57 protein-coding genes, 8 pseudogenes and 2 riboswitches (2 of these 67 running past the window's edge) are annotated in these 54,887 nt (G+C 59.0%); of the genes and pseudogenes, 28 read left to right on the top strand and 37 right to left on the bottom strand.

Translation table 11 applies throughout. The features are described 5' to 3' along the window. Positions 1-431 carry the start of an ABC transporter permease gene (locus AB4136_RS17050; protein ID WP_441931499.1) on the bottom strand. Its footprint begins 556 nt before the window's first position, so the window shows 431 of its 987 coding nt (coding positions 1-431); the start codon lies at positions 429-431; its stop codon lies off the left edge, out of view. Positions 432-991: 560 nt separating this feature from the next. Between AB4136_RS17050 and AB4136_RS17045 the strand changes: the two are divergent. The 3 genes and pseudogenes from AB4136_RS17045 to AB4136_RS17035 form a co-directional block, all read left to right on the top strand. Further along, positions 992-1,912 (top strand): annotated as a pseudogene (locus tag AB4136_RS17045) (FAD-dependent monooxygenase); the annotation flags it as partial. Between the two features lie 217 nt (positions 1,913-2,129). Next, entirely contained in the window at positions 2,130-2,480 is a 351-nt protein-coding gene (locus tag AB4136_RS17040) for a DUF3088 domain-containing protein (RefSeq protein WP_441931498.1), read from the top strand. Positions 2,481-2,511: 31 nt separating this feature from the next. Continuing rightward, the gene (locus AB4136_RS17035; RefSeq protein ID WP_441931535.1) at positions 2,512-4,101 is read left to right on the top strand and encodes an ABC transporter substrate-binding protein; all 1,590 of its coding nucleotides are present in this window, start codon (positions 2,512-2,514) and stop codon (positions 4,099-4,101) included. A 95-nt stretch (positions 4,102-4,196) separates the two neighbouring features. Here AB4136_RS17035 and AB4136_RS17030 read toward each other — a convergent pair whose 3' ends face one another. From AB4136_RS17030 to AB4136_RS16970, 13 genes are all read right to left on the bottom strand, one after another. Continuing rightward, on the bottom strand, positions 4,197-5,162 hold the full coding sequence (locus AB4136_RS17030) for a LysR substrate-binding domain-containing protein (protein ID WP_441931534.1): 966 nt from the start codon (positions 5,160-5,162) through the stop codon (positions 4,197-4,199). Beyond that, complete coding sequence (locus tag AB4136_RS17025) at positions 5,146-6,513, bottom strand: LLM class flavin-dependent oxidoreductase (RefSeq protein ID WP_441931497.1); 1,368 nt, start codon at positions 6,511-6,513, stop codon at positions 5,146-5,148. Before AB4136_RS17025 ends, AB4136_RS17030 begins: the two co-directional genes overlap by 17 nt. 47 nt (positions 6,514-6,560) lie before the next feature. Next, on the bottom strand, positions 6,561-6,695 hold the full coding sequence (locus AB4136_RS17020; RefSeq protein WP_441931496.1) for a hypothetical protein: 135 nt from the start codon (positions 6,693-6,695) through the stop codon (positions 6,561-6,563). 167 nt (positions 6,696-6,862) lie between these two features. Then, entirely contained in the window at positions 6,863-7,255 is a 393-nt protein-coding gene (locus tag AB4136_RS17015; RefSeq protein WP_441931495.1) for a carboxymuconolactone decarboxylase family protein, read from the bottom strand. Positions 7,256-7,323: 68 nt separating this feature from the next. Further along, positions 7,324-7,584 carry an acyl-CoA dehydrogenase family protein gene (locus AB4136_RS17010; protein WP_441931533.1) on the bottom strand — a complete coding sequence of 87 codons (261 nt, stop codon included), beginning with the start codon at positions 7,582-7,584 and terminating at the stop codon, positions 7,324-7,326. A gap of 77 nt (positions 7,585-7,661) precedes the next feature. Next, positions 7,662-8,729 carry a branched-chain amino acid ABC transporter permease gene (locus AB4136_RS17005; protein WP_441931494.1) on the bottom strand — a complete coding sequence of 356 codons (1,068 nt, stop codon included), beginning with the start codon at positions 8,727-8,729 and terminating at the stop codon, positions 7,662-7,664. A gap of 1 nt (position 8,730) precedes the next feature. After that, positions 8,731-9,630 (bottom strand): branched-chain amino acid ABC transporter permease, encoded by a 900-nt coding sequence (locus AB4136_RS17000; protein ID WP_441931493.1) that lies wholly within the window; start codon positions 9,628-9,630, stop codon positions 8,731-8,733. 9 nt (positions 9,631-9,639) lie between these two features. Beyond that, positions 9,640-10,344, bottom strand: a complete 705-nt coding sequence (locus AB4136_RS16995) for an ABC transporter ATP-binding protein (RefSeq protein ID WP_441931492.1) — start codon at positions 10,342-10,344, stop codon at positions 9,640-9,642. Positions 10,345-10,387: 43 nt separating this feature from the next. Next, the gene (locus tag AB4136_RS16990; RefSeq protein WP_441931491.1) at positions 10,388-11,548 is read right to left on the bottom strand and encodes an ABC transporter substrate-binding protein; all 1,161 of its coding nucleotides are present in this window, start codon (positions 11,546-11,548) and stop codon (positions 10,388-10,390) included. A gap of 40 nt (positions 11,549-11,588) precedes the next feature. Next, the gene (locus AB4136_RS16985) at positions 11,589-12,314 is read right to left on the bottom strand and encodes an ABC transporter ATP-binding protein (protein WP_441931490.1); all 726 of its coding nucleotides are present in this window, start codon (positions 12,312-12,314) and stop codon (positions 11,589-11,591) included. Between the two features lie 118 nt (positions 12,315-12,432). Then, the gene (locus AB4136_RS16980; protein WP_441931489.1) at positions 12,433-13,656 is read right to left on the bottom strand and encodes a D-amino acid dehydrogenase; all 1,224 of its coding nucleotides are present in this window, start codon (positions 13,654-13,656) and stop codon (positions 12,433-12,435) included. Beyond that, a complete protein-coding gene (locus AB4136_RS16975) occupies positions 13,647-14,393 on the bottom strand; it encodes a glutamine amidotransferase (protein ID WP_441931488.1) in 747 nt (248 codons plus the stop codon). Before AB4136_RS16975 ends, AB4136_RS16980 begins: the two co-directional genes overlap by 10 nt. A gap of 20 nt (positions 14,394-14,413) precedes the next feature. Then, complete coding sequence (locus AB4136_RS16970) at positions 14,414-15,973, bottom strand: GMC family oxidoreductase (RefSeq protein WP_441931487.1); 1,560 nt, start codon at positions 15,971-15,973, stop codon at positions 14,414-14,416. A gap of 169 nt (positions 15,974-16,142) precedes the next feature. On the opposite strand from AB4136_RS16970, the gene AB4136_RS16965 reads away from it, so the two are divergent. The 3 genes from AB4136_RS16965 to AB4136_RS16955 are packed head-to-tail and all read left to right on the top strand — an operon-like array spanning position 16,143 to position 19,572. After that, positions 16,143-17,516: a glutamine synthetase family protein gene (locus tag AB4136_RS16965; RefSeq protein ID WP_441931486.1), complete on the top strand. Its 1,374-nt coding sequence runs from the start codon at positions 16,143-16,145 to the stop codon at positions 17,514-17,516. Between the two features lie 3 nt (positions 17,517-17,519). Continuing rightward, complete coding sequence (locus tag AB4136_RS16960; RefSeq protein ID WP_441931485.1) at positions 17,520-18,911, top strand: aldehyde dehydrogenase family protein; 1,392 nt, start codon at positions 17,520-17,522, stop codon at positions 18,909-18,911. Between the two features lie 37 nt (positions 18,912-18,948). Further along, positions 18,949-19,572 carry a helix-turn-helix domain-containing protein gene (locus AB4136_RS16955; protein ID WP_441931484.1) on the top strand — a complete coding sequence of 208 codons (624 nt, stop codon included), beginning with the start codon at positions 18,949-18,951 and terminating at the stop codon, positions 19,570-19,572. Positions 19,573-19,592: 20 nt separating this feature from the next. Here the strand turns inward: AB4136_RS16955 and AB4136_RS16950 are convergent, their stop codons facing one another. Next, positions 19,593-20,159 (bottom strand): helix-turn-helix domain-containing protein, encoded by a 567-nt coding sequence (locus AB4136_RS16950; RefSeq protein WP_441931483.1) that lies wholly within the window; start codon positions 20,157-20,159, stop codon positions 19,593-19,595. A gap of 92 nt (positions 20,160-20,251) precedes the next feature. Between AB4136_RS16950 and AB4136_RS16945 the strand changes: the two genes are divergently transcribed. The 3 genes and pseudogenes from AB4136_RS16945 (at position 20,252) to AB4136_RS16935 (ending at position 22,490) form a co-directional block, all read left to right on the top strand. After that, a protein-coding gene (locus AB4136_RS16945; protein ID WP_441931482.1) for an IS630 family transposase occupies positions 20,252-21,206 on the top strand; the annotation gives its coding sequence in 2 pieces (ribosomal slippage) (positions 20,252-20,599 and positions 20,601-21,206; 954 coding nt in all). Between the two features lie 369 nt (positions 21,207-21,575). After that, positions 21,576-21,752, top strand: a pseudogene (locus AB4136_RS16940) (Rrf2 family transcriptional regulator); the annotation flags it as partial. Positions 21,753-22,304: 552 nt separating this feature from the next. After that, the gene (locus AB4136_RS16935; RefSeq protein WP_441931481.1) at positions 22,305-22,490 is read left to right on the top strand and encodes a hypothetical protein; all 186 of its coding nucleotides are present in this window, start codon (positions 22,305-22,307) and stop codon (positions 22,488-22,490) included. Between the two features lie 53 nt (positions 22,491-22,543). Here AB4136_RS16935 and AB4136_RS16930 read toward each other — a convergent pair. The 6 genes and pseudogenes from AB4136_RS16930 to AB4136_RS16905 form a co-directional block, all read right to left on the bottom strand. Beyond that, a pseudogene (locus AB4136_RS16930) lies at positions 22,544-22,744 on the bottom strand (IS6 family transposase); the annotation flags it as partial. 175 nt (positions 22,745-22,919) lie between these two features. Continuing rightward, complete coding sequence (cobF, locus tag AB4136_RS16925; RefSeq protein WP_441931480.1) at positions 22,920-23,672, bottom strand: precorrin-6A synthase (deacetylating); 753 nt, start codon at positions 23,670-23,672, stop codon at positions 22,920-22,922. Then, the gene (cobT, locus tag AB4136_RS16920) at positions 23,672-24,685 is read right to left on the bottom strand and encodes a nicotinate-nucleotide--dimethylbenzimidazole phosphoribosyltransferase (protein WP_441931479.1); all 1,014 of its coding nucleotides are present in this window, start codon (positions 24,683-24,685) and stop codon (positions 23,672-23,674) included. Before cobT ends, cobF begins: the two co-directional genes overlap by 1 nt. A 345-nt stretch (positions 24,686-25,030) precedes the next feature. Beyond that, positions 25,031-25,825 (bottom strand): uroporphyrinogen-III C-methyltransferase, encoded by a 795-nt coding sequence (gene cobA, locus AB4136_RS16915; protein ID WP_441931478.1) that lies wholly within the window; start codon positions 25,823-25,825, stop codon positions 25,031-25,033. Further along, entirely contained in the window at positions 25,822-26,586 is a 765-nt protein-coding gene (gene cobM / locus AB4136_RS16910) for a precorrin-4 C(11)-methyltransferase (protein WP_441931477.1), read from the bottom strand. The genes cobA and cobM overlap by 4 nt, the downstream gene beginning before the upstream one ends. Then, positions 26,583-27,491: a hypothetical protein gene (locus tag AB4136_RS16905; RefSeq protein ID WP_441931532.1), complete on the bottom strand. Its 909-nt coding sequence runs from the start codon at positions 27,489-27,491 to the stop codon at positions 26,583-26,585. Before AB4136_RS16905 ends, cobM begins: the two co-directional genes overlap by 4 nt. Between AB4136_RS16905 and AB4136_RS16900 the strand changes: the two are divergent. Together AB4136_RS16900 and AB4136_RS16895 are read left to right on the top strand one after the other, a co-directional pair. Further along, positions 27,384-27,605: pseudogene (locus AB4136_RS16900) on the top strand (precorrin-6A/cobalt-precorrin-6A reductase); the annotation flags it as partial. The gene AB4136_RS16905 and the pseudogene AB4136_RS16900 sit on opposite strands and share 108 nt — an antisense overlap. A gap of 46 nt (positions 27,606-27,651) precedes the next feature. After that, positions 27,652-27,993: a hypothetical protein gene (locus AB4136_RS16895; RefSeq protein ID WP_441931476.1), complete on the top strand. Its 342-nt coding sequence runs from the start codon at positions 27,652-27,654 to the stop codon at positions 27,991-27,993. Here AB4136_RS16895 and AB4136_RS16890 read toward each other — a convergent pair. From AB4136_RS16890 to AB4136_RS16880, 3 genes are read right to left on the bottom strand one after another with little or no spacing between them, the layout of a single operon-like run. Continuing rightward, positions 27,957-28,721 carry a precorrin-3B C(17)-methyltransferase gene (locus AB4136_RS16890; protein WP_441931475.1) on the bottom strand — a complete coding sequence of 255 codons (765 nt, stop codon included), beginning with the start codon at positions 28,719-28,721 and terminating at the stop codon, positions 27,957-27,959. The genes AB4136_RS16895 and AB4136_RS16890 overlap by 37 nt on opposite strands. Next, positions 28,718-29,443: a precorrin-2 C(20)-methyltransferase gene (locus AB4136_RS16885; RefSeq protein WP_441931474.1), complete on the bottom strand. Its 726-nt coding sequence runs from the start codon at positions 29,441-29,443 to the stop codon at positions 28,718-28,720. The genes AB4136_RS16890 and AB4136_RS16885 overlap by 4 nt, the downstream gene beginning before the upstream one ends. After that, the gene (locus AB4136_RS16880; protein ID WP_441931473.1) at positions 29,440-30,078 is read right to left on the bottom strand and encodes a precorrin-8X methylmutase; all 639 of its coding nucleotides are present in this window, start codon (positions 30,076-30,078) and stop codon (positions 29,440-29,442) included. The genes AB4136_RS16885 and AB4136_RS16880 overlap by 4 nt, the downstream gene beginning before the upstream one ends. A gap of 230 nt (positions 30,079-30,308) precedes the next feature. Further along, positions 30,309-30,511: riboswitch (cobalamin riboswitch) on the bottom strand. A 71-nt stretch (positions 30,512-30,582) separates the two neighbouring features. Continuing rightward, positions 30,583-30,781: riboswitch (cobalamin riboswitch) on the top strand. Positions 30,782-30,814: 33 nt separating this feature from the next. On the opposite strand from AB4136_RS16880, the gene AB4136_RS16875 reads away from it, so the two are divergent. Genes AB4136_RS16875 through AB4136_RS16855 form a run of 5 tightly spaced genes read left to right on the top strand, consistent with a single transcriptional unit; the run spans position 30,815 to position 33,911 of the window. Continuing rightward, a complete protein-coding gene (locus tag AB4136_RS16875) occupies positions 30,815-30,988 on the top strand; it encodes a CbtB domain-containing protein (RefSeq protein WP_441931472.1) in 174 nt (57 codons plus the stop codon). A gap of 15 nt (positions 30,989-31,003) precedes the next feature. Further along, positions 31,004-31,780, top strand: coding sequence for a CbtA family protein (locus AB4136_RS16870; protein ID WP_441931471.1), 777 nt, complete (start codon positions 31,004-31,006; stop codon positions 31,778-31,780). Then, the gene (gene cobU, locus AB4136_RS16865) at positions 31,773-32,288 is read left to right on the top strand and encodes a bifunctional adenosylcobinamide kinase/adenosylcobinamide-phosphate guanylyltransferase (protein WP_441931470.1); all 516 of its coding nucleotides are present in this window, start codon (positions 31,773-31,775) and stop codon (positions 32,286-32,288) included. Before AB4136_RS16870 ends, cobU begins: the two co-directional genes overlap by 8 nt. Before the next feature lies 1 nt (position 32,289). Further along, a complete protein-coding gene (locus AB4136_RS16860; RefSeq protein ID WP_441931469.1) occupies positions 32,290-32,448 on the top strand; it encodes a hypothetical protein in 159 nt (52 codons plus the stop codon). 2 nt (positions 32,449-32,450) lie between these two features. Next, entirely contained in the window at positions 32,451-33,911 is a 1,461-nt protein-coding gene (locus tag AB4136_RS16855; protein ID WP_441931468.1) for a cobyric acid synthase, read from the top strand. Here the strand turns inward: AB4136_RS16855 and cbiB are convergent. The 10 genes from cbiB to AB4136_RS16805 all read right to left on the bottom strand — a co-directional run bounded on the left by cbiB (position 33,895) and on the right by AB4136_RS16805 (position 44,709). Beyond that, positions 33,895-34,866 (bottom strand): adenosylcobinamide-phosphate synthase CbiB, encoded by a 972-nt coding sequence (gene cbiB, locus AB4136_RS16850; RefSeq protein WP_441931467.1) that lies wholly within the window; start codon positions 34,864-34,866, stop codon positions 33,895-33,897. The genes AB4136_RS16855 and cbiB overlap by 17 nt on opposite strands. Before the next feature lie 652 nt (positions 34,867-35,518). Beyond that, positions 35,519-36,562 carry a threonine-phosphate decarboxylase CobD gene (cobD, locus tag AB4136_RS16845; RefSeq protein WP_441931466.1) on the bottom strand — a complete coding sequence of 348 codons (1,044 nt, stop codon included), beginning with the start codon at positions 36,560-36,562 and terminating at the stop codon, positions 35,519-35,521. A gap of 50 nt (positions 36,563-36,612) precedes the next feature. Further along, positions 36,613-37,503, bottom strand: coding sequence for a Rossmann-like and DUF2520 domain-containing protein (locus AB4136_RS16840; RefSeq protein ID WP_441931465.1), 891 nt, complete (start codon positions 37,501-37,503; stop codon positions 36,613-36,615). A 206-nt stretch (positions 37,504-37,709) separates the two neighbouring features. Continuing rightward, entirely contained in the window at positions 37,710-38,300 is a 591-nt protein-coding gene (locus AB4136_RS16835; protein ID WP_441931464.1) for a cob(I)yrinic acid a,c-diamide adenosyltransferase, read from the bottom strand. Next, the gene (locus AB4136_RS16830; RefSeq protein WP_441931463.1) at positions 38,301-39,593 is read right to left on the bottom strand and encodes a gamma carbonic anhydrase family protein; all 1,293 of its coding nucleotides are present in this window, start codon (positions 39,591-39,593) and stop codon (positions 38,301-38,303) included. It lies immediately after the preceding gene. A 115-nt stretch (positions 39,594-39,708) separates the two neighbouring features. Beyond that, on the bottom strand, positions 39,709-40,689 hold the full coding sequence (gene meaB, locus AB4136_RS16825; RefSeq protein ID WP_441931462.1) for a methylmalonyl Co-A mutase-associated GTPase MeaB: 981 nt from the start codon (positions 40,687-40,689) through the stop codon (positions 39,709-39,711). Beyond that, positions 40,689-41,069, bottom strand: a complete 381-nt coding sequence (locus tag AB4136_RS16820) for a hotdog domain-containing protein (RefSeq protein WP_441931461.1) — start codon at positions 41,067-41,069, stop codon at positions 40,689-40,691. Before AB4136_RS16820 ends, meaB (AB4136_RS16825) begins: the two co-directional genes overlap by 1 nt. Beyond that, a complete protein-coding gene (locus AB4136_RS16815; RefSeq protein WP_441931460.1) occupies positions 41,066-42,628 on the bottom strand; it encodes a class I adenylate-forming enzyme family protein in 1,563 nt (520 codons plus the stop codon). Before AB4136_RS16815 ends, AB4136_RS16820 begins: the two co-directional genes overlap by 4 nt. Beyond that, positions 42,625-43,023 (bottom strand): cobalamin B12-binding domain-containing protein, encoded by a 399-nt coding sequence (locus tag AB4136_RS16810; RefSeq protein ID WP_441931459.1) that lies wholly within the window; start codon positions 43,021-43,023, stop codon positions 42,625-42,627. The genes AB4136_RS16815 and AB4136_RS16810 overlap by 4 nt, the downstream gene beginning before the upstream one ends. Positions 43,024-43,041: 18 nt before the next feature. Then, the gene (locus AB4136_RS16805) at positions 43,042-44,709 is read right to left on the bottom strand and encodes an acyl-CoA mutase large subunit family protein (protein ID WP_441931458.1); all 1,668 of its coding nucleotides are present in this window, start codon (positions 44,707-44,709) and stop codon (positions 43,042-43,044) included. A gap of 190 nt (positions 44,710-44,899) precedes the next feature. On the opposite strand from AB4136_RS16805, the gene AB4136_RS16800 reads away from it, so the two are divergent. Continuing rightward, a complete protein-coding gene (locus AB4136_RS16800) occupies positions 44,900-45,424 on the top strand; it encodes an Lrp/AsnC family transcriptional regulator (protein ID WP_441931457.1) in 525 nt (174 codons plus the stop codon). A gap of 65 nt (positions 45,425-45,489) precedes the next feature. Here AB4136_RS16800 and AB4136_RS16795 read toward each other — a convergent pair whose 3' ends face one another. Continuing rightward, the gene (locus tag AB4136_RS16795) at positions 45,490-45,600 is read right to left on the bottom strand and encodes a short-chain fatty acyl-CoA regulator family protein (RefSeq protein WP_441931531.1); all 111 of its coding nucleotides are present in this window, start codon (positions 45,598-45,600) and stop codon (positions 45,490-45,492) included. Between the two features lie 19 nt (positions 45,601-45,619). Continuing rightward, positions 45,620-46,375 (bottom strand): annotated as a pseudogene (locus tag AB4136_RS16790) (helix-turn-helix domain-containing protein); the annotation flags it as partial. A 66-nt stretch (positions 46,376-46,441) separates the two neighbouring features. Between AB4136_RS16790 and AB4136_RS16785 the strand changes: the two are divergent. The 6 genes and pseudogenes from AB4136_RS16785 to AB4136_RS16760 form a co-directional block, all read left to right on the top strand. Next, the gene (locus tag AB4136_RS16785) at positions 46,442-46,582 is read left to right on the top strand and encodes a biotin transporter BioY (RefSeq protein ID WP_441931456.1); all 141 of its coding nucleotides are present in this window, start codon (positions 46,442-46,444) and stop codon (positions 46,580-46,582) included. An 18-nt stretch (positions 46,583-46,600) separates the two neighbouring features. Next, entirely contained in the window at positions 46,601-46,837 is a 237-nt protein-coding gene (locus tag AB4136_RS16780) for a biotin transporter BioY (RefSeq protein ID WP_441931455.1), read from the top strand. Positions 46,838-46,903: 66 nt separating this feature from the next. Further along, positions 46,904-47,125: pseudogene (locus AB4136_RS16775) on the top strand (carboxyl transferase domain-containing protein); the annotation flags it as partial. Beyond that, the gene (locus AB4136_RS16770; protein WP_441931530.1) at positions 47,117-47,323 is read left to right on the top strand and encodes a carboxyl transferase domain-containing protein; all 207 of its coding nucleotides are present in this window, start codon (positions 47,117-47,119) and stop codon (positions 47,321-47,323) included. The pseudogene AB4136_RS16775 and the gene AB4136_RS16770, both read left to right, overlap by 9 nt. Beyond that, a pseudogene (locus AB4136_RS16765) lies at positions 47,281-48,359 on the top strand (acyl-CoA carboxylase subunit beta); the annotation flags it as partial. The gene AB4136_RS16770 and the pseudogene AB4136_RS16765, both read left to right, overlap by 43 nt. A 165-nt stretch (positions 48,360-48,524) precedes the next feature. Next, a pseudogene (locus AB4136_RS16760) lies at positions 48,525-49,130 on the top strand (cobalamin-dependent protein); the annotation flags it as partial. 34 nt (positions 49,131-49,164) lie between these two features. On the opposite strand, the gene AB4136_RS16755 reads toward AB4136_RS16760, so the two are convergent. Further along, positions 49,165-50,022, bottom strand: coding sequence for a LysR family transcriptional regulator (locus AB4136_RS16755; protein ID WP_441931454.1), 858 nt, complete (start codon positions 50,020-50,022; stop codon positions 49,165-49,167). A gap of 97 nt (positions 50,023-50,119) precedes the next feature. Between AB4136_RS16755 and AB4136_RS16750 the strand changes: the two genes are divergently transcribed. The 5 genes in view from AB4136_RS16750 to AB4136_RS16730 are tightly spaced (at most 30 nt apart) and all read left to right on the top strand, a layout consistent with a single transcriptional unit that may run on beyond the window. Next, positions 50,120-51,457, top strand: coding sequence for an aspartate aminotransferase family protein (locus tag AB4136_RS16750; protein WP_441931453.1), 1,338 nt, complete (start codon positions 50,120-50,122; stop codon positions 51,455-51,457). Positions 51,458-51,487: 30 nt separating this feature from the next. Continuing rightward, complete coding sequence (locus AB4136_RS16745) at positions 51,488-51,940, top strand: cobalamin B12-binding domain-containing protein (protein ID WP_441931452.1); 453 nt, start codon at positions 51,488-51,490, stop codon at positions 51,938-51,940. Then, positions 51,937-52,938 (top strand): methylmalonyl Co-A mutase-associated GTPase MeaB, encoded by a 1,002-nt coding sequence (gene meaB / locus AB4136_RS16740; RefSeq protein WP_441931451.1) that lies wholly within the window; start codon positions 51,937-51,939, stop codon positions 52,936-52,938. The genes AB4136_RS16745 and meaB (AB4136_RS16740) overlap by 4 nt, the downstream gene beginning before the upstream one ends. Further along, positions 52,935-54,626: a methylmalonyl-CoA mutase family protein gene (locus AB4136_RS16735; RefSeq protein ID WP_441931450.1), complete on the top strand. Its 1,692-nt coding sequence runs from the start codon at positions 52,935-52,937 to the stop codon at positions 54,624-54,626. The genes meaB (AB4136_RS16740) and AB4136_RS16735 overlap by 4 nt, the downstream gene beginning before the upstream one ends. Before the next feature lie 10 nt (positions 54,627-54,636). Beyond that, positions 54,637-54,887, top strand: partial view of an enoyl-CoA hydratase/isomerase family protein gene (locus tag AB4136_RS16730; protein ID WP_441931449.1) — the start only. Its footprint extends 499 nt past the window's final position; 251 of the gene's 750 nt are visible here — the first part of the coding sequence; it begins with the start codon at positions 54,637-54,639; the stop codon falls past the right edge of the window.

The raw sequence follows: 54,887 nt of genomic DNA, 5'->3' as shown, positions 1-54,887 counted from the left end.
GAGAAGATCGACAGAAGGCGATCGGGAATACGGCCCGCAAACATCGCCATGAGTGAACCGAGGATGACGCCGAGCAGAATGGCGATAACCAGCGCCACGACCATCAGCGTCAGAGTGCCCGGCAGGCGCTGACCGATCAGCTCGGCGACCGACATGCCGTAGCGAGGCGAGAAACCCAGACTGAAATGCGCGAGATTGTTGAGATAGTGTCCGAGCTGCACCAGCATCGGATTATCGAGGCCGAAGCGCGAGCGCAGCGCCGCCATGCTTTCCGCCGTTGCCGATCCCGCTTCGCCCGCCATCACGTCGGCCGCATCGCCCGGCACAAGCTGCATCAGAAAGAAATTCAGGATGATGATGCCTAACACGGTCGGAATCGCCTGCAGCAGAGTGCGTCGCAGTGTTCGTCCAATTCTCAGCAGCGCCGACACGTGCTCCGCCCTTCAGATTAACGAATGCCGCGCGGCGCGGCTCAAATCGCCAGAAATACCGATATTGGTATTGTCTGATTTTGATCGTTGACTAATCCTATAGGCTTTGTCAAATCTGTACGCAAAATAGAACCTGATAAACGAGGCAAAAAAGCACTACCTCGCTGCGATTGGGAGAAAAGATTCCCTAAGCTTGCGACGCCGCCTGAGGCACAGGAGAATCCGATAACTATTAGACGCAATTTCTCAGATCTTGTATACGCGCTGCCCTGTGCCGACCCCGGTAGGTTTCGCGACATCGCGGTCCATCAGCTGTTGGCCAAAAAGGCTGAAAACACGCCGTTGTGTCTGACGGGGCCAGACATCGTGACGATACGGCAGATCGCCGCTTTTCCCGCCACCGCTCTGACGCGGCCGGTCGCCTTGGTCGAAAGGCCCGTGTTTGCTCCCGCGCCGGATGCCGATTTCGAACGGCGGGCAGCGTCAAGGCCTTCATCTCGGAACAAATGGCTATCGAGGCTTCACTGGCCGGGTGAGATAATGAGCATTCCTTTGTTGATATCGCTATCATCGGTGGCGGCCCGGGCGGTCTTGCACTCGCTCAAGGCCTGAAGAAAAACGGCATCGACTATGTGCAGGGTTTTCGCCTGGGCATACGCCAACGCGGCATCGATGCGCTTAAGGCCAACCTGCCGCCACATCTCTACGAAACCTTGCTCGATACGGTCGGCCTCGCTCCTACCGAGACCCTCACCCTCGACGAACAGTTCAACCGGCTGGCCGATGCCGGCCGCAGCAGTGGCGAGCCGGAAGACACGCATATCGAAAAGTCCGTCAGCCGCATCACGCTGCGGCAAATCTTACTTTCCGGCTCGACGATGTCTTTCACCCCGGCAGACATTTTAAACGATACGACGTCCAGCCGGACGGCACGGTAATCGCCCATTTCGCCAACGGCTCGGCGGTGCGCGCCAATCTGCTGGTCGGTGCAGATGGTGCGGGATCGGCGGTCCGCCTCCAACTCCTGCCTGAGCTCACCAACTTTGATACCGGCGTACGCCGTCTCGCAGGAAAGATCACGCTCAGGGATGCCGAACGGCACGGCATCTCGCCGCTGCTGACCGACTTCAACACCCATATCCGGCCTCGGCGAGGCCGCACGCTGATCATCACCAGCCATCGGATTGACCCAGCGGCCTACGCACGCCATGGCCTGATCGGCGCCGAAGACCCAAGTCATCGCGACATTCCCGGATTCCATTTCAACAATACGACCAGCTATGCCTGGTGGAACACCGCCTACGGCACGAACGAACTGGGGCCGGATAAAACTCTGGAAAACCGCGACGGCGGCGCTGCTCGACACAGTGCTGTCGCGTATGGGGCATTGGGATGAGCGCATCCTGAAATTTATCCGGCATACCGATCCTTCGAAGGTCGCCTTTCTCAAGGTGAAGAGTTCGACACCCGGCGCAATCTGGGTTTTCACTGTTCGCTCGAATGCGGGTAAAGGAGAAATCTCATTCGCCGCTGACAATCCGCAGGCAAACAGTTTTGCCGCGGAATTATATTGCTTGGAATTTGGTTTCAGGTGGCTTTCGGCGCAAAGTTATTCTTCGGACAAGCGCAAAATTTGGTTTCTGGCATGTGCTCGAACGACCGGGCACGCTCTCCGTCATGACGACTTCTAAAACGTGCATGATGGAGACCATGGCCAAAGACGCCCTTTTTCTGATCAAGCCGGGTTTCGAAGATTCGGAACGGCCTGGTACGCTCTTTGTGTGCCCTAGTTGCAATCAGGTCGAAGGTTTGCTCGCAAGCTTCCCGGATATCGCCGCCCGGTTGGACATTCGCCGCGTCGGCTTCGCAAAGCCCCACGAGACAGTCATTGCTGTCGTTGGCGAAGAGAACCAGAGCCTGCCGCTGCTGCTACTTGCTGGTGAAGCGCCCGAGGACGCGCTTGCCCATGGCGACGTGCGTTTTGTGCAGGACACCAAGCGCATCCTGGCTCTGCTCGCAGAACGCCACGGTTCGCCCCAGCTCCACTGATATCACCTTTCGGCTTTCACAGGATCACCCCATGACATTTTCCAGACGCGACTTTCACAAGATCGCCTTGGCGGCCGGCGCATTCGTGGCATTGCCAAGCGGTGCGTTCGCCGCGGCCGAGGAGCCGGTTGCCGGTGGCACGCTGACGATCGTCTATTTCCCGGAACCGACGCAACTCGTCCCGATCAACACCAGCGCTGGCGGCCCTCAGTTCATCGGCGCCAAGATTTTCGACGGTCTCTTGGCCTACGATTACGACCTCACGCCCAAGTCTTCGTTGGCAAAGGAATGGACCATTTCGCCGGATGGACTTGAATATGTTTTCCGGCTTCGTGATAGCGTCAAGTTCCACGATGGCACGCCGCTCACCTCAGCCGATGTCGCCTTCTCGATACTACGGTTGAAGGAAGCGCACCCGCGCGGCCGCGCCACCTTCTCGCAAGTGATCGATATAGATTCATCCGATCCGCTGACCGCAAAGATCAAGTTGGCGAAGCCGTCGCCCGCCCTCATCACCGCACTTTCGGGCTCGGAATCGCCTATCGTTCCAAAGCATATTTTTGAGACGTTCAAGCCGGCTGACAATCCCAAGCTGGAACAGATCATCGGCAGCGGTCCTTTCGTCCTGAAGGAATGGCTGCGAGGCAGCCATCTCCTGCTGGAAAAGAACCCGACCTATTGGGATGCGCCTTATCCCTATCTCGACCGCATCATCATCCGACTCATCAACGATGCGGGTGCGCGATCGGCGGCACTTGAAACGGGCGAAGTCGACATCGGCCCCAATCCGGTGCCGCTCGCTGATCTCGAGCGGCTGAAGACTGTTTCGACGCTCCAGGTCGATGATCGTATCTATACGTATACCGGCCTGCAAAACCAGCTCGTTATCAACCTCGACAATCCAGTTCTAAAGGAACTGAAAGTTCGGCAAGCCATCGCGCATGCGATCGACATCAAGGCTCTCATAAACGTCGTGCTCTACGGCTATGCGGTCCCATCGCCGACCCCCATCGGCCCCGGCCTGGCCAAATTTCACAATCCCGATATTCCGTTTGCAAATTTCGACACTGCGCTTGCGGAAAAGCTGCTCGACGAAGCAGGTTATCAGCGCGATGCAGGCGGCAAGCGCTTCAAGCTACGGGTATCGACCAACCCATTCAATCCGCAAACCTATTCCGATTTCATCGCTCAGGCGCTAACAAAAATCGGAATTGAGCCCGACATACAGAAGTTCGATTTCGCCACCTATGTGAAGGTCCTCTATACCGATCGCGCCTGGGATCTCGCGGTGGAATCTCTTTCAAACACGTTCGACCCGACCGCCGGCGTTCAGCGTGTCTACTGGAGCAAAAACTTCAAGATCGGCCTACCGTTCTCCAATGCCAGCCATTATGAGAATCCGGAGGTCGATCAACTGCTGGAAGCTGCCGCGGCGGAGCCAGATGTCGAAAAGCGAGCGAAATATTTCAAGGATTTCCAGGTCATCATTGCGCGCGACCTACCCGTCATAAACCTTGTCTCGCCCATCCAGCCTATTGTCGGCAACGTCAAGGTCAGGGACTACGCGCGAGACGGGGAAGGTCTCGGAGGAAACCTCTCGCGAGCCTGGCTCAAGGCATGACCTTGCAACGATCGCGATTGCCGGGCTCCTAAAATAGTCCGGCAAGCGACGCAGCGCATCTCAATTGTCGGCCGATCCGTTTGCCCAAAGAAATATCAGGCAGCTGCGACGCTTGGAAGTCCATGGTCTCGGAATAGCGTCGATAGGAACGCGATGTCCGGCTGGCGCCGCCGCTCCGCGGTCGTCACCAAATGATAACGGTTGCGCGTTGGTTGCGGAGATCCGAATGGCGTCAAAAGGCGCCCTTTGCTTAGTTCTTCCAGAATGAGAGAGCGGCGCAACAGGGAAATGCCGTGACCCGCAAGCGTCGCCTCGATCAGTGCCGGCTGGTTCGAGAACCGTATCCCCGCATGTTTCGAGCGTATCGTGAAGCCACATGCCCGCAGCCAGTTCGCCCATTGAAAGGCCGGATCGTCGCTGGCTTGCCCCAAGGTTTCTAGCGATGGGTCTCGCAGCCGACCGGGCGCGCCGATGAGCTGGTGCCGGTCGGCAAAGTCCGGCGTGCAGACGGCAATCGCGTAGTCATCGAAAAGCGGCTCGCATAAAAAGCCCGCAATGGGCTCGGAAATGGCGATGATCGCGCAATCGGCATCGAAGCGATGAGCTTCAAATCTTCCGCTGTCGATTGTCGCAATCGAAAGGTCCACATCGGCCAACCCCCGCCGCAGGCGGCCGAGCTGCGGCGCCAGCAGGCGGGCGGCAAAAGACGAATCCGCAACGAGTTTGAGTGCCGGCCGGGTCCCGGCCTGGATCAGACCCGAAATGCTTTCGATCATCGAATTGAATGCATCGGCAAGCCCCGGATAGAGAGCTGCACCGGCTTCGGTGAGGATCAGTTCGCCGCGCACGCGATTGAACAACGGGCGGCCGAGATGCGTCTCCAGAATCCGGACCTGCTGGCCTATCGCGGTCGCGGACACGTGAAGCTCTTCCGCGGCACGGGCAAAACTTGCATGACGCGCTGTAACGACAAAGGCACGCAATGCCGTCAGTGGAGGCAACCGAGACAGCTTCGGCGGCCTGTGGATCGATAAGACGGATGTATTATGCGAAGAGCGCATTTGCTTTGCCATGGGTTGGCGTCGCACCGCTTTCATTGCTGAAGCGGTTTCCCGGACGCGCCAGGCCGAGCCTGCCGCGAAGCGTATCGCCTTCATACTCCGTGCGGAAAAGCTTCCGCTTCTGCAGGATCGGAACGACATGCTCGACGAATGCTTCCGCACCGCTCGGCAGGACATCCGGTATGAGATTGAAACCATCGGCCGCGCCGGCGCGGAACCACTCCTCGATCGTGTTGGCGATCTGCTCGGGCGTGCCGGCGAGTATCCGATGCCCTGTTCCGCCACCAAGGCGCTGGATGAGCTGGCGAACCGTCAGGTCATGTCGTCGCGCAAGGCCGATGGCGGTTTCATACATCGTATGGCTCCTGTCGGCGGGCCGCGGCAGGTTCACCGGCAACTGCTTGTCCAGCTCCAAGACATCCGGTTCGACGCCAAGCTGGTCTGCGAGGCGGCCGAGGCTGTATTCGACCGGGACGAGATCCCATAGCTCCTCCTGACGTCTTTGTGCCTCTTCTTCCGTCCCGCCGATGACCGTTGCCAGTCCCGGCAGAACCACGACATCTTCGTCGTGCCGGCCGGCCAGACGCGCGCGTCGGCGAATATCAGTGGAAAAGGCAAGCGCATCCTCCAGGGTTTGCGCAACGGAGAAGACGACTTCCGCATGCAGGCCCGCCAGATTGCGCCCGTCTTCGGAGCCTCCGGCCTGCACGATCACCGGATGCCCTTGCGGGCCGCGCGGCAGATTGAGAGGCCCTCGAACCGAAAAGAATTGCCCTTGATGATCGATCTTGTGAACCTTGGAGACATCGACGAAGCGCGCCGTCTTCTGGTCGCCAATATAGGCATCGTCTTCCCAGCTATCCCAGAGCGCCTTGAGGACATCGGCGAATTCCTCTGCGCGCTTGTAGCGCTCGCGGTGGGCCAGGACTTCCGGTAGGCCGAAATTCCAGGATACCTCCGCGTCGACCGTGGTGACGAGATTGACCCCGATGCGGCCCCCGCTCGCGTGGTCCAACGTGGCGAATTTGCGGGCGATATTGTAGGGTTCGTTGTAGCTCGTCGATATGGTGGCAATCAGCCCGATATGTTTCGTCAGCGCGGCGATGGTCGCCAGAATGATCGTCGGCTCCAGGGCCTGGTACGGCCTGTAGGTGGGATCATCCTTCAACGCTGGGGTATCGGCGAGGAAGATCGCGTCGAACAGTCCGCGCTCGGCAATCTGGGCGTTGCGCACATAGTGCTGGACGTTGAATGCCGCACCCGGCTCGCTGCCAAGCGCACGCCATGCAGAGCCGTAGAACCCGGAATTGAGGATGTTGAGGTTGAGATGAAGTTTCTTGGCGTTTGACATGTCTTATCCATGAGCAGTCGCGGACGAGGCGATCCGGGTATTATGAACTATGCCGACACAAGAAACGCCTCGGCGAAATTGCCGTTGATCCCGGTCGAGGTGGTCGTGTGGTTTTGCAGGGCTGCATTGTGGATCGTGTAGTGGAAATTGGCTGACCAGCGGGATTCCGGGCGGTCCGGCACGCCGGGTTGCTGGAAGCGTTTGCAACCGGCAGACCGTTTTGGATTGACTTCGACAGATGCGGTTTCGAGCTACCAGTCGACCTCGGGATTGCCGTAATGCGTTTCGCTCGAAGACGGCACGCCCCAGTTTGACGTTCTTCGGCCAGTAAAGCCGCCGCGCACTCGGATTATCGAGGATTGCCATTTTCCTCCTCGAACAAAATACCGAGTATGTCCATGCCGAATGCATAGGTAGCAAGACCACCTGTCAACAGTGCGGTTTCCACCACGCCCGCCAGTTCCTCAAGCGTCGCACCCAATCCCCGTGCGGCGCGGGCGTGGGCCGTCGCGGAGTCGAGCTTACCGAGAACGAGTACCTGTCCGAAGTGAACCAACTGCTGGACTTTAGTGCCCAAGGGATTTTGAAATATTGTCGATTTGCGGAGAGCTTCAATCGTCTCATTGATCTCTTCCCTTTTCAGTGCCTGGTTCAACTCCCAGCGCTTCTCGACTTTCTCAGGAACGCCTCCGAAAATGTCATACTGGCCCGCATAGAGCGGCTTATTCGGTTTCGACGACATGACGCTTCTCCTCAATTACAAGTCTACGTTGGAATAAGAGGTTTTCTCTTGGGACACTCTCCTTATATTCATGCACGTCCAAGCTTCAGGTGATATCGCCAATTGGCAGGATCATGGGCCGTGTATGTACGCGCGATGCGCCAGTAGCGATCAAAACCACATTCTGTTCGGATTGAACCAGTGCCGCAAAGCTGGAAAAGCGCGTTAACGACCTGCAGCGCCATCTCGGTCGTCAATATTCTGGCCTTTGATAGATCTGCGGAGGCTAAGGCAAACTTCTCGCTTGTTGGATATTCTCTCGCCTTATCGACTAGCCGGCCGCTATGGATCGAGCATAAGATCGGCCACGATCTTCAGAGAAAGCTCTCCAAGCTTGCCCAAAATAAGCGGATAGGGGCGACACGCTTTAGTTTCGCCGCAACATGCGAACAAGATACTCATCAAGTTCGTATCTGCCGACGACCCCATCAGGACGAAACGCCATGCAAAGTACGATGACCAATCCCAACGCTATGCCCGACAGCCCAAGCAGTTGAGGCAGTTGTATGCCCGCGATGACCACGCCTGACTCAAGGCTCCGGATTATTTCCAGGCCCACCGATAGAATGATTGCACCGGCGACTGCCCCAGTCACGGTTGCCATCCCGCCGAGGATCAACATCGCAAGCGTCATGAATACCATTTGGAAATAAAAGAGCTTGGGGCTGATCGTTCCTACGAAATAGGCGTACAGGATGCCCGCCAAGCCACATATGATAGCTGATAGAACCCATGCCCGAAAGCGTAGAGCCACGCTGTCAATACCTAGCGCCGCCGCCGCCTGAGGGCTCTGCGCAGTTGCCCGCAATTGAAGACCCCAGTCACTGTCTTTGAAAATTCGCGCGACCACTATCGCCAACGATGCAAAGACCATCAACCAGGGCAAGTCAATAACTGTAGGTACACCGAAAAACGCCTGATTACCCTTAAACAGGTCCGTCCAGTTAATGAATACCGCATGCGTTATTATCAGGAAGGCCAGGCTAATGATTGAAGCCGCGACGCCAGAAATATTCGCGATGATACGACCAGACAACACGGCGATAATCGCCACAATCACAAGCGCGACCACTGCCGCTGCTGCGGGATGAATGGCAATATCCGCCAGTCCGAAAGGGGCGTCGGGAATTGACATGTGCTTCATCGCCACGGGTGTGGCTAGGATCGCTACGGCGTAGGCTCCTATTCCGACAAAGGACGTGTGGCCGAAGTGGGTAACGTTGGAATTACCCATAAACGTCTGAAGTCCCACCACAATGATAAGATTTAGAAATGCAGCCATCGTGAGGTGCATGTAGTATTTCGGCGCCAACAAGATGATGAGAAGGCCGATCACGATAACCGGCAACGCCGTGAGCAAACCACCCAATGTTGAACGCAAGACCTTTTGGGACGTTGTTGCAACCGGTCTTTTATTATCAAGATCTGAGCTCATCTTATATTTCCTTGTCGCCCAATTCAACTCTTTTACCAAAGAGGCCTTCAGGTCTAAACACGAGTAGGACTGTCACAAGGACAAACGTTAATGCATCCTTGAGATCACCATAACCTTCCGGCAAGGCTACAAGCAGCGCAACTTCAATAAAACCAAGCAATAGTCCACCGACTGCTGCCCCCGGCAGAGAGCCAAAACCGCCGATAACGCAGGCGACGAATGCCTTGAGGACGAGTCCAAATCCCAAGTCAGGCGTCACACTGCCGCGTCGCGCTACGATGAACACAGCGGCAACGCCTGCCAAGGCGCCCGATATCGCGAAGGCCGCGGCCACCACTCGCCCGGCGCGGATGCCCATCAACCGAACAGTGGTGAAGTCGCGCGATGCTGCGCGAATTGCCAGACCGATCGTTGTCCTGCTCAAATACCAGATCAGCGAGGTCATCGCGATAATCGCAACGAGTAACTCCAAGACCTGCAGCGAAGACACTGCAAATGATCCAAGAAACCACATCTGGTTCAGATCGTTGAGAACGGTGACCGGCTGGGGACGAGCGGACACAAGAAGTTGGAAAAGGCCCTGAACGATGATTGAAACGCCAAACGCGGTCAGGAGCCCAGTGGTAGTCGGTGCATATCGAACTGGACGAAATGCAATCCGTTCAAGGAGAACCGCAGCGATTGCCGCCACCAGCACTGCGAGTATGATCGCACCGAATGGTGATGTTAATCCCAACAGGGCGGCAAGATAGACCGAGTAGGCGGCCACTCCGATAATCTGACCGTGTGCGAAATTCACAAGGCCCATGATGGAGAAAACGATGGCAAGCCCCAACGCGACCAGTGCGTATTCAGCGCCAAAAGCGAGTGCATTAAGCAGTTGCTGTAACAGGTAGTCCATGGCAAATCGTCACGCTCCGATATACAGGTTGAGTAGGTCACGCTTGCTCATGAGTTCTTCCGCAGACCCTTCATACCGCACCACGCCGGCGCTCATCACGTAAGCTCGATCGGCGAACCGAAGTGCCTGGGCAGCGTTCTGTTCAACCACAAGCAGTGTAAGACCTTCTGCTTTTAGTTTGCCGATGAAGTCGAATATCTTCTCCACAATCTTGGGAGCAATTCCTAAGGATGGCTCATCAAGAAGCAGGACTTTAGGACGAGACATCAACGATCGAGAAATTGCCAGCATTTGCTGTTCGCCGCCGGACAGCGTGCCTGCCAACTGCCCGTAACGGTCCTTCAAGACTGGAAAGAACTGAAGTTGAGCCTCTATGTCAGCCTTTACGCCGTCTTTGTCCTTCCGCGTTGCAGCACCCAGGCGAAGGTTTTCGCCAACTGTAAGGTTGGCGAAAACATGTCTGCCTTCAGGAGTGACCGCAATTCCAAGTCGAGTGCGATCCTCCACGGAGACATTGGTGATGTCGCGACCCCGATAAAACACACGGCCGGACGCGAGAGGATGAAGCCCGGAGAGTGCCTTGATCGTCGAGCTTTTGCCTGCGCCATTCGGCCCAAGCAAAACCACGAGCTCCCCCTTGTTCACGGTTATCGAGACATTTCTTACGGCCTGCACTGGACCATATTCCAGTGCGCCTTTTTCCATCATCAACATTAGATATGAGGCCTCCGGCCAGCCGCAATCATCGACAACCGTGCTATTTAACCAATTCAGGTCGGGTAAGTACTGTGGGGAACTTGTCCGTTATCAGGACTCGCTTACCATTTTCAAAGCCAATGACCGGCACAGATCTCACTGGATAGCTTTTATATTGAGCGAAGGAGACGTTGTCCGACGTCAACCCTAGATAGCCGCCCTCGGCCCGAAGCGCTTCTCGCAATTTTGCAGGCTCGACCGAACCGGCCTTCTTGGCCGCTTCATAGGTTACAAGAACCATCTCTCCACCAAGCGCATCGAAAACATTGGCAACCTTGAAGCCGGCCGCCTTGCACTCTGCCAGGAACTTGTCGGCTGGGCTATCCAAATAGGTCTTCGCGTGGGTGGCAAAAATTACCTTGTCGAGTGCGGCAGGGTCTCCAACAATTCCATTTAGTGACTGATCGTCAAACCCGTCGCTGCCAACGACCCAGCCAGTGTAGCCGTTTGCTCGCAGCTGACGGATAAATATCCCGGCGTCAGGCAACACCGTGGATATCTCGATGACATCGGGCTGCGTCGGCAGAGCTTTGATGCTTGCAATCTGGGGCGACCAATCGGATGTACCAAGAGAGTAGGTGAACCTGCCGATAACCTTTCCGCCACGTCTCTCAAAGACGTCAGCAAACCATTCAGGCAGCTTTTCAGACCAACTGCCTATATCTTTCGATGTCAGAATTACAGCGTTGCGTGCGCCTTTGTCATAGACGGCATTCGCAGTTGCCGCTGCGTTGATCGAATCTGGCACCGCGACAGTGAAAAAGTTGTCGATATCAGGTTGGTGCATCTCCTGCTGAGTATTGGGTGCAGAAAATACGATTGCGTCATACGGCTTAGCGAGCTGTGTTAGCGGGATCAATGCATCCGGGAACGGAACTCCCGTAATCAACTGAGCTCCCTCATCAAGAAACTTTTGTCCCAGCGAGATCGACAATTGAACCTCGGACCGGTTGTCTTCAGACAAGATCTTGACCTTAAGGTCGTCCGGCCCCCCCGCTTTGTTTAGCTTGTCAGCCATACATTTCGCGCCTTCGACCTCAATAAATGGCGCGTACTCGCCGGTGAGGGCCGCAGAAATGCCAAATATAAGCTCTTCAGAATTTGCCGTGCCGGCACTCAATGTCATCGCCGCAGTAATTGCGGCACCAATCATACTTTTCATTCTCAGTTCCTCCTGTTTTTTTACGAGATGAGAAGTCCATTTAGTTTTCTATCGGTCGTCCAGTATAGACCTCTATGACGCGAGCATCGGCCCAGACTTCCGTCCGGTCTCCGGACTTTATCACGCGCCCCTGATCCATTACGCAAAGTCTGTCGCAGAGTTTGTTGATGAATTGCAGATCGTGATCAATTACGATTGTTGCGCACCCTACATTGCGGCGAATATTTTCTATCGCGACCGTGAGAACCTCGGATTCCGCTTCATTCATGCCCGCCGCAGGCTCGTCAAGCAGCAGAAGTTTCGGCCCCAAGGCTAGCGCGCGGGCAATCTCCAGCCTTCGTTGGTTGCCATAGGCAAGTGTTCCTGCGGGAACGTCTGAAAAATGCAATAAATTATACTCTTCAAGTAACGTATCAATATTGATTTTCGAAGCAATGTGAGGGCGAACCTTGGCGCAGGTAATCAGCGCAACTTCGATATTTTGGCGAACGGTCAATTCTTTGAAAAGGCGAATGTTCTGAAACGTGCGCGCGACCCCAGCTCTCGCGCAAAACTCCGCTCCATGGCCGGCAATATTTTGGCCACCCAGCTTTACCGAGCCCTCATCGAGTTTGATCACGCCGGAGATGGCATTCACCAACGAGGATTTCCCCGCTCCATTCGGTCCGATCAGCCCAAGAATTTCTCCGGACTCACAGCTCAGATCGACGTTCGCCAGGGCTCTTACGCCACCAAAGCTTTTGGTAACAGCCTCGATTTTTAACATGTCCCCTCCCGATCGTCGGCGTCTCCGCTGCCTCCTCACAAAGCCTTACACAAGAGAATTGCCAACATCAAGAAAGTTTTCAAAATCAGAAAAATATTGTTTTTTGGGAAAATGCGGCTCAGGACCTGTCGTCCAGCAGGTTTGCAAGTCGACGACCCGAGCCAGCCGCCTGTGTCCAACCGGTATGGCCGTGCCCCGAATTGATCCACAGGCCCGCTATGCCTTTGGCACGGCCGACAAAAGGCCGTCCATTGGCAAGTACCGGGCGGAGCCCGGCCCACGGCGTCGCCTGTGGATGTTCCATGCAGGCTCGAAAGCCTGGCAGGAGTTCACAGAGTCTCTCGCCGATGGCGTTGATTCGAACTGGGTCCGGCACTGTGTCGAAACGTGCGATTTCCGCCGACCCTACAACTCTCAACCGATCGCCAAGTGGGGTGAACGCGACTTTGCGCGCATCATCCATGAGCGCCATTCGAGGCGCATCAGGCCACGCCTCACGAGGCGCGGTGAGCGACACGCCCTTCACGGGATAGAGGGGAAGATGTATGCCGAGCGGCTTGAGCAGTTGAGAGCTGTAGCTTCCAAGCGCGACGACGATTGCGTCGGCCGAGATCTCGCCCCTGGATGTCGATACTCCCGAAACCCTGCCGTTCCGGATGTCGACTCCCAGCACAGTCGTCCCGTATTCGAACGATACGCCCTGCTGCGCGCACCAACTTGCAATGCCTTGAGTAAATTTGTTGCAGTCGCCAATTTCATCCTGCGGAAAGAATATTCCGCCGGCGATGAGCGTTCTTGAACCTGCCAGCGCCGGCTCATGGGTAACACAGGTATCGATGTCCCAGACTTCACTCTCCAATCCATATGGCCTCAGGGCTTCAAAAGCCTTTGCCGCACTTTGCAGGTCCTGGAGACTCGAGTAGATTTTCAGTACTTTGCGAAACGACAAGTCATAGTCCACTTGTGTAACGTTTCGCATCTCGGCGATTGCATTCACGCTCTCGAGTGCGAGCTGCAGGTTGAAGAGGGAGCTTTGCTTGTGCCTTTGGGGGGTGCAATTTCTCAGGAACTCGAGTCCCCATCGCCACATATGCGGCAACGCGCTTCGCCTGAGAACGATTGGCGCCCGCTCGTCACCAAGCCATCTCAGCACCTTCAGAGGAACTCCAGGCGCGGACCAGGGTTCCACTGAACTGATATGGACGATTCCACCATTTCCCCAACTCGTCTCGAGCGCAGCTGCATTACAGCGTTCGATGACCGACACGCTGTGACCCGCCCGGGCGAGCCAATACGCGGCAGAAACGCCAATGACACCTGCACCAAGAACGATTACGCGCATTGCGGGGGCCCAGCCATCGCCAGCTCATAAAAGCGCTTCAACAATACGGGGCCGTACGGGGTGTCGGTAATCGCTTCTTTCAATTGCGTGACCGACTCGCCTCTTTTTTCAAGCCCTTCGGCAAGCACTTCCAAAAGAGTGAGCATCAGAGACCCGCCGATCTCGGGATGAAATTGTGCTCCCCAAGCCTGATCTGCAAAACGTATCGCTTGATGCTTATCCATCGCATTACTGGCGAGCACCGAAGCGCCTTCGGGTAGGTCGACAACTGTTTCGTAGTGGTGTGAATTGAAAAAACCTGTTTCCGGCAGAACGGAAAACAGCGGATCACTGCGACTTTCCTGGTTGAATTCGACTTTGATCTTGCCGACTTCAAGCCCGTTGGGGTTTGCATCGATCCGAGAGCCAAGTGCGTAGGCGATCATTTGATGGCCGAAACATATGCCAAGCGTTGGGATACGCGCCGAAATCGCTTCGCGAAGCCATGCGGCGGTATTATCCATCCACGGCTCCGGTTTGCTCAACATAAAGCCCGAGCCGGTGACCAGGATACCCTTATACTCTTGCGGCGGACGCGCAAGTTTCTCTCCATTGAAAACCTCAACTACGTCCACACCGTCAATCGGGTATTTGCCGGCAGACATAAAGACAGCTTCTTGATCGCCGAACTCGTCGCAGATCCTTTGCGCGCGCGCTGAATACGAACCTGTTTTGATGATTAAGAGTTTTGACTTCATATCTGCACCCGTCCCAGTTGCTAGGCAGCGCGATCTCTTTGAATGAACTCCGCGACTCGTTCGCCAATCATGATTGAAGGCGCGTTTGTATTTCCGCTCGTAATCTGCGGCATAATCGATGCATCCGCGATACGCAAACCTTGCAGACCGCGCAAGCGCAGCGATGGATCGACAACCGAATGGTCGTCCGCACCCATACGGCAACTGGCGGCGGGATGGCACATATTCACCGCATGCTTGCGGATATGGTCCGTCCACTGCGCATCAGTTTTGACATCCGGCCCTGGAACAGCCTCGCCAATGATCGTCTTATTCATCGGGGCGCTCGCATAGATCGCCCTAGCCGCGAGGCAAGCCTCCCTCAATCGCCTCATGTCGTCCTCGGTGTCGAGCAAACGGTATGTGATCACAGGCGTGTCGGCGAGATTCGTTGATCGAAGCTTCACAGATCCTCGTCCAACCGGCCGGCAAAGACTTACCGCGGTCGTCACGGAGGAGGAAGGCAGAAATTCCACGCCATCATCGAGAACCACATAGCCAGCCGGCATGAAACTCATCTGATAGTCGGGCTCGCCCGCGGCGCCTTCGGTTGATCCATATAACGTCGCGTGGCACATGCCGGACGCCGCCGGACCCTTACGGCCCAACAGCCACTGGGCACCTGCTCTTATGATGCCGCCCAATCCAAGATCATCGTTCCAGGTTCTTTCCCGGACATTGGCGCTGATCCAGACGCAAGGATGATCTTGCAGACCCTCACCAACCGAAGGCAGGTCATGGACGGGCGTGATGCCGACCGCGCGTAAATGGTCTGCAGCGCCAATGCCCGACCTCATCAGCAGAGTGGGCGAATTGATGGCTCCGGCCGACAGGACGATTTCCTCATTGGCGTAGACTGTCGTCAGCGTGCCATGGCGGAGAAATTCAACACCTCGAACACGCCCGCTCTCGACGATCAATCGAGTTGCAACGCAATTGGTATAGACGGTGAGATTCTTCCGGCTGCGCGAAGGTCTGATGTAACCCCTCTCGGTGCTTTGGCGCCATCCACCGGATGCACTGGTAGGACATTCCATCACACCCATTCCCGTTCGGGTCAGATCGGTGGTGTTTTCAGGCAAGCCAAAGGCTTTCGCACTTTGAATGAACTGGTCTGCGACCGGATGCAAAGGCGAAGGCGTGTCGACGTTAATGGCGCCTTCGACCCTGCCAAAGGCTCGGTTCACCGGCCCAACCCCCCAATCGGACCCCGCCGATTTCTCCCACTCGGCATAGTCGACTTTCAGTCCCTTAACAAAAACCATGCCGTTAATTGAACTCCCGCCGCCAAGGCCGCGGCCACAGGTCAGGAGTTCGACTCGACCATTTCGCGTGGGGTCGGGCTCAACCGGCATGAGCCAGTGATACCTCGGATTGCCTTTGACGAAATATATCCCGTTTGGGATCTGGATAAAGGGTGCCTTTCCCCCGCCGCCGGCCTCAAGCAGGAGAACGCTGACTGCAGGATCTTCCGACAGACGTGCTGCCGCTACGGCTCCGGCCGATCCCCCACCGACCACGACATAATCCCAACTCTGCATCTGACTCTCCCCGTTTGATAATTCCTGTGCCGGAAAAAAGTTGCCATTTCAAGAAATATTTGACTGCATGGAAATTCTTTGCAAGAAGTTAGGTCGATGGGCTTGAGGCGCTCCTGTGGAGCCAATAAGACACGTCCGGCGCTACAGACGCATGTGAGGGAGGACTAGAATGACGAAGCTGCCTTTGAAGCCGACAATGTCGGAGCTAAAAAAGTTTATTGTGGACAGCGAACTCGAGTTCGCTGTGGTCTCTTTCGTGGACTTTCAGGGTACTGTGCGCGGCAAATACGTCTCTCGTACCAAGCTTGAGAGCGCTTTGGATAATATGAGCATACCCATCCTCACGATGGCTCTCGACCCAACCGACGCTATACTTTACGCACCAATAGTCGCTGATGTCGCGGAGGGTTACCCCGATCGGCCGATCAAATTGCTGCCAGAGACTGCACGCTTGATCCCCTGGGCGCCGGAACGTCGTAACCTGATGATAATGTCACAGATGGCCGGTGATGCTGTCGAATACTGCACACGCACCATCTTCAATCGTGTCGTGGAGCGCTCCGAGGCGCTGGGCTACCGTCCCTGTGTTGCTACAGAGCTCGAGTTTACGCTTTTCAACGAGACGGCTCGATCGATTATCGACAAGGGTCATCGAAACCTCCAGCCCGCTACACCTAACAAGACTTACTACTCGCTTGTACGCCAGGAAGTGCAGTCCGATATCTACAACAAGATCATGGATATGTGCTTGGGATTGCAGATTCCGATTGAAAGCCTCCATGAGGAAATGGGTGACGGGTTCATGGAAGTGGCTGTCAGGTATGGTCACGATGCTACCGTTCCCGACGCTGCGGCGCTCTTCCGTACGTTTGCCAAGGTGGTGGCCCAACAGAACGGCCAGGTTGCGACTTTTATGGCGCGTTGGTCCAACCAGGCAGATGGCCAGAGCGGGCATATCCATGCATCGATGCAGAAGCTGGACGGAACGCCGGTGTTCTATGATGCGGCCGACCCCAACAAAATAAGCGCACAGATGCGTCATTTCATCGGGGGCATGCAGCTTCTGATGGGCGACTTCATGTTGATGTTTGCACCGAATATCAACTCGTACAAACGGCTGGTCCCTGGCATTTTTGCGCCCGTTTCCGCAGCGTGGGGGATCGAAAATCGTACTTGTGCCATTCGTGCAATTCCCGGTTCCGCAAAGTCCAGCCGCATTGAATGCCGTACGCCTGGAGCAGATGCCAATCCTTATCTGTCGCTTGCTGCGGTGATCACCGCTGGTCTGCACGGAATTGAGAACCGTATCGAGCCAACCGAGCCATTTGCGGGCAATGTCTACGCGGTTGAGATTCCCGAAGCCTTGCGCTTGCCCACCAGTTTCGCCGAGTCGATTGCTCGCTTCAGAGGCTCGGCCTACGCACGGAAATATTTTGGCGATGCATTTGTCAATGCTTACGCCGATACGCGCAAGACGCAGCTTGAGCAGTTCTCTGCTCTCGTAACGGATCGAGAACTCGAACGTTTCTTTGAGCTGGTGTAAGTCATGGATAGCAACTTCGACATTATCTCGCCTGTAGACGGCAGGCTCTATGCTACCCGTACCTATGCTCGACCGAGCGAAATCTCGGCTATTCTATCTCGAGCAAAGCAGGCGCGATTGGAATGGCGAAGGCTATCGTTCGACGAGCGAGAGAAACTCGTTTTTGCGTTCTTGAATGCCGTTGAAGCACGTGCAGAGCCTCTAGCTCTGCAGGTGGCATGGCAGATGGGGCGGCCATTGTGGAAGGCGGATGAAACCAAGCGGTTGAAAGAGTGGTCGGAACTGACTGCAAAGGCTGCTCGCAAGTTTCTTCAACCACTTGATCTTGTTCAAGATGAAACCGTTCGTCGTGAGATCGACCTTGATCCGCTTGGTATCTGTCTGTCGATTTCGGCATGGAATTATCCTGTCGTCATGGCTGCCAGTCTCGTGTCGGCGCCTTTGCTGCTCGGAAATGTGGTCATCTACAAACCCTCACCGCAAACTGCTTTGGTTGGTGACGTGTTTAACGAGGCGGCCACGGCAGCAGGGTTGCCTGCAGGTGTTTTCCAGTCATTGAACATGACGCACACCGATGCTGAATCAATGATAGGTAGCGGTGACATCGATTTGGTCCAGTTCGTTGGCTCTACACGTGGAGGGCAGGCAGTCTACGATGCCGGCCGCGGGACCTTCACCCGTTTCGGTTTGGAGTTGGGCGGCAAGGACCCAGCCTATTTCCGAAGCGACGCTCAAATTGAATCGATCATGGACGATGTCATAGAAGGTTGCTTCGGAAATGCCGGGCAATCCTGCTGCTCGGTCGAACGCATATATGTCCATCGTTCGATCTATGACAGGTTCCTGGAGGCTTTGGTTGCCGAGGCATCGAAAGTCGGTGTTGGCCATCCGATTGAAGAAAGGCCAATGTTCGGTCCTCTCGTTTCGACGGCAGCCGCGCGTCGGGTGAAAAGCCTTACCGAACAAGCTGTCCGTGCCGGAGCCAAACCGTTGCTGCCAGTAGGCCGATCGCCGCTACCGGCCGCAGATAATGCCTATGTCGAGCATCAATTCCTGACGAACGCCGATCACAGCATGGATATATATCGGGATGAAGTGTTTGGTCCCGTCGTTCCGATCATCGCCGTTGACAGCGATGAGCAGGCCGTTGGCCTAATGAACGATAGCGACTACGGTTTGACGGCATCGATTTGGTCGCAAGATATTGATACGGCGCTTGCGCTCGGTCGCCGTGTGGAAAGCGGAACATTTTACGTCAACCAAGGCGATTTCGCTGATCGTATTCTCCCATGGGGCGGGGTAAAAAAATCTGGTATCGGCCGCTCCTATGGCATCAAGGGGCTTGAAGAATTGGTGCAAGCACGGTCCTACCACATACGGACACGACTGGATTGACGGACTTGGAGCACGTTGTCGTGGTCGGAGATAATACATGCCTAGCTTAGGATCACGTGCATCGAATTCTGACATTACTCTCGGCTTGCGGTTGCGAGAGTATAGGCAGTCGCGCAAGATGAGACTGAGTGACATTAGTTCAATTACCGGCTTATCGATTTCTACTCTATCAAAGATCGAAAATGGCAAATTATCCCTAAGTTTTAATAAGATACTTCAATTATCGATTGATCTATCGATTCCCATATCAACTCTTATCGGCCCAGTGGATGAACCTCATATTATTGGTCGAAGAGCTTTTACGCCAGCTGGCAAGGGGCGTCGAGCACATAGGCCGCAGTGGGACGCAGAAACGCTTAGCGATGATTTGATAAAAAAGAGAAATATCTTCATGAAGCTGTCGGTGAAGTGCCGATCAATTGAAGACTATGGTCCTTTCTCGACTCATCCTGGTGAAGAATTCATCTATGTGATCTCGGGTTCCATGGAATTGCATACCGAATTGTATAAGCCACTGCGCCTAGATGTCGGTGATAGTATACAATTTGATAGCATGACACCACACGCCTATGTCGCGCTTGGCGAGGAAACACCAGTCGTGCTTATGTGCAATACTATTTCCACAGATCCACTTTCCGGTTTCGACCCTGAAATGGCGTAATGTCAAGGTCTACAGGTAACTCAAGCGGATGTGGTGAGTGAATTGCTCATCAGCATCACGGCTGGTGTTTCGCCGTGTGCGACGTAAGCGTGCCGCATCTCTCCATCGAAAATTATACTGTCGCCAGCATTAAGTATCGCTGGCTCGTAATGGATAGTATGAAGCTCTAATTTACCGCTTATCACGTGGATGAATTCTTCTCCAACATGGTCATGCCAGCCGCCATTCTCTTCAAATGTCCTAGCAGTAAGCTCTACGCGCCAGAAGGCACTATGTTGGTCCAGAAGATCGTCGCACAATGCCTCAAAGCGCATTCCATTCCGCTCGTAAACTGAACCGCCATTCGCGCGGGTGATTGATCTCCTCGTCTGGCTCGCTGGCTTGGTTGCGGAAAGGATCGATCCAACTGGTATGTCGAGAGCCTCCGCAATCAGCAAAGTAAGGTCGACCGTTAGGCGAGCCTTGCCATTCTCTGCTTTTGAGAGTTGCGGCACTGAAATACCTGACTTCTTGCTGATGTCCTGCAAAGTAAGTCGCTTCTCTTTCCGCGCTTTACGGATTAATCCACCAACATCGATCGTTGTCATACGCCTCGCCTTGCTAGAGCATCGGACTGAAATCCAGAATCGTGGATTCCCTTTTTGATTGGCTTGTGATTCATCGTCTTTGGAGGTGGATCATGGGCAAGAGCTATTCGTCTGATCTTCGGGATCGTGTGATCGCGTTTGTCGCGTCAGGTCATTCTCGCCGATCGGCGGCGCGTCATTTTGGGGTCAGCGAGAGTTTTGCGGTGAAACTGATGCAGCGTGTGACGCTGGTTGGATCGGGATCGCCGGCCCGTCAGGGACGGCCGCCGGGGGAAAGGCTGCAGGGCTTTGAGGCTTTCCTAGTTGGGGTGGTGGAGGCTCAGCCGGACATCACCATGCCGGAGCTTGGAACCCGGCTCGCAGCCGAGCACGGAGTGAAGGCGGATCCGGCGGTGCTGTCGCGTTTTTTGTGTCGCCGCGGCTTCACATATAAAAAAAGCGCTGATGGCGTCGGAGCGCGGACGCGCCGACATCCGCGCCGAGCGCCGGGTCTGGATCGACCTGCGCCAACCCCGAATGCGGCTTGAACCGCATCGCCTCGTCTTTGTCGACGAGACGTCGGTCAACACCAAGATGGTGCGGTTTCGCGGTCGCAGCCTACGCGGAACGAGGTTGTATGCCCAAGCCCCGTTCGGTCATTGGGGAACGCAGACCTTCATCGCCGGCCTGCGCTGTCACGGCCTGACTGCGCCCTGGGTGATCGAGAAGGCGATCAACCGCTTAGCCTTCGACACCTGGATCGAGACCCAACTCGCGCCAACCTTGTCGAAGGGCGACATCGTCATTTTGGATAATCTTGCCGTTCACAAGAGCGCGCGGGCCGCCGAATGCCTCAAGGACTACGGGGCCTGGTTCCTCTTCCTTCCGCCCTACAGTCCCGATCTCAATCCGATCGAAATGGCATTCGCCAAACTCAAGGCCCATCTGCGCAAAGCAGCAGCCAGAACCTTCGATGCTCTCTGGAAGACCATCGGAAACATCTGCGATCTCTTCAGTCGCAACGAGTGCAAGAACTACCTTCGACATGCAGGATACGCGTGCGATTAATCGTCCGACGCTCTAGGATGATGAGATCCCCGCAGCGCCGCTGCCTGCGGGGTGCTTATGAACAGTTCGAGGACTCTTAATATTCGCCGCTCCAAAACTGATCGCTCGGGTGCGGGCAAAAATTCCAATTGGGCTCATGCGGACATACGGCCGGCCTGGGGGCATCTGTCAAGTCCATCGGCACGCGGCTCCGACTGTGAACATACGGGGGATAACGATTAGAAATACAAACAGTAAACATTCTCTAATCGTTCAACAGAATTGCTCGTAATTATCAGGTCAGACGACAATGTTGATTTCCGCGAAGAACTTCTCAATGGAAAACCGCCCAATCCCGGCTCAGTTCTCGGCGGGAATCAACAGCCGATGACGTCAGAGAGGATCGCGGCAATGCTGGGGACTAACCCCGTTGTGGTACGCCGAACGATGGCCGGCTTGCGGGAGGCCGGCTATGTTAGCTCCGAAAGAGGCCATGGTGGCTGCTGGGTGATCGCCTGCGGTCTGGGAGCCGTCAGCCTCGCGGAGCTGGTCCGCACCTTCGATGCTCGGTGTACCGTGGTTCATCAAACCAGAACAACGGATGGGACGAGTGACGTCATAAGGGTATGGCTGAAACGCCCCCAACGTGAGCCTCGCCAAATCGCGGCCGACCTTAACTCCTGCCGCTACGAGACGGCAACCTCCCACTGACCGTCCCCGCGCGCAAAGCCGATGGGCCGGGTCTTTGGACTGGCTTTAGGTGTCTTCGCATCCTAACGGGTTGCGTCATGCAGGTAACCCCGGGGGCGGGCACAACCGTGTGAGCAATCGCCGAGCTTCGGCGTTGCATTGGCGAGCGACGTTCCTGTAAACAGGCGGTGCCGCCGAACCGCTGCGGTGGCTTCGCCTTCTGTCGGCTGCTCCACCAGTGAGAACCGTCGGCGATGCTGCTCCCGCCGCGATCCCCCGGCCTAAGGACAAAGCCCGCGCCAAACCAGCCACGAGGCTACCTGCTGCGATGATGCCAATCGCGCTACCCTTCGTGAGCAGCTCATCGCCCGCGTCGGAAGCCGGCCGGGCTTCTCCCGTGCCAGAGTGAGAGGGCAGGGCGCAAGGCCGATGCCGCTTATCGCCACATCGCCTCGGCACCGGCGCGCCTGGTCCCGACGGGCGGCTGGGCGCGATCACGGGCGCGAATTTCTCGACCGCACTGCCGGGCTGGCGGGACAGCTTGTCCGCCTGCAGGAGCGCAGCCGCGTCATGTTCACCGGGAACAAGACGATCGCGCAGTGCCAGAAGATCTAAATTAGACTAAGCGTTGCAGGCTTCTCTGCGATTGAAAGGATTGCATCATTCACTTCGACGCCGGGCATGACCGGACGCCTTGCCGCTCCGCAACACCGCAGCTTGACGGCCCTGCTATTGCGTTTGGTCTGGACGATCTGGTCAAGCACATCTCCATCTTGGTCGACGGCGCGCTACAGCCCATTGAGGTGCCAGACGTCGTTCGGTGCAAGCTGTTTGCGGTAAAGACGGCGGACATAGTCGGCGCCGAACTTGCTGCAGCGTGCCTATGCTACAATCGCTGAGCCGAAGTTAATCTGACAAGCCCAACAAGGCTGCCAGCAATAGGAGAATGATGGGCATTGACCTAGTTGGCGCTAACATAGGCATCATGGAAGTCGCCCGAAATTTCGGTCAGACTTGCCACCGACATTGGTCAATCCGGGATGGTCAACAACGGCGCAGCAGATAAATATCCATGATCCATCCTATGCGCCGGCGCGCCGCAGCGCGGGTACTTTCGATCGCATCCGCAACGTGGGACAGCCTTCCCGAGATCAGCAGTTCGTCGGCAGTGCCAAGATAGGCGCCCCAGAAGATGTCGAATTCCTCGGCAGGTACATCGCGGAACGAAAGGCCGCCGTCGAGCATGACCACGGCCGTATCGACGCCCGCCGGAAAACCCGCCTTGAGCTGCCGCCCGGTGGTGATCTGGACCGGATTGCCGATCGTATTGAGCGGGACGCGGTGCGCCGCGGCCAGCGCCTGGATGCTGGTGATACCAGGGATGACCTCGTGCTGAAGCTCGAAGCCGGCCAGCGCCTGCAACCTTTCTACGATGCGCAGGGTGCTGTCGTAGAGCGATGGATCGCCCCAGACGAGCAGCCCGATCGATGCGCCGTCCCGGGTCTGCGCTAGCAGCAGGTCGCGGTAGGTCTGCGCGATGGCCGCATGCCAGTCATCGACGCCGTGACGGTAGGACGGATCGTCAGCATTGCGCACCGGCAGCTCGAACTCGACGATCTTCGCCGGATTCGCGAGATAGCGGTCGCAGATCGCGCGGCGCAGATGCGCCAGATCGTCCTTCGCCGGACCCTTGCGCGGGATCAGGATGACATCGACCCGGTTGAGCGCGTTGATACCCTGGATGGTCATGTGTTCCAGATTGCCCGTGCCGATCCCAATGGTGACGAGGCGGCGCATTAGCGATCCGAAACGCCGGCCTCGGCGAAACTCGCCATGCCGTTGTGGCAAGCAAGCGCCCCGCGCAGAAGGTTGACAGCAAGGCATGCGCCCGACGCTTCGCCCAGCCGCATGCCAAGGTCGAGCAGAGGCCCAAGGTCGAGCTTTGCGAGCAGCATCCTGTGCCCAGCTTCGGCCGAGACATGGCTTGCCATCGCGTGGGCCAGGCCTTCGGTATGCAAGCGCTTGAGCGGCGCAGCAGCCGCTGTGCAGACAAAGCCATCGAGCAGAACCGGGATGCTGTTGTGACGCGCCGCAAGCGTCGCGCCGAAGATAGCGGCAAGCTCGCGGCCGCCGACCCGGCGGAGAGTTTCGAGCGGATCGGCAAGCGAAGACCCATGCAAGGCCAGCGCACTATCGACGACCAACGCCTTGCGCTGGAGGCCAGCATCGTCGACGCCGGTACCCCGACCGACCCAGTCCGATCCCGTGCCGTCGAACAAGCCAGCCGAAATCGCGGCTGCAGCTGTTGTATTGCCGATCCCCATCTCGCCAAGGCAGAGCAGGTGCGTATCAGGTTTCACCGCATCGTAGCCTGTCGCCACGGCGGCGAGGAAGTCGCGCTCGTCCATGGCCGGCGCCGTCGTGAAATCCTGAGTCGGACGGTCGATGTCCAGCCCAACGACGGTGAGACCCGCATCCACTTGCCGGGCGAGCTGGTTGATCGCCGCCCCTCCGCAGGAAAAATTTGCGACCATCTGCGCGGTCACCTCGGCCGGGAACGCCGAGACACCGCGCGCGGTAACGCCATGTGACCCGGCAAAGACAATCACTTCGACCTTGTCCAGAACCAAGTGGCCACCGCCCTGCCAGCGGGCCAGCCAGATCGCCAGGTCTTCCAGCCGCCCCAGACTCCCTTGCGGCTTCGTGAGCACGTTCTGACGTTGCGTCGCCACGGCGGCGGCATTGGCATCCCCCCGTGGAAGCGTTGAGCAGGCGGCACGCAGTTCGTCGATAGTGGCAAAGCGAGACATTGCGAAAATCCGTCACATGAGGAAGAAATGGCAGCAAAAAGTACGGTCATCTCGCCGCCCTGTTTCGAGCGTCCTGAGCCCATGAAGGACCTGCCATACGCGACGCGATCGTCATTAAGCCGGGGCACGACACGCCGGTCGAGAAAAGTGACGGCCATGTTCTGAGCACCGGCGATCCTTTGACGAGGCGGCGGCAAGGCACGGTGCGCGAGGCTGGGGGCGTATGTGCCGCAGTGACGCGCAAGGACAGCCCAAGCCGCTTTACCGCACACATCCGGCCGATCGTGATGCTATTTTTCCCGACGCCGGAAAGCTGTGTGTCAATGATCGGTCTGCGCGTACCCATCACTGCCCTGCAGTGAGTTCGTGAAGACGCGCGCGCTGCGCGACGATCTTGCCGACGACGATCAAAGCCGGTGAACCAATTTTCTCGCGCTCGACAGCGTCGACGATACTGCTGAGATCGGCCACGATGATACGCTCCTGTTCGCTCGTCGCCTCGGTAATGACAGCAACAGGCATCGTATCGTCCATGCCGCCGGCCATCAGCAGTGCCGCGAGCACCGCTAGATTGTTTTTACCCATATAGATGACGATTGGCTGTCCGGTGGCTGCAAGCGATTTCCAGCATAGATCGTCCGATGTTCCCGCCGCGTGGCCGCTGGCAAAGATGATCGCCTTGTTGACGCCACGTAGCGTCGCGGGGATGCCCGTGCTCGCCAAAGCACCGAAGCCGGAGGTGATGCCCGGCATGAAACGGAACGGGATGCCCGCGGATGCCAGCACCAGCGCCTCCTCGCCGCCACGCCCGAAGACGTTGGGGTCGCCGCCCTTCAGCCTTAGAACCCGCTTTTGCGCCTTGGCAAGTGTCACCAGCAAGGCGTTGATGTCGGACTGGCTGGTCGAAGGCTGACCCGCGCGCTTGCCGACGAAATGCAGTTCAGCTCCACTCGCTGCACGCAGAACGGCCGGATTGACGAGCGCGTCATAGACGATGGCGTCGGCCTCGGCGACCGCCGCCACAACGTCAAGAGTCAAGCAGCCGAGGCGGCCGGGGCCCGCTCCTGCAAGCCAGACATGGCCGGGCTCGAAGGGCTTGGTTTCCACCGCAAGGCGGGTAATGGCTTCGGTCAGGCTCAAAATGCGTCGCGTCCCCTGAATCGGCGCTGATAATAGGTGTCGTAGAGCGCGCTTTCGCGGAAATCCTGCGCTATCAGCCCAGGCCCGACGAAGATCAAAGCGGTGCGGTCGATCGGCGCCTTCGCGACCTCCGCCTGTATCGTCGCGAGCGTGCCCCACACCACGCGCTCATCTAGCCACGAGGCGCGCACGACTATCGCAACCGGGCAATCGCCCCCATAGAGCGGCGTCAATTCGGCGACGACACGGTCGAGCGCGTGGATGGCCAAATGGATCGCCAGAGTCGCACCGGTCGCGCCGAAACACGCGAGTGTCTCGCCGACCGGCATGGCCGAAGCCCGTCCTGAAACGCGCGTCAGGACGAGGCTCTGTACAACCCCGGGAATGGTCAATTCGCGGCCGAGTGCGGCGGCAGCGGCGGCAAATGACGGCACGCCCGGCGTCAGCGTGTATTCGATGGAGAGCCTGTCCAGCCTCCGCATCTGTTCCGCTACCGCGCTCCACACCGACAGGTCCCCGGAATGCAGCCGCGCGACGTCCCGGTCCGCGGCTTTGGCGGACGCATATTCAGCTTCGATCTCATCCAGCGACATCGGCGCGGTGTCGACGATGCGCGCATTTGACGGGCAATAGGCTAGCAGTTCGCGTGGCACGATAGAGCCGGCAAAAAGACACACGGGGCAGCACGCGAGCAGATCGCGGCCGCGCACCGTAATGAGATCGACGGCACCAGGACCGGCGCCTATGAAATGGACTTTCATGCGTCGTCTCCACCGATGGCAATCGCGCAGGTGATATTGTCGACAGCCAGCCATGGGCAAAGCGGATGCGAACTGGAACCTGTCGCCTCAGCAAGCGATGCCACCGACCAGGTCATGCATCGCGAGGCGGCGTCGCGCATCGCAGCCTCATCGGCGATCATAAGGGACAGGCCGATCACAGTTGCCGTCTCGGCTAGCCCCGGCTCACGCTCATTGAGGCGTTGCGCGCAGGCGTCACCGCCGATGAAGATCGCATCAGGGGTCGGAATGCCGGCGAGCGCCCCTGGCGCCTCGCCGTGGATGACACGCAGTCGTGGGACGCCGGACGCAGAGGCATTGCACAGGATGCGCGCCAAGCGACCTTCATACTGTTCAACCGCGATAGCATTGAGCGATGGACGCGCGAGCATCCATTCGATAGAAATGGAACTAGAGCCCGCGCGAATGTCCCACAGTAACTCGCCACGCTGGGGCGCAAGCGAGTCGACATGACGCGCCAGCGTGGCCCCAACCCCAAACTCGCCGCGCAATCGCTGGACCGCCTGCATCCCGCTATCGAAAGGGACCGACCATGCATGCGCCTTGCCACTTATCAGCGACTGCGCCAGTTCGAGATGGCGCTTGCCGCCGAGGACGTAGGTTTCCCGCTCGGCCAGTCGGCTTGCGCGTGCGCGAAGGCTGTCAGCGCCAGCGCAGGGCAAGATCACATCATTAAAAGGCCTGATGTAGAGCCCTACATCCGCGTCCTTGGCGGCGCGGGCGAGGCGCGTGAACTCGCCACGCGCCTCGTCGCGCTTGCCGATATCGGTATCACGCTGTCGCTTGCCGGGAGAGTCAAGCCGCTCGCGCCGATGGGAACCGTGCGCGTCGGCGAGCTCCGCGGTGCCACAGGATTGGCAAACCATCTTCCCGCCGAGCGGATTGCTCTTCTTATCGATGCGACTCACCCTTTCGGGTCGTGGATTTCGGCCAATGCCGTGGCGGTCGCGCGAAGCACGGGCGCGCCGTTGATCGCCCTCGACTGGCCATCCTTGGCACGAGATGCAAAGCGACCGCTGGATCAATGTGACCACGCTTGCGGAGGCCGTCGAAAAGCTTGGGCAAGCAGGTCGAAGTGCCTTTCTGGCAGTCGGCCAGCAGGAGGTGAGAGAGTTCGTTTCGGCTCCGCAACACTTCCATCTCGTTCGCAGCGTAGTTGCGGTCGATAGGACCGTCGAACTGCCTAATGCCGAATATATCCTTGCGCGCAGTCCCTTCAGCGGCAGAGACCCGACCCGGGTGCTCGGCCTCCCGGTGGTCATGGTCACTCGACCCGAGGCTGCGGGCGGAGCGCGCGTCTTCAGCGTCGACGAGGTGTTGCGCGCCATGGATCATCTGCTCAGCATTCCCGCTGAACGCGGCGAATAGACCAGGGGCGGCAGACCGTCGCGTTCGATGATTCGCGTTTCGGCCGAACCTATGATGACACAGGTCGCCATGTCGGCCAGTGTTGCATCCGCTTCGCCAACCGGCATCACGGCAATGCGCTCGTCAGGCCGTCCCACCGCGCGCCCGAAGACTACCGGCGTTGTCGCAGGGAGGATTTCGCGCAGGATCTCGAACGCGTTTCCCAACTGCCAAGGGCGACCGCGGCTGATCGGGTTGTAGAGCGCGATGACGAAACCGGCAGTGGCCACGGCGCGCAACCGCGCTTCGATCACGTCCCAGGGTTTAAGATTGTCAGAAAGCGACATGGCGCAGAAATCATGGCCGAGCGGCGCGCCGATACGGGCGGCGACCGCGAGCATGGCGGTAACACCGGGCACGACGGAGACATCGATGCCGCGCCAGGCTTGCGGGCCGTGCTCGATCGCCTCGCAGACGGCGGCCGCCATGGCGAATACGCCTGCATCCCCTCCGGACACGACCGCAACGTGGCGACCGGACGCGGCCATTTCGAGCGCAGCGGAGGCGCGGGAGATTTCCTCGCGATTGTCTGAGGCATAGCGCGTCTGATGCGCACCGAGCTCGACGCGTTCGACATAGGGGCCGTAGCCGAACAGATCGGTTGCCTCGCCAACGGCCCCGCGTGCCTCGGGCGTAATCTGGTCCGGATTGCCTGGACCGAGGCCGACGACGACGAGCCTCCCGCTCATAGCTTTGCCGTCCAGCCAGGAACGAGCACCAGCGAGAAATAGGGCGCCTTATCGTCCGGCTTGTCCGCGAGCCGGACATTGGTCTTGTTCTCCATCGTGCCACGCTCGACATAAATCGCCCGGTCGAGCTTGCCTGCGGCCTGCAGGGCGCGGCGGATTTTCCCCAGATTGCGGCCGATCTTCATGATCACGGCAGCGTCGATGTGCCGCAGGCGCCGCGCGAGATCGGTTTCTGACAGGGTGCCCGGCAGGACGGTCAGGATGTCGTCGCCCTGCACGATCGGGACGCCGGCCTCCGACCAGCATCCCGACATGGCCGTGATGCCGGGAACGACTTCCGTCGGGTAGAGATGCGCCAGGCGAACATGAAGATGCATGTAGGAGCCGTAGAAGAGCGGATCGCCTTCGCTCAACACGGCGACGTTGCGGCCTGCGCTGAGATGGTCCGCGACCTCCTGCGCGGAGCGCTCGTAAAAATCGGTGATGGCCGAGCGGTAGTCGTCATGCGCCTTGTCGATCTCGGTGGTCACCGGATAGAGCAGTGGCAGTTCGATGACGCCGGGCTTGAGATGCGCCACCACGATGCGACGTGAATTGCTGTCGTTGCCGCGTTTTGCGAAATGCGCCACAACGTCGGCTTCAGCTAGTGCACGTATTGCCTTGAGCGTGAGCAGCTCGGGATCGCCCGGCCCGGTGCCGACGCCGGTCAGCTGCCCGCTCACAGCCCAGCCCTCGCCAGCGCATTGACCGTTGCCGCCGTCATTGCGCTGCCGCCCATTCGCCCACGAACAATAGCGAAAGGCATGCCGGAGCCGCCGTCCGCCAGGGCGTCCTTGGATTCGGCAGCACCAACGAAGCCGACTGGCATGCCTATGATGGCTGCCGGCCTCGGCGCACCGCCCGCGATCATGTCGAGCAGATAGAATAGCGCCGTTGGCGCATTGCCGATGGCGACGACCGAGCCTTCGAGGCGATCACGCCAGAGTTCCAGCGCGGTGGCGGATCGCGTATTGTGGAGCGTCCTGGCGAGGTCAGGCGTGCGCGAATCTCGCAGTGTACAGATGACCTCATTGGCGGCCGGCAGGCGCGCCCGCGTCACGCCGTGGGCGACCATTTCGGCATCACAGAAGATTGGCGCGCCGGATTTCAATGCGGACCGCGCTGTTTCCACGAATGTCGGCGAGAATTCGAAATGGCGTGCTGCATCGACCACGCCACAGGCATGGATCATGCGCACCGCGACATCTGCCTCGGCGTCCGAGAAGCGCGACAGGTCGGCTTCCGCGCGAATGATCGCGAAGGATTTATTGTAGATGGCGTCGCCATCGCGGATGTAATCGGAACCGGGGGCGCTCATCCTGCCGGTCGCTCGAAATTTCTGCTTTGTTGGGCGATGTATCGGGGCGGGAGCCGATCAGAACGCATTGCGTCGGTCATAAGCTGCGTCTCGGACGCGGAGCGTCGGGATGACGGCATGAATTGCACACGACAACGTTCATGTCGCTCGCCAGACGGCGGACGCGTCCATGGCGTCGGAAGACCGATCTTCAAAGTCCTGCTCCTTGCCCAGGGCACCCGCTGGGCGGTCGGAATAAATTGCCGACGGCAGGTCTCCTGGCTCCCGGATCATCGTCTCGCGCTGCCTTCCCGGACACCTCCAGTGGCGAATTGCGCGAAACTCTCCGGCTACAGTTGCGGGGACAGCTGCGGATGAACCTAAAGGCAGGCTTGCCGCATTCCCTCTTAGCCTTCCGCTTTAGGGCGGATGGACCGTCGACAGGCATTTAGTGCACGGCGCTCCTCGATGTCAACTGTACATCAACGCAGCGAAGATTATGTTTGCCGCATCCATGATTTCATCTATTGTGGTGGCGTTGGCGGTTCCATGTTAGGGACGCGATAGGGAATGTGGTGAGGATCGCGAGATCCAATTCCGCGGCTGCCCCCGCAACTGTAAGCGGCGAGCTTTCTCCGACATGCCACTGGGGCGAAGGTCCCGGGAAGGTGGAGCAGAGCCTTGACCCGCGAGCCAGGATACCTGCCGTTGACGCAACTGCAATCGAGTCCTCGGGTGGAGGGCGAAAGGATTAAACATGGCAACTTCAACTCTCGGTGCTTCCGTCTCAGTACAGGCGCGTCATCTTCAGTTCGCCTCGGCGGGTCTGCTCGGCCTCTTCCTCATCGGTTTCGTCGGCTTCTCTCACGTGGAAGCCGTTCACAATGCCGGACATGACTATCGCCATTCGATGGCGTTTCCCTGCCACTGACGAGGACCTGACATCATGAATCTGTTTCGCAGCGTCGTGTTCATCGCGGCGATCGCGGGGCTCGTGGCCGGCGTCGTTCTCGACTGCATGCAGGCCTTTGCCACCGTGCCGCTCATCCTGAAGGCGGAGGTCTACGAGCAGGCCGGTGGCGGCCATGAGCATGCCGCGGCAGCGCCAGCGGCCAACGCTACGGACACCAATGCCATGAGCAGCGTCGCACCGGCGCCGACCGAAGCGGTCGCTCCGGCTGAGGACGAAGGCTGGGCGCCGGCCGACGGCTTCGAGCGCTTCGCCTTCAGCGTGCTGGCCAACATCGTCACCGGCATCGGCTTCGCGCTGGTGCTGGTCGCGGTTTCCGAATTCGCAGGCGGCATCGGCAATTGGCGCCAGGGCGTGTTCTGGGGGCTGGCCGGTTTTGCCGTGTTCACGCTGGCGCCTGGTCTCGGCCTGCCGCCGGAACTGCCGGCGATGCCGGCGGCCGATCTCACCCAGCGCCAGATCTGGTGGTGGGCAACGGTGGCGGCAACCGCGGCCGGTCTTGGGCTGATCGCCTTCCGCAAATCGCTGCCGCTGGCGATTCTTGCCGTGGCCTTGATCGTGGCGCCGCATATTGTCGGCGCGCCGCAGCCCGACAGCTTCGAGACGCCGATCCCCGAAGATCTGCATCACCAGTTCGTGGTGGCGGTGACGGTGACCAATCTGGTGTTCTGGCTGGTGATTGGCGCCATCGTCGGCGTGGTGCGCGGACGCTTCACCGGCACGGCGACCAGCCTGCGCGACAGCTTTGCCTGATCGCAAAGGATTGACCTTCATCATCGGCGGTGCGCGCTCCGGAAAGAGCGCGCATGCCGAAAAACTGGTGACGGCCTATCCGTCTCCGTGGACCTATATCGCCACCGCTGAAGGCTATGACCAGGAGATGCGCGAGCGCATCGCGCTGCACCGCTCGCGGCGTGGCGAAGGCTGGGGGACCGTCGATGCGCCGCTCGACCTTGCCGGCGCGCTCGAGGCTCTGGCCGATGGACAGCCGGTGCTGGTCGACTGCCTGACGCTGTGGCTGACCAACCACATGCTGGCTGAACATGATCTTGACGCCGAATGCCGGCGGCTAGCCGATGTTCTGTCGCGGCCGCGCGGGCCGTGGTTCGTGGTGTCCAACGAGGTCGGCCAGGGTATCGTCCCGGACAATGCGCTCGCCCAGCGGTTCCGTGATGCCGCCGGCCGGCTCAACCAGCAGGTTGCGGCAATTGCCGACACGGTGTTGCTGATGGTGGCGGGGCTGTCGCTTAAGGTGAAGTGAGATGAGCGATATCGATCCCAAGGATGAGGAACGCCACCGCGCCAAGATGACGAAGCTCAAGTCTATCCAGGATGTGGAGGTAAGCGGGAAGAGGACCGTCGAGATGGAGGCGCGGATCGTCGCTGCAGGGGTCAAAGCCCAGCGGGGCATCGAGTTCTAGCGATGTCACGTGCGCTGATGTTCCAGGGCACCGGTTCGGACGTAGGCAAGTCGCTAGTCGTTGCCGGGCTAGCGCGCGCCTATACCAATCGCGGACTGCTCGTGCGTCCCTTCAAACCGCAGAACATGTCCAACAATGCCGCCGTGACCGCCGATGGCGGCGAGATCGGTCGGGCGCAGGCGCTGCAGGCCCACGCCGCGCGCGTGACGACAAGCGTGCATATGAATCCCGTTCTTCTCAAGCCGCAGAGCAAAGTCGGCGCCCAGATCGTCGTCCAGGGCCAGGTCGTAGCCAACGCGAATGCGCGCGAGTACCAAGGCATCAAGGCCTCTCTCCTGCCGCGGGTTATGGAGAGTTTCACGCTGCTGAAGGCGCAGGCCGACCTCGTGCTGGTGGAGGGAGCGGGCAGCGCATCCGAGATCAACCTGCGGGCAAACGACATTGCCAACATGGGCTTTGCACGCGCCGGCAATGTCCCCGTCGAGCTAGTCGGGGACATCGATCGTGGCGGTGTCATCGCCAGCCTCGTCGGCACGAAGCACGTCGTCGATCCCGCAGACGCCGCTATGATCCGCGGCTTCATCGTGAACCGCTTTCGTGGCGACACCTCCCTTTTTGCCGACGGTATGCGGGAGATCGCCGAGCGTACCGGATGGCAGTCCTTCGGGCTCATCCCCTTCTTCGATGGGGCCGGACGCCTGCCGGCGGAGGACGCGCTGGGGCTGACGCAGAAATCCGCGCCAAGGACCAGCACCGGCCGTGTGAAGATCGCAGTGCCGATCCTGCCGCACATCTCCAATTTCGACGACCTCGATCCGCTGGACTCCGAACCTGATGTCGAGATCGTCCGCGTCTGGCCGGGACAAGCGCTACCGGGGGACGCCGCGCTGGTTCTTCTGCCGGGCTCCAAAACGACCATCGCTGATCTCAGCGCTTTTAGGGCTGCCGGTTTCGACGTGGACATCGCGGCGCATGTGCGGCGCGGCGGCGCTGTGCTTGGCATATGCGGCGGCTATCAGATGCTGGGCCGGTCAATCGCCGATCCGCTCGGCGTCGAAGGTCCGGCCGGTTCGGTCGCGGGCCTCGGGCTGCTCGACGTCGAGACGGTGCTGTCCGGCGAGAAGAGGCTAGTTACCGTCAATGGAATGACGTCCGACCGGATCTCCTTCAACGGTTACGAGATGCACATGGGAGCAACCTCGGGCGCAGATTGCGCACGGCCCTTCGCTCGGCTTGAAGACGGACGCGCCGATGGCGCCGCGACGAAGGACGGGCGCGTGTCGGGAACCTACGTGCATGGCCTATTCGCCGACGACCGGCAGCGCGATGCCTGGCTCACTCGCCTTGGCGGGTCGAGCTCAGGTCTCGACTACGAAGCGGGTGTCGATGCCGAACTCGACGAGCTCGCCACGCATCTGGAGCGTCATCTCGATCTCAACGGTCTGCTCAGCCATGCAGCGTGACCAGCGCCGCGCCGATCCCTAGCAGCGTCACGAGCAAGAGGTCTGCAGTCCAGTACAAACGGAGTGCCGCGCGAATGTCGACGGCATTGGCCGCACGGCGACCGCCCACTCCCATGAAGGCGTCGTCCACCAGCACGCCGCCGTAGTGGCGCGGGCCGGCGAGAGCCAGGCCCAACGCACCGGCCATCGCCGCCTCGGGCCAGCCGGCGTTGGGCGAGCGGTGCCTGCCCGCATCGCGCCAGACAGCGCGCCACGCATCGCCCGCCGACATGCCGGGCAGCAGGCCTGCTGCGACCACGATCAGCAGTGCCGTCAGCCGCGAGGCGGGCAGGTTGATGAGATCGTCGAAGCGCGCCACTGCCCAGCCAAAGGCCTCGTGGCGTTGAGTGCGATGGCCGATCATGCTGTCGGCGGTATTGACCGCCTTGTAGATCGCGGCTCCTGGCAGGCCGCCAGCCGCCAGCCAGAAGGACGGCGCCACGATGCCGTCCGAGAAATTCTCGGCCAGGCTTTCGATCGCGGCGCGGCTGACGCCCGCCTCGTCGAGCGCTTGCGGATCGCGCCCGACGATCTGCGACACTGCGCAACGGCCGCGGGCCACCCCCTCAATCTCGAGCGCCTGGGCCACCGCGGCGACATGTTTGGCGAGGCTGCGCTGCGCGATCAGCGTGCTCGCGACAAGCGCGGTGACCAGCAGCAGGGCAATGCTGCCGGAGAGCGCCCGTTGAACGAGAAGTGCCGTTCCTCCCGCGATCAGGACAAGGACGACCAGCGTGAGTACTCCCACGACGCGACTGGCGCGCGGCGAACGCTTCGCATCGTTCAGCTTCCGATCGAGGGTGCCGATAAGCGTACCGATCCAGGACACGGGATGGCCGATGCGTTCGAAGAGACGGTCGGGGTAGCCCGCCACCAGCTCGATCGTCATTGACAGGAAGGCGATCAGGAGAAACATGGCGTCTGGCGTGAACGATCCTCTGGGTGTCTGACCACGGCGGCAGCCTCGACCGCGCCGAAGTGCTTTCCCGGCGAACCGTGGCCCTGGGTAGACCTTTCCATCGGCATCAACCTGCACTCCTATCCGCTCTTCGGCCTGCCCGCCATAACGTTTTCGTGCCTGCTCGGGCACGCACCTACGGCACGCCAGACGGGAGCCAAGCGGCTCGCACCCGGCACTCATATCCTTTTGCCGATTGTCATGTCGCTGGTCGCGCCGGACGGCGCTGCGCCCAGTCGCATTGGTCGCGCATAAGGTCGAGGATGTCGGTCAAGTAGAGGCGCTGTGTGGCGGGTCTTTTTTTGCATGTGAGATGCCAAACCGTCCTTCGATCGCTTGAAAGCCTTGATCGAAACCCGCTTGGGAAACTTGCCCGTGCCAGTCGCCACAATGTGGCCACGTGGCACGGGAAGCGACAACGCGCTTGGGATCGCGTGTCGCGGGGGTTCATGAATACCTTCGTTCAATTTCAAACGTGGGTTCATTGGCCGCTGGAGTCCGACGGCTGGTTGCTCCGACGCACGGACAACTCTATCTAGAAGCGCTAGTTCTGACCGGAGTAGCCACGGGGTCATCTCTATTCCTTCCTTCACCCTCCGAACACAGAGGATCAAATCTTTTCCCTTTCCACAGACCATTGAGTTAACGCCACCTCCAATCGCACCCAATCGTCCTCAGAACCCGGCAAGCCAAATCGCAACGCATCGGTACGCCACTTAAATGCCCGCACAATTATCCCAGCCTCTCCGAGTATGCGGAAAAGTGATGGAGCCTGCGAGTGCACCATGAAACGGTAGAGATTTGTGCCACTGCTCACCGCCGTGCCATCTCGCGGCAACAGCCTATCGAGCCGAGCCGCCTCTTCCGAAAGCCGCGCCCGCATTAACGCCTGCCAGTCAAGATCAGCGAGCGCGCGGGCTCCAATTTCCAGCGCCGGACCTGACACCGCCCATGGCCCGACTTGCGCTGCAAGTCGTAGCGCAATGGCTTGCGAGGCGATGGCGAAGCCTAGCCGCACGCCAGCGAGCCCGAAGAATTTTCCGAACGACCGGAGCACAACAACCGGCAGTTCTTCCACCAAGCTCACCGCGCTCTCCTCGCGGGGCCCCACATCCATGAAAGCCTCATCGACGACGAGCAGCCCTCCGTGCGCGGCGAGCCGCTTGGCCAGTTGGCGCAGGACTGCGAGGGACAGCACTCGTCCGTCGGGATTGTTAGGATTGACCACGACAGCGACATCCGCCGATGCAAGCTTTTGCGGCTCGACGGTCTCGACCACTGTATGGCCCACCATCCGAGCCGCGCGCGCGTGCTCGGAATAGGTCGGAGATAGGACGACAGCGCATCCCGGTGCCTTAAGTGACATCGCCAGCGGCAGCAGGATCTGTGTCCCTGGCGCCGAGAAGACGTTTGCTGGGCTGGCCACCCCATAGGCCGTCGCTGCTGCCACGCGCAGCCTCGCTTCGTCGCTTGCGTCAGGCAGCCGCGAAAGGGCGGAGCTTGAGATTGATCTATGCGGATAGGAATGCGGATTGATCCCAGTGGAGAGATCGATCCAAGGCTCCGGTGCATGCGGAAAGAGCAGGCCCGCCCGATAGAGGCTGCCACCGTGATCGTCCCCCGCATCTACTACCGCGAATATGCGCTCAATCACGGCCTTCCCCAATCGCGCTCAAGGTCGAACGTGTCGCCCTTTAACGTTTTCTACGCATGGCGAGCGCCTTGCGTCGGCACACAAAGTGCGACTGACCACATCTCCGGACCTGTTGTGCCAGTCAGCTTTAGGCGATGAGCCATTTTGCTCAGGCGATCGTAGACTTCGCCTGCTTCGGCGTACCATTCGCTGACAGAGGCTCTCTGGAGTCGCATCACTTCCTGGTCGCTGCGGGCAGCGGGCCCGGTGAGCGCAGCTTGCGGGCCTAAGCGCAAAACATTGGTCGATGCAGAGCCCAGCAGGGACGAACAGAGAACCTCTGCCACCTCAAGGGGGACGCCCGATTGAGCCCAGGCCTCCATTGCAATTGCCTGTAACACCACGGTGAAATTGTTCGAGAATACTGCTGCTGCGTGGTAAAGCGCTTTTCTATCCGCTCGGATCGGGAAAGCATGCGCGCCGATCGCGAAAAGCAGCGGACCCAGCATCGCTACCGCAGGCTCATCGCCTTCTGTGCCGCAATATGTGCCCTTAAACCCGTTAACCGCGCTCGCTGGATCGGGAAAGCTCAGGACAGGGTGGCAACTCGCCGCGAACCATCCTTTGTCCCTCAGCGGCTTCAGCATATCTGACGAATGAAATCCGCTGAAATGGACAGCTACTGGCGGTTCCATCCGTGAGACAAGCAAAAGGCGGGACATCTTTTCAGAAATCGCGGCAATCTGATCATCCGGTACGGCTATGAGCCAGAGTTGCGCGGGCTCCATGTCTTCGAGACGCCTGACTGCCCGGCCGGCTCCGACACTGGCGGCGGCGCGTAGCGCACTACTGTAACTTCTGCTGAGCACATCTCCCACCGCTACCGAATTGACGTTATTGAGAAGTCTGAGAAATGTCTGTCCGACCCGCCCGGCACCGATAAGATTTACTTTGACCGTCATTCAAGTTGTCCCGTTAGATTCCTGGGGAGAAGGAGCGGAGAGCGATGAGGGCATCGGCTACGGCGAGATGCCGCCGCTGTTCGTTACCGGCCCATCAGGCAGCTCTGAATTGGTCAACTAGCGCGTCCGGCAAAACTACGATGTCGTCGACCGTCTCTTCGCCACTGCCGAACTAAACTAAGTCGCTCAATGGCGCGGCAGTTGCCTCAGGCTGAAACGCTTTTGCCTCGCTCCCACAACACATCGGGGCGGCCAGCAAAATGATTTTCCAAGCGGCTGGCGACAAACAATAGATCCGATAGCCTGTTGAGATACGACAGGCCATAGTTTTGACTAGAGGTATCACGTGTTCCTTGGCCCTCGGTCTGACGCTCGATTTCACAAAGGCTAAACAAGCGCCGCTCTGCTCGTCTGCATACCGTGCGGGCGACATGGGCGAATGCTGAAGCAGGTTCACCACCGGGCAGAATAAACTCCTTAAGCATCCCGAGGTTGGCATTCACTGATTCAAAGCTTTTCTCGACGCGTTCCAGATGTTCACGCGATAACAGCTTGGTTCCCGGTACACTAATCTGAGCACCAAGGTCAAAAAGATCGTGCTGAACCAACTCGAACGACTGCTTAACTGCAGGTGATTTTGCCAACATCAACAGAACGCCGATCCAGCTGTTCAGCTCGTCAACGGTTCCCATAGCCTCAATTGGAGGTGAGTCCTTATCGACTCTGACGCCGGAACCGAGGCTTGTCTGTCCCTGGTCTCCGGTTTTGGTGACTATCCGCGACAGTCGATGTCCCACCTAAACCTCCTCTGATGCCCTCTGGCTCTGTGCGATCTTGTATTGCGCCCCGTAGACGCGATATTGTTCGATTGTCGCCGACATCATTGCGCGCTTGGCATCATCAAGTTTTGTGATCGCGCGAGCCGGGCGACCGCCCCAAAGCCAACCTCCTTGAAGGTGCTGTCCTGCCATGGTGATCGAGCCAGCGGCCAACAGAACATCGTCGTCAATTCTTGTATCTTTGGCCAGGTTGCTTCCAATCCCGACCAGAGCCCTGTCGCCGATGCGACAAGCTCCCATACAAACATTATGTCCGATCGTTGAATCGGACCCGATCGCGACAGATCCTTCCATGCCGTCAATGATCGTGTTGTCCTGGATGTTGCTGTTTTCACCGATGACGATCTCGCCATTGACTGCATTGAGCCTGCATCCAAAAAATATCCCCGATTTCGCACCGGCTTGAACCGTTCCCGAGAGACTCGCTGTCGCCGCAACGAACGCATGTTCCCCAAGACGCGCCTCTCCAGCCTTGCTAGCGTTGTCAAAAATGCACGCAAAGATGGCATTCGAGACTGCCTGCCTGCGTTGTTGGAGCTCCGCATTTCCGATTTCTCCGATCGGCCGTGCCGGACTTCCCGAATAAATCAGCCCTGCCTTCAGGGTCGATCGCGGAAATACGACCGAATTGGATTCGATAAGAACACCGTCCTCAACCTGCGCACCGTCGAGAACCACGACTCCATCTTCGATCACGCAATCATCGCCGACCGTGCAACCGTGAACGACAGCGTTCCGTCCGACCGTCACTCGATTTCCGATGACCGTCGGGAATAATTCATGCGCGATGTGGACTGTCGAACATTCTCCGATACGGAAATCGGCACCGATGCGGACGAAATGCCCATCGGCGCGAATGACCGCGCTGGGGCCAAACCACGGGTTAGACCCGATTTTGAGCGCGCCAAGCAGGCTTACCCTTATGCCGCAGTACTGTGGACCGCTTTCCAACTTGGGCCACAATCCACCGTAGGGCAGGAAAAAGGGGCTCTCGGCAACGAGAGGTTTGCTTGCTTCGCCGTGGGCATCGGTAACCAAATGGAGTTCGCGGGCAACGGTGTCGGCAGCAGATTGCAGAGCGTGAGGCGAAAACTGCCGGGCGGCAGTAATATAGAAGGGCCTAAATGCCTCGACATCGGGGACCCCGAGATGTCGGGCGACCAAATAACGTCGTACCCCTAGTCGCTCATGCCCGAGAGCCACGCTATGCGCCAGAAGCAACCGCGCTGCCTCGGGGTCTTGCTCGCGCAAAGCCCGTCTCAAGTTCCTAATGTTTTGACGAGGTTGCTGCATAGTTGAACTCGGAAAGCCGAACGCTCGCGCGCACGCGGTCAAGGGATTTTCGCAACGCCCTACAGAGGTGCGCTTACGTACCAGCGCTAACTCCAACTGCCGGCGACTTGTCGAGTTTCGAGCCCAAGAGCAGGTCCACGGCGCCATATGGATCGATCTCGCGGTTGGCGACACGCGCCACAGTTTCGTCAAATCGCCCGTCGCCCAACTGCGCGGCGAGTTGACGGAGCACTCTCTCTCGCAAGAGAGCCTCCACTTCGTTCCGATTTGCCTCAAGGACCCTGCGTTTCGCGTCGCCGCTTTCGATCGCCCACGCGCGATGTTTGGCAATTTCGACAATCAACTCGCTGATGCCCGTATTCGCGGCAGAAGACGTCTTGACCACAGGGATCTTCCAATCGAGACGCGGCGCTCCAAGGGTGAGCATCTGGGTGAAATCCTTGACCGCCCGATCCGCGCCGGGTCGGTCTGCCTTATTGACCACCAGCACATCGGCGATCTCCATGATCCCCGACTTGATCGCCTGGATGTCATCGCCGGCGCCAGGTATCGTCACGAGGCAGACGGTGTCCACGACGCGAACCACCTCGACTTCTTCCTGACCGACGCCAACCGTCTCGACGAGAATGATGTCGAAGCCCATCGCGTCGAGAACGTTCACGATACGCCTCGCGGCGCGCCCAAGTCCGCCAGAGTGGCCGCGATTGGCCACGCTACGAATGAAAACGCCCTCATCGAGGAAACGATCACGCATGCGGATACGATCTCCCAGGATCGCACCGCCGGTGAATGGGCTTGACGGATCGACCGCCACCACAGCCACGCGCGGATAGGATGCCCGGTAGGCTGCGACAAGAACCGAAACCAGCGAACTTTTGCCGGCGCCGGGCGGGCCTGTGATGCCTATGATGTGCGCATTCCCGGTATTGGCGTGCGTTGCGTTCACAATCTCCGCGGCGCCAGCATCTTCGTTTTCGACAATGGAAAGCAGACGGGCGAGGGCCCCTACATGGCCCTGCCGCGCTTTGGTGAGAAGATCGACAACCTTCGTCATCAGGCCCGCCGCTGCTTATCTAGTGGCACCACAGCAACTGCGACAGCCTTGGCCACGAGCACTGGTTCGGACAGCAGGCGCGCTCCCGAATCATTCGGATCCACAAGCTCGATCACTTTGTGAGCTGTGCACTCGAATGTACGCGAGGAGTTCCCGACTCGTGACATCTTGGCCCGGACTTCGATATAGTCACCGGCGCGCACCGCGACCAGGAACTCAGCGTTCATAGTACGCATGAGCCCCTCATCGCCGTCGTGCCTGATCAAAGCCTCGGTAACGGCGTCGCCGAAAAGTTGCAGCATTTTCGCCCCATCCACGAGGCCGCCGGCGTAGTGCCCATCGGCAGTCGCCATGCGCAGGCGAATTAGGTTCTCGGTCATGCAACTACCTCGCTTGCCTGCCTGCGCAGGAATTGTTCACGCACTGCCCTTCGGGAAATCTTCCCAATACCGGTGCGTGGCAGTTCGTCGACAAAATGCACGGCCTTCGGCGTCTTGTAGCCAGTAAGCCTAGTACGGCAGAATGCCTGCAAATCCGCCTCCGTCGCCACAAAGCCTGGATATAGAACGACAAAGGCATTCACAGCCTCGCCCCAGCGATCGTCGGGAATGCCGACGACTGCTACTTCCCGGACCGCTTCATGGCCGAGGAGCGCTGACTCAATTTCGCCTGGAACGATCCCCACGCCGCCCGACTTGATGACTTCTTTCAAACGGCCTGAAAGAACCAGGAAGCCGTCCTCGTCGAAGCGACCAATGTCGCCGGTGCGCATCCAGCCGTCTTTTATCACCAGCGCCGTTGCAGCCGGGTCCTGCCAGTAACCTGCGAACATGGTCGGCGTGCGGGCGACGATCTCGCCGGGCTCGTCTGAAGTGGAGATTTCGCCGTCTTCGCCAAGGATGCGCAGTTCGGCACTTATCATCGGTCGCCCCACGGTGCCGATCTTGGTCAATTGTTCCGAGGAACGCTGCACCGTCAGGCACAGGTGTTCAATCATACCGTAGAACTGAACGAACCGGACCCCCGGCGCTTTCTCGACCAGCCCCTTGATGACCGATGCCGGCATCGGTTCCGAGGCATAGGAGACGACGCGAAGACATTGCGGGATGACCGCCGGAGCCTGCTCCAGCAGACGGCGCAAAGTCGTCGGCACAGCATCGACATGTGTGACCTGATGCTCGCTGATTGCGTGCCAGACGCCGGGAGCATCGAATTGCGGCATGATCACGTGCGTCGCACGCATCAACGTCAGCGGGATCAGATGTTCCAGGCACGATGAGAAGAGCGGCAGGAAATGCAGCGTTCGCTCGCCATCCTGCAGTCCGAGCTCCAAGCCTATGGTCATGGCAGTGGCGTAGAGTCCGCGATGGGTATGCATCGCTCCCTTCGATCGGCCGGTTGAGCCAGAGGTGAACAGGATCAATGCCGGATCGTCCACAGAGACAGGCAAAGACTCGCTCAAGGGCTCCGCGGCAGCCAGCAGACGCGAATATGACTTGAAGTTGCTGTCAGGCGAATCATCGAGTTCGAGAACATGATCGATCCCGGCAGACTCCAATTCAGCCTTCTGCGTTCTCAGTTGGGCAGCTTGCGCCGCTCCGGCGAGCAATACCTTCGGGCGGACTTGCGTCAATGCCGCGAACGCATCTTTTGCCGTCCACCAATGATCAAGCGGAACCGCTATCGCCCCAAGGAGCGGAATCCCGAACAGCACTTCAAGGAATTCAGCTCGATTGGATGCCCAAAGGGCGACACGATCCCCGGGTTGCACACCAAGCGCGGCCAGCGTGCTTGCCAGCCGCCGCGCCCGGTCACCGACCTCGGCATAAGTCCAGGATACGTCGTCGAAGATCACCGCCACACGATTTGGATCGGAGCCCGCGGCACGTGACAATATCCCGTCAAGTCGAGACATATCGCCACCCACCGTCTTGGTCACTGCACCCCTCCCCACTCCTTAACGTACTCGATGATCTTGCTTGTCGGCGTGCCGGGACCGAAGACCTCGCCCACGCCAAACCCTTTGACGAGCGGGATGTCGCGGGGAGGCAGAATGCCTCCCATGATGACCAGCACTTCCTTGTCGGACTTTTCCCGCAACGCCTTGCAGATTTCCTCGGCGAAATGCAGATGCGATCCGGACAGGATGCTAAGGCCGAGAACGTCGGCATCTTCTTCCAGCACGGTACGTGCGATCATCTCAGTCGTCTGGAAAATACCAGTATAGATGACTTCGAAACCTGCATCGCGGAAGGCTCGCGCGATGATTTTGGCCCCACGATCATGGCCATCAAGTCCAGGTTTAGCAACAACAACGCGAAGTGGCGCTTTCATATTTTTCCCCTTTTTCGGCTAGTAAACCAGCGGTGCGTTGTACTCGCCGAACACATCCCGCATCACGTCACAAATCTCTCCCACAGTCGCGCTTGCACGGATGGCGCGCGAGACGGCAGGCATGGTGTTAATGTTGTTCTCGGCCGCATGCCGCACTTCCTTCAGGGCAGCCGAATGTTCGGCGGCGTTCCGGAGCTTGCGGATGGACTGGGTACGCTTGATCTGGCGATCACCGAGACCCGGGTCGAGCTCGAACGGCTCGAACGGCAGGTCTTCCTCGGGGTCGACGTTGACGTTCACCCCGACGATGAATTCCCGCTTGTCTTCGAGCGCCTTCTGATAGGCCGCCGAGGAGTCCGCGATCTGGCGCTGGATGAAGCCATCCTCGATGGACTCGACCATACCGCCACGGTCGATGACTTGGCGCAGCAGCGCTTCGGCCTCTTCCTCGAGACGCTGCGTCAGGTTTTCGACATAGTACGAGCCGGCAAGCGGGTCGATGATGTCGGCGACGCGGTTTTCAAGGGCCAGTATCTGCTGGGTGCGCACCGCGATCTTGATCGCGCCTTCAGACGGGATCTGATAGGCTTCGTCCTTCGAATTGGTGTGAAGGGACTGCGTACCGCCCAGGATACCCGCCAGAGCCTGAACGGCCGTACGGGCGATGTTGTTGTCCGGCTGCTGCGCCGTCAAGCTGACGCCCGCCGTCTGGCAGTGGGCACGCATCATCCAGGAACGAGGATCCTTTGCACCGACCCAATCGCGCATCATGCGCGCCCAGAGACGGCGCGACGCCCGCAGCTTGCAGATTTCCTCGAAGAAGTCGTTGTGGATGTCCCAGAAGAACGAGATACGGGGCGCCACCTGATCGACCGGAATGCCACGCTTGACAGCCTCGGTCACATAGCAATGGCCCGCGCCGAGCGTGAAGGCGAGTTCCTGAACCGCATTCGCTCCCGCTTCACGGGGGTGGTAGCCGGATACGCTCACCGGGTTGTAGCGCGGCATGGTCTTGGCCGCGTATTCCATGGTGTCGACAACCAGGCGCACAGATTCACGCGGCGGATAGATATACTCGTTCTGCGCCGTGTATTCCTTGAGGATATCGTTCTGGCAAGTGCCCGTTATCAGATTGTCGGGAACGTTTTGCCCTTTCGCCACGGCTTCGTACATGCCGATAAGAACGAACGCCGACGCATTGATGGTGTAGGACGTCGACACCTGGTCGAGCGGGATCCCGTCCATCAGGAGGCGCACATCTTCCAAGGTGTCGATCGCGACGCCGATGCGACCGATCTCCGGGACCGCGACCGGATGGTCAGAGTCGCGGCCAAGCAAAGTCGGCAGGTCAAAATCGGTCGATAGGCCGGTTTCACCGTGGTCCAGCAGATATTTGTAGCGGCCGTTCGTGTCCTCAGCCGTGCCGAAACCCGCGACCTGACGGATGGTCCACGGCCTTGCCCTGTGCATGGTGGCATGAACGCCGCGAGTAAATGGATACTCGCCGGGGAAGCCGATGTCCTTGATCGGATCGATGTCCTTCACGTCTTCAGGCGTGTAGAGATCCTCGATGGGCAGTCCGGACAGCGTTGTGAATTTTTCTTCGCGGCGCGGCAGCCTTCCAAGGCTACCAGCAAGAGTTGTGCTTTCCCATTCCGAACGCGTTTTTGATTCATTGCTGCTCATGACGGGCGACCCATTTTTGCCAGTATTGCGCGCATTTCACAGCAGGTAGGCATCATCAGCGGAGATGACGCCTGATTGCCAACTTCTGTCTTTCGCATGAATTTCCTCCAAGGGTTTGTGTATTTTTAGGCTGATGCCCGCGCATTTAGATTGCGATTTGACTCGCCAGCTAAAGATTCTTGGTCGATTAATGCGCGAGTTTGACGAAATTGAGCAATTATGGTGCGACATGTCACTTGACCGTATCGACCAGAAAATCCTTGGCATCCTTCAGGACGAAGGACGGATTACGAATCTCGAACTTGCTGAAAGGGTAGGTCTGTCGTCAGCACCGTGCCTGAGGCGCGTCAGGTCTCTCGAAGAGAGCGGTGTGATACGCAAGTATGTCGCGTTGCTGGATCCTGCCCGAATCGGATTGGGGTTCGACGTCATCGTCGAAGTGCGGCTGAAGCAGCAAACCAGAGAATTTTTCGAGCGCTTCGAGAAAAGGATCATCGATTTACACGAAGTCGTCGAATGCTGCCTGATCGCTGGTGACTGGGATTACTCCCTGAGGGTTGTATCTGCGGATCTCGAGCAATATCAGGCATTCGTGCTCGATCGCCTCATGTTCAAGGAACACGACATAGCCAGCTTTCGCACGACGATAATCATGCGGAAAGTCAAGTCGACAACGAGAATTGATGCAAGTTTGGCCAGATCTTCAGAGCGCTAGTTGTCGACCTTCAGCAGGTAGTCGCAAAAGACGCGATTTGAGCCCGACCGTGCGACTTCGAATTTTCATTCGGCAATCAGCGTGTAGGGCAAAGCCGTGCGTTTGCCGGGATCGACTTTTAGTTTCCGCTTTAGCGGCGGCACTGCCCGTTGCGGGCAATTGGTCCGTTCGCAGATACGACAGGAGATGCCGATGGAAATCAGCCTCGCGCGCTACTCTCGTGACCTCTTGCTCCGCTTCCATTTTGGCGATCTGGAAAGCAGTCTGGAAGTTGCGCGTCGCCGGCGGTGAATAGGGGATTGAGGAAAAGCAATTTCGACCTGGCGTCGAAGCGCGGGATGATGTCCTCGTCGACGCCGGATGGAGCCATGCGCACGTGGTATCGAGCCTCGAGGTGTTCGGCGAGTGCCGCGCCGGTCTCCCGCTCGCCGATGCCGATATCCGCGGCCAGCCGTTCAGCCGCGACATCGAGCTGATCAACGTAGTTGTCGACGAAGTGAAAGAAGTCGCGCACTTCCTCATATGGCGTCGGCTCGGCGAACGAGGTGGCGCGTCCGAGCTTGTCGTCGAAGCTGGCAAGCTGCTCGCTGTTTCGGCGATAAGCCTGGTGGCAGGCAATCAGGGCACGGGCAAAACCCGGAGCGTTCTGGGAGATCAGCTTCAATTCCTGGAGGTTGGGCTCATAGCTGTCGAAGACGGGGTCGGCCAGCGCTTCGGTGACAGCCGACAGCAGCCGGTCGTCGTCCCGAGCGAAATGGCGCCGATGTCGATCTGGAAATTTTCGGCCAACGCCAGAAGCACGGCGGCCGAAACCGGGCGCTGGTTGTTCTCGATTTGGTTTAGATAGCTGGCCGAGATGCCAATGCGCTCCGCGAACACGGACTGAGTGGCCCGGTGAGAGTCACGAATCTCGCGGATCTTGCGTCCAACATAGAGCTTTCGTGTAGCCATTGGGGGAGTGCCTCCGTATTCGCAAATTCGCAATTGCAATATTCAAAGTGTTGCGGGAGCGACGCCATGACCCTTTCGGCGAAGAACACGGTTCCCGTCTATCCGGTTCCGCTGACCATGCAGACCTTCGCCGTCATCGGCCTTGGGCTGGCGCTCGGACCGGGGCGCGCCGGGGCCGCTGTCCTGTTCTATCTCGCCTGCCGTTAGTTGTGGTTGCAGGATGGCTTGCCATGTGCGGCTGGGATAGAAGCCCGGTCTCCGCCATGGCCGGGGCCCCTGCTGGCCGGTGCCATCATCTATGTGCCGGGGCTGCTGTGGCTCGGCAGCGTCATTGGCTTCGACAAGCCGGTTCTTCAATACGGCTTCATCCCGTTCATCCCCGGCGATATCATCAAGGCGCTGCTGGCGGCGCTCGTCTTTCCTGTCGCCGGGAAATGGCTCTATGCGCGGAGCGGCCGTTGATGCGCGCCGTTCTCGAACAGCTTGAAGCGCGTCGGGGCGAGGCGGGTCTCGGCGGCGGCCAGAAGCGTCACGGGCTGGGGCACGATCAATGGCCGTCTGGTCTATGTCTTTTCGCAGGATTTTACAGTCCTGGGCGGCTCGCTGTCGGAGACCCACGCGCAGAAGATCTGCAAGATCATGGACATGGCGGTGCGCAACGGCGCGCCCGTGATCGGTTTGAATGATTCAGGCGGCGCGCGCATCCAGGAGGGTGTCGCATCGCTCGCCGGCTATGCTGACGTGTTCAAACGCATCGACGCGCAGCACGCCAAGGGCAAGCTGACGGCACGCGAACGCCTCGACGTGCTCCTCGATGAAGGTTCGTTCGAGGAATACGATATGTACGTCACCCATCGCGCAGTCGATTTCGGCATGTCCGACCAGAAGGTGGCGGGGGACGGTGTCGCAATGTCGATGCGTCCGGCGTGGTGCCGCAGATCTCGGTGATCATGGGGCCATGTGCCGGCGGGGCGGTCTATTCGCCGGCCATGACCGATTTCATCTTTATGGTGCGCGACAGTTCCTACATGTTCGTGACGGGTCCCGATGTAGTGAAGACCGTCACCAACGAGATCGTCACCGCCGAGGAACTCGGCGGCGCGCGTACCCACACGCAGAAATCGTCGGTGGCCGACGCTACTTTCGACAACGATATCGAGACGCTGGAGGAGGTGCGCCGGCTGTTCGATTTCCTGCCGCTCAACAACCGCGAGAAGCCGCCGGTGCGACCGTTCCACGACGATCCCAACCGTATCGAGATGCGGCTCGACACGCTGGTTCCCGACAGCCCGCAAAGCCCTACGACATGATGGAACTGATACTGGCGATCGCCGACGAGGGCGATTTCTTCGAAATCCAGGCGGCCTTCGCGAAAAACATGATCACCGGCTTCCTGCGCCTCGAAGGCCAGATAGTCGGTGTGGTGGCAAACCAGCCCATGGTGCTTGCTGGCTGCCTCGACATCGATTCCTCGCGCAAGGCGGCGCGCTTCTGCGATGCCTTCTCGATCCCGATCCTGACACTTGTCGACGTGCCCGGTTTCCTGCCGGGTACGTCACAGGAATTTGGTGGGGTCATCAAGCACGGGGCGAAGCTTCTGTTCGCCTAAAGCCAGGCCACTTGTGCCGATGGTCACGCTGATCACGCGCAAGGCCTATGGCGGCGCCTATGACGTCATGGCCTCCAAACACATTGGTGCTGATGTCAACTACGCCTGGCCAACCGCCGAGATCGCCGTCATGGGCGCCAAGGGCGCGACCGAAATCCTGTACCGCTCCGAGCTTGGCGACAAGGACAAGATAGTGGCCCGCACCAAAGACGATGAGCAACGCTTCGCCAATCCCTTCGTGGCGGCCGAACGCGGCTTCATCGACGAGGTGATCATGCCGCATTCCTCGCGCAAGCGCATCGCCCGCGCTTTCGCTGCGCTCCGCGGCAAGATGGTCGATACGCGCTGGAAAAGCACGACACCATCCCCCTGTAGAGGTGAAACGATGTGCAATCACGTGTGGTGCGGTAAACACGCTTACGCGACGCCAAGACAGCTCTCCGATCTCATCGGTGGACCGGAAGGGTTGGTCTGGCTGGAGCACGTCGGGGAAATGGACTGGTGCCTTTGCAGCATCGACATACTGGAAACCCTGAATCGGGCAATATCCTCGAAGCTGCGGTCGAAGCGGCACGTGCCCGCGCAACCGTGGGAGAAATTTCCGACGTGATGCGCAAGGCCTTTGGCGATCATACAGCGATTCCCGAGGTGGTCAGGAAAGTCTATGGCAAGGCTTATGACCACGAGCCGGAGTTCAAGACGCTGGTTTCGCGCCTCGAAGACTTCTCGGCCTCGCTTGGCACCAAGCCGAACATCATGATTGCCAAGCTCGGCCAGGATGGCCATGATCGCGGCGCCAAGATCATCGCGTCCGCCTTTGGCGATCTCGGCTTCGATGTAACCGCCGGCCCACTATTCCAGACGCCTGACGAGGCGGCTGAGATGGCCATTGCGTCAAAGGTGCAAGTCGTCGGCGTGTCGTCGCTGGCCGCCGGCCACAAGACTCTCTTGCCGCAGCTGATCGATAGGCTGAAGGCCAGGGGCGGCGTAAACATCATCGTCGTTTGCGGCGGTGTGGTGCCGCGCCAAGACTATGATTTCCTGCTGGCGAACGGTGTGGCTGCAGTATTCGGGCCGGGCACCAATGTGCTCGACGCAGCGCGTGCAATTATCGATCTCCTGGAAGGCAAACGGCGAAACTTATGAGCCTGGAAGACCTGCCGGCGGACAGGAGCGGGCTCTACAGCGCAGGTAGCACATATCGGATGTGATTGGCGAACGCCTTTACCGCAGGAGATTGCTCAGATTCGGCAAAAGCGACCACAACCCCGAGACCTGGTAGCTGGGGAAGCGGTGCGTTTAGAATATGGAGATCTGCCGGGACGGCTTCTTGGGTCATCACGCTTATCGCCAGGCCAGACCGCGCGACAGCGATCAACCCGGCAAGACTGTTGCTCGCATATGATATTTTGTAGCGCAGTCCGGCACGGGCCATGGCGTCGCATGCGGCTCTATGGTCCATGGCATTCGATGCCGGCAGGGCTAAAGGCACAATATCGCCGAAATCGTGCAGCTCCAAGGTCGGCTTGCTGCCCACCCACACGAGCGGCTCCGTCCGCACGAAATCCTGCGAATCGCTTGCTTTCAGAATTGAAACAAGCGCCAGGTCGATCTGGCGCGCGTGCAGAAGCGTGCGCAATTCAACCGTCGGTGCCGAAACGACCTTGATCTCGACATCGGGATATAAGGTTCCGAAGCCCTTCAAAAGTGCGGGAAAGAACGCGCTCAGATAATCTTCGGGGCTGCCGAAAACCATCGAACCGTGCAAGCCCTTGTCCGAGAGCGCCGAAATCGCTTCGTCATGGATTTTGAGAATGCGCTCGGCATAGGTCAGGAAGCGCTCTCCACTGCCGGTGAGCCGGACCCCGCTGCCGCTTCGATGGAACAGACTTTGGCCGAGGGCTTCCTCGAGTCGCTGTATCTGCATGGTCACGGCAGACTGCGTGCGTCCGACCTGTACCGCCGTCGCGCTGAGGGTTCCCGAATGGGCGGCACGAACGAATGTTGCCAGCAGCCTGAGATCAAGGGGCGCCTGCATATCAATTCCTCTGATATCCGGATCCGAAAACTATCAATTTTACTGCACCTGCGCCAGCCGCTAATTGTCCTGCTGAACGCTTTGGTGGAGCTGTGAGATGTCAAAAAACTTGGATCGTGGGTTTTGGGCTTCGGCGGAGAAGCATCTCATACGATATGGCGGCAGATTCGAACCCGCCATCATCGAGCGCGCCGAAGGCTCATTCGTCTACGATGCGGACGATAGACCCATTCTCGACTTCACGTCTGGGCAGATGAGCGCACTGCTCGGACATGCTCACCCGAAGATCGTTTCGACGGTTAGCCGGCAAGTCGAAAAGGTTGCCCACCTCTTCAGCGGCATGCTGTCCCGCCCAGTGGTCGATCTTGCGGAACGCCTGGCGGCGCTGGCGCCTGGTCTAGACAGGTCGTTGTTGCTGTCGACCGGCGCCGAATCGAATGAAGCGGCCATCCGGATGGCGAAGCTGGTGACCGGCAGGCACGAGATCGTCGCCTTTTCGAAGAGCTGGCACGGCATGACCGGTGCCGCCGCATCGGCGACCTATAGTGCTGGCCGCAAGGGCTATGGCCCTGCCGCGGTCGGATCCCTTGCAATCCCTGCGCCCAACAATTTCCGGCCGCGCTTCAAGCATGCCGACGGCTCTCTGGACTGGCGCACGGAACTGAACGATGCGTTCAACCTGATCGACAGCCAGTCGATGGGAAGCTTAGCGGCCTTCATTGCCGAGCCGATCTTGTCGAGCGGCGGCATACTGGAGCTGCCGCGAGGCTATCTGGCAGCACTCAAACAGAAGTGCCGCGAGCGTGGAATGCTGCTTATCCTGGACGAGGCGCAGACTGGCATTGGCCGCACTGGCGATATGTTCGCCTTTCAGAGGGACGGCGTCACGCCGGACATACTGACCCTGTCCAAGACTCTCGGCGCTGGCCTTCCTCTATCGGCCGTCATGACAACGGCCGAGATTGAAGAGACGGCGCACGACAAGGGTTTCCTGTTCTACACCACACATGTTTCCGATCCGCTGCCGGCGGCCGTGGGCCTCGCCGTGCTCGATGTGGTCGAGGAGGAAAGGCTCGTCGAACGGGCGCGGTATCTGGGCGCGAGATTGTTCGACGGACTGTCGAGGCTGAAGCAGCGATACGAATGCGTCGGTGACGTGCGCGGGCGTGGCCTGATGCTTGGGGTCGAGATCGTCAAGAATGGCGAGCGCAGGGATCCAGACCACGAGCTTGGCGCCAGAATCGCGACGGAAGCACTCAGACGCGGCCTGAGCATGAACATCGTCAAGCTTGCCGGGATGGGCGGAGTGTTCCGCATAGCCCCTCCCCTGACAATCTCCGAGGAGGAACTGGATCTCGGCTTGAGGATCATTTCCGAGTCGATCGAATCCGGGCTTGCAGCGACCGCTGGCCCTTCCAGTATCGCTGCAGAGTGAAGGGCGCTCGGACCAATGACAGAAACGAGCATGGCAGGCCAAGATTCCAACCCCGGGGCGGATGCCGAACTGCATTCGCCTGGCACCATTCGGGTGCTTGTCGCTAAGCTCGGGTTGGATGGCCATGACCGGGGCGCGAAGGTCGTCGCCCGTATACTGCGGGATGCCGGGATGGAGGTCGTCTACACAGGCCTCTACAAATCACCGAACGAGGTCGTCAACGCGGCAATACAGGAAGACGTTGATGTCATCGGGGTCAGTCTTCTGTCGGGCTCCCACGTTCCGCTGTTTAGAGAACTGGGACGTTGCCTCCGGGAGCAGAAAGCCGGGCACATTTTCGTTGTCGCGGGCGGCGTGATTCCGGAGCAAGACTACGCCGCCTTGTCGGAAAGCGGCGTCGATGCAATCGTTCCGCAGGAGGCACGGGCCGATCTGATTGTCACAACAATCAGGAACTTGATCGCAGCCCGTGGTCGCATATGAGCGCGCACACCTCTTCGAGACAGGCAAAGCGCGCCGCCTACATACCCTCGATTGAGCTTTTGCCCGATGTCCTTGCTGGCAGCGTTCTGGCCATTGCCCGGATGATTTCACGCGCCGAAGGCGGATATGCAGAGGCTTCGGAAGCCCTGGCGGAGATTTACAAGCACACTGGCAAGGCGCACATCGTCGGCATCACCGGCGTGCCGGGCGCCGGCAAGTCCACGCTGGTCTCTTCGCTTATCAAGGCCTTCGCCTCGGACGGATACAAGGTCGGGGTCATTGCCGTCGATCCGAGCAGCCCGTTTTCCGGTGGCGCAATTCTTGGCGACCGTGTGCGGATGAACGATGCAGCACAGTCTTGCCAAGCCTTCGTCCGAAGCATGGCGACGCGCGGCCATCTTGGCGGCCTGGCCCGTTCGACCCTTCAGGCGGTCGATGTTCTTGATGCGGCCGGATACTCGCCAATCATCATCGAAACCGTCGGCGTCGGCCAGGACGAGGTGGAGGTCGTGACGGCGGCACACACCATCGTGGTGCTGTCCGCTCCCGGACTTGGCGACGACATCCAGGCGATCAAGGCCGGCATCCTGGAGATCGCGGACATACATGCCGTCAGCAAATGTGACAAACCGGAGGCGGCGGCCGCGGTTTCGGCCTTGAAAGGCATGATGGCCCTCGGAACGATCAAGGCGAACTCGGGCTGGAATCCCCCAGTCCTTCCAGTCAGTTCGGTTTCGGGCGAACGGATCGGCAATCTGAAAGAGGCTATCGGCAGGCATTGGATGCATTTGCAGGAAAGCGGCGAACTGGCTGACCGCCAGCGCAACATTTGCAAGGCGCGGATACTCGGCACCGCCAGGCACCTTTTCCAGCACAAGTTCAATGAGAAAGCCGACGAGCTCGAGAAACACATTCAGGCAGTGGTGAACAGGGATGTCGATCCGTCCGTGGCCGCTCGCTTGTTGCTGGGTTGGGAGGGTGAGGTGTGGGTGACATGAATCTGTTCTCGGGGCAGGCTATCGACGACATTCGGGAAAAGCAGGCCGAGTGGGAAGACAATGAACTCGCGACTGCCTTGAAGAGCAGGCCCGAGGAGAAGCCGGCATACGAAACGGAATGCGGGATTCCGCTGAAGCGGATTTATACCGCGGCCGATGTCGCGGATATCCCCGCGAGTGACCTGGGCTTCCCGGGCGCCTATCCGTTCACGCGCGGCGCCTATCCCACGATGTACCGTGGGCGGCCCTGGACCATCCGGCAGGTTGCAGGCTTCGGCAATCCGGAAGCCACGAACCAGCGCTACAAATACATGATCCAAACGGGCCAGACGGGGCTCTCGACCGATTTCGATCTCCCAACGCTGCTTGGTCTGGATTCTGACAACCCAATGGCCTTCGGCGAAGTGGGGCGCGTTGGCGTCGCAATCGACACGATGGACGATGTCGACCGCCTCTTCGACGGGATCGACCTTGAAAAGATCTCTGTTTCCCTGACCATCAACCCCTCTGCCTGGGTGATCTATTCAATGTTCGTCGCCGTCGCGGAGCAGCGCGGCTATGACCTTCACAAGCTGACCGGGACGCTGCAGGCGGACCCGCTGAAGGAATACGTCGCCCAGAAGGAATGGATCTATCCGGTGCGGCCGGCCGTCAGGCTGCTGCGCGACCTGATCATGCACTGCGCCAGGTCGACGCCGAAGATGAATCCGATCAGCCTGAGCGGATATCACCTGTCCGACGTGGGCGGGAATGCGCTTCAGGAGATCGCGTTCATCATGGCCTTTACGATCGCATATTGCGAAGAGGTCATCGATGCCGGCATGAATATCGACGACTTCGCCCCCAGGCTGTCGTTCTTCTTCATCAGCCACCAGGATTTCTTCGAACAGATCTGCAAGTTCAGGGCGGCCCGGCGCGTCTACGCCAAGATCATGTCCGAGCGGTTCAACGCCAAAAAGCCGGAATCCATGCGTTTGCGGGTGCATGTGCAGACCGCGGCGATGAGCCTCACGAAGGTCGAGCACCACAACAATCTCATGCGAACTGCCATCCAGGCGCTCGGTGCGGTGCTGGGCGGCTGTCAGAGCATGCACACCAACGGTCTCGACGAGGCCTTTGCCATCCCGACCGAAGAAGCGATGAAACTGGCCATCCGCACCCAGCAGATCATCCGCGAGGAAATCAATGTGACATCCGTGATCGATCCTCTCGGCGGCTCGTACTTCGTCGAGCGCCTGACCCGGGACATGGAGACCGAAATCTGGAAAGTGTTGGACGAAGTGAATGAACGCGGCGGCGCGATCAAGTTGGTCGAAGAGGGATGGTTCCAGCAGAAGCTGGCCGACTCGGCCTATGCGACCTTCAAGAAGATCGACAGCGGCGAGAAGATCTCGGTCGGTGTCAACCGCTATGTCGATGACACCAGCGGTTCCGCCGAGGTTCACATCCACCCCTACGACGACCAGTGCACCCAGTTGCAGATCGACCGCTTGAACGCGGTGCGGGCAAACCGGGATATCAGCCGCGTACAGCATCTTTTGAAAGAGCTCGCCCAGCAGGCCTCGTCCGACGACATCAACCTGCTGCCGAAGACAATCGAGCTCGTGAAAGCAAGAGCGACGCTGGGCGAGATTTGCAGCGCGCTGCGAGACGTCTGGGGCTCTTACGCCGAACCAATGATCGTCTGAGGAGGATATCATGACAGAAGCAGTCATTTCCAGCAATGACGGGTCTATCGCCTGGGTCAAACTGAGCCGGCCGGAACGGCTCAACGCCATGAACAGGCAGCTTGTCGACGAGCTCGCCGAGGCGCTGGCGCGAGCCGAGGCGGATCAAGCCACGCGGGTCATCATTCTCCACGGCGAAGGCCGAGCCTTCTGTTCCGGAGACGACCTCAAGGATCTTGACGCTCAGACCGTATCGGAGGCTGCCACGCAAGCCTGGGTCGA

Source organism: Mesorhizobium sp. 2RAF21 (assembly GCF_052115345.1).
Lineage (GTDB): Bacteria > Pseudomonadota > Alphaproteobacteria > Rhizobiales > Rhizobiaceae > Mesorhizobium > Mesorhizobium terrae.
This window is presented reverse-complemented; position numbering and strand designations above follow the sequence as displayed.

Excerpts from the sequence above, each read along its gene's own strand:
- AB4136_RS17040 (WP_441931498.1), top strand. The coding sequence starts at position 2,130 with ATGATGGAGACCATGGCCAAAGACGCCCTTTTTCTGATCAAGCCGGGT.
- AB4136_RS17035 (WP_441931535.1), top strand. The coding sequence starts at position 2,512 with ATGACATTTTCCAGACGCGACTTTCACAAGATCGCCTTGGCGGCCGGC.
- AB4136_RS17030 (WP_441931534.1), bottom strand. The coding sequence starts at position 5,162 with ATGCGCTCTTCGCATAATACATCCGTCTTATCGATCCACAGGCCGCCG.
- AB4136_RS17025 (WP_441931497.1), bottom strand. The coding sequence starts at position 6,513 with ATGTCAAACGCCAAGAAACTTCATCTCAACCTCAACATCCTCAATTCC.
- AB4136_RS17015 (WP_441931495.1), bottom strand. The coding sequence starts at position 7,255 with ATGTCGTCGAAACCGAATAAGCCGCTCTATGCGGGCCAGTATGACATT.
- AB4136_RS17005 (WP_441931494.1), bottom strand. The coding sequence starts at position 8,729 with ATGAGCTCAGATCTTGATAATAAAAGACCGGTTGCAACAACGTCCCAA.
- AB4136_RS17000 (WP_441931493.1), bottom strand. The coding sequence starts at position 9,630 with ATGGACTACCTGTTACAGCAACTGCTTAATGCACTCGCTTTTGGCGCT.
- AB4136_RS16995 (WP_441931492.1), bottom strand. The coding sequence starts at position 10,344 with ATGTTGATGATGGAAAAAGGCGCACTGGAATATGGTCCAGTGCAGGCC.
- AB4136_RS16990 (WP_441931491.1), bottom strand. The coding sequence starts at position 11,548 with ATGAAAAGTATGATTGGTGCCGCAATTACTGCGGCGATGACATTGAGT.
- AB4136_RS16985 (WP_441931490.1), bottom strand. The coding sequence starts at position 12,314 with ATGTTAAAAATCGAGGCTGTTACCAAAAGCTTTGGTGGCGTAAGAGCC.
- AB4136_RS16980 (WP_441931489.1), bottom strand. The coding sequence starts at position 13,656 with ATGCGCGTAATCGTTCTTGGTGCAGGTGTCATTGGCGTTTCTGCCGCG.
- AB4136_RS16975 (WP_441931488.1), bottom strand. The coding sequence starts at position 14,393 with ATGAAGTCAAAACTCTTAATCATCAAAACAGGTTCGTATTCAGCGCGC.
- AB4136_RS16970 (WP_441931487.1), bottom strand. The coding sequence starts at position 15,973 with ATGCAGAGTTGGGATTATGTCGTGGTCGGTGGGGGATCGGCCGGAGCC.
- AB4136_RS16965 (WP_441931486.1), top strand. The coding sequence starts at position 16,143 with ATGACGAAGCTGCCTTTGAAGCCGACAATGTCGGAGCTAAAAAAGTTT.
- AB4136_RS16960 (WP_441931485.1), top strand. The coding sequence starts at position 17,520 with ATGGATAGCAACTTCGACATTATCTCGCCTGTAGACGGCAGGCTCTAT.
- AB4136_RS16955 (WP_441931484.1), top strand. The coding sequence starts at position 18,949 with ATGCCTAGCTTAGGATCACGTGCATCGAATTCTGACATTACTCTCGGC.
- AB4136_RS16950 (WP_441931483.1), bottom strand. The coding sequence starts at position 20,159 with ATGACAACGATCGATGTTGGTGGATTAATCCGTAAAGCGCGGAAAGAG.
- AB4136_RS16935 (WP_441931481.1), top strand. The coding sequence starts at position 22,305 with ATGCCGCTTATCGCCACATCGCCTCGGCACCGGCGCGCCTGGTCCCGA.
- cobF (WP_441931480.1), bottom strand. The coding sequence starts at position 23,672 with ATGCGCCGCCTCGTCACCATTGGGATCGGCACGGGCAATCTGGAACAC.
- cobT (WP_441931479.1), bottom strand. The coding sequence starts at position 24,685 with ATGTCTCGCTTTGCCACTATCGACGAACTGCGTGCCGCCTGCTCAACG.
- cobM (WP_441931477.1), bottom strand. The coding sequence starts at position 26,586 with ATGAAAGTCCATTTCATAGGCGCCGGTCCTGGTGCCGTCGATCTCATT.
- AB4136_RS16905 (WP_441931532.1), bottom strand. The coding sequence starts at position 27,491 with ATGGTTTGCCAATCCTGTGGCACCGCGGAGCTCGCCGACGCGCACGGT.
- AB4136_RS16890 (WP_441931475.1), bottom strand. The coding sequence starts at position 28,721 with ATGAGCGGGAGGCTCGTCGTCGTCGGCCTCGGTCCAGGCAATCCGGAC.
- AB4136_RS16880 (WP_441931473.1), bottom strand. The coding sequence starts at position 30,078 with ATGAGCGCCCCCGGTTCCGATTACATCCGCGATGGCGACGCCATCTAC.
- AB4136_RS16875 (WP_441931472.1), top strand. The coding sequence starts at position 30,815 with ATGGCAACTTCAACTCTCGGTGCTTCCGTCTCAGTACAGGCGCGTCAT.
- AB4136_RS16870 (WP_441931471.1), top strand. The coding sequence starts at position 31,004 with ATGAATCTGTTTCGCAGCGTCGTGTTCATCGCGGCGATCGCGGGGCTC.
- AB4136_RS16860 (WP_441931469.1), top strand. The coding sequence starts at position 32,290 with ATGAGCGATATCGATCCCAAGGATGAGGAACGCCACCGCGCCAAGATG.
- AB4136_RS16855 (WP_441931468.1), top strand. The coding sequence starts at position 32,451 with ATGTCACGTGCGCTGATGTTCCAGGGCACCGGTTCGGACGTAGGCAAG.
- cbiB (WP_441931467.1), bottom strand. The coding sequence starts at position 34,866 with ATGTTTCTCCTGATCGCCTTCCTGTCAATGACGATCGAGCTGGTGGCG.
- AB4136_RS16840 (WP_441931465.1), bottom strand. The coding sequence starts at position 37,503 with ATGACGGTCAAAGTAAATCTTATCGGTGCCGGGCGGGTCGGACAGACA.
- meaB (WP_441931462.1), bottom strand. The coding sequence starts at position 40,689 with ATGACGAAGGTTGTCGATCTTCTCACCAAAGCGCGGCAGGGCCATGTA.
- AB4136_RS16820 (WP_441931461.1), bottom strand. The coding sequence starts at position 41,069 with ATGACCGAGAACCTAATTCGCCTGCGCATGGCGACTGCCGATGGGCAC.
- AB4136_RS16810 (WP_441931459.1), bottom strand. The coding sequence starts at position 43,023 with ATGAAAGCGCCACTTCGCGTTGTTGTTGCTAAACCTGGACTTGATGGC.
- AB4136_RS16805 (WP_441931458.1), bottom strand. The coding sequence starts at position 44,709 with ATGAGCAGCAATGAATCAAAAACGCGTTCGGAATGGGAAAGCACAACT.
- AB4136_RS16800 (WP_441931457.1), top strand. The coding sequence starts at position 44,900 with ATGCGCGAGTTTGACGAAATTGAGCAATTATGGTGCGACATGTCACTT.
- AB4136_RS16785 (WP_441931456.1), top strand. The coding sequence starts at position 46,442 with ATGACCCTTTCGGCGAAGAACACGGTTCCCGTCTATCCGGTTCCGCTG.
- AB4136_RS16755 (WP_441931454.1), bottom strand. The coding sequence starts at position 50,022 with ATGCAGGCGCCCCTTGATCTCAGGCTGCTGGCAACATTCGTTCGTGCC.
- AB4136_RS16750 (WP_441931453.1), top strand. The coding sequence starts at position 50,120 with ATGTCAAAAAACTTGGATCGTGGGTTTTGGGCTTCGGCGGAGAAGCAT.
- AB4136_RS16745 (WP_441931452.1), top strand. The coding sequence starts at position 51,488 with ATGGCAGGCCAAGATTCCAACCCCGGGGCGGATGCCGAACTGCATTCG.
- meaB (WP_441931451.1), top strand. The coding sequence starts at position 51,937 with ATGAGCGCGCACACCTCTTCGAGACAGGCAAAGCGCGCCGCCTACATA.
- AB4136_RS16735 (WP_441931450.1), top strand. The coding sequence starts at position 52,935 with ATGAATCTGTTCTCGGGGCAGGCTATCGACGACATTCGGGAAAAGCAG.